The sequence below is a fragment of the Streptomyces sp. NPDC052109 genome (assembly GCF_040680195.1).
GTDB lineage: Bacteria > Actinomycetota > Actinomycetes > Streptomycetales > Streptomycetaceae > Streptomyces.
Genome location: NZ_JBFAWF010000023.1, coordinates 56,680 through 113,762 on the forward strand (window position 1 = coordinate 56,680; position 57,083 = coordinate 113,762).

Annotated in this window: 47 protein-coding genes and 2 pseudogenes (2 of these 49 only partly in view); 22 read left to right on the plus strand and 27 right to left on the minus strand. The window is 73.9% G+C overall.

Annotated features, from left to right (window positions below):
- From AB0L59_RS33805 to AB0L59_RS33815, 3 genes are all read left to right on the plus strand, one after another.
- A protein-coding gene (locus AB0L59_RS33805) for an alkaline phosphatase D family protein (protein ID WP_365590474.1) crosses the window boundary here: on the plus strand, positions 1-456 show its 3' end. It extends 1,128 nt beyond the left edge of the window; the window shows 456 of its 1,584 coding nt (coding positions 1,129-1,584); its start codon lies off the left edge, out of view; the stop codon is at positions 454-456.
- A gap of 138 nt (positions 457-594) precedes the next feature.
- Positions 595-756, plus strand: a complete 162-nt coding sequence (locus AB0L59_RS33810) for a hypothetical protein (protein WP_365590475.1) — start codon at positions 595-597, stop codon at positions 754-756.
- Between the two features lie 8 nt (positions 757-764).
- On the plus strand, positions 765-2,204 hold the full coding sequence (locus tag AB0L59_RS33815) for a GNAT family N-acetyltransferase (RefSeq protein ID WP_365590476.1): 1,440 nt from the start codon (positions 765-767) through the stop codon (positions 2,202-2,204).
- Between the two features lie 413 nt (positions 2,205-2,617).
- On the opposite strand, the gene AB0L59_RS33820 is transcribed toward AB0L59_RS33815, so the two are convergent.
- The gene (locus AB0L59_RS33820; RefSeq protein WP_365590477.1) at positions 2,618-3,817 is read right to left on the minus strand and encodes a PLP-dependent transferase; all 1,200 of its coding nucleotides are present in this window, start codon (positions 3,815-3,817) and stop codon (positions 2,618-2,620) included.
- Positions 3,818-3,877: 60 nt separating this feature from the next.
- On the opposite strand from AB0L59_RS33820, the gene AB0L59_RS33825 reads away from it, so the two are divergent.
- Positions 3,878-4,363 carry an Lrp/AsnC family transcriptional regulator gene (locus AB0L59_RS33825; protein WP_365590478.1) on the plus strand — a complete coding sequence of 162 codons (486 nt, stop codon included), beginning with the start codon at positions 3,878-3,880 and terminating at the stop codon, positions 4,361-4,363.
- Positions 4,364-4,416: 53 nt separating this feature from the next.
- On the plus strand, positions 4,417-6,108 hold the full coding sequence (locus AB0L59_RS33830; RefSeq protein ID WP_365590479.1) for a DUF885 domain-containing protein: 1,692 nt from the start codon (positions 4,417-4,419) through the stop codon (positions 6,106-6,108).
- A 13-nt stretch (positions 6,109-6,121) separates the two neighbouring features.
- On the opposite strand, the pseudogene AB0L59_RS33835 reads toward AB0L59_RS33830, so the two are convergent.
- Positions 6,122-6,573, minus strand: a pseudogene (locus tag AB0L59_RS33835) (3-ketoacyl-ACP reductase); the annotation flags it as partial.
- A 264-nt stretch (positions 6,574-6,837) separates the two neighbouring features.
- Between AB0L59_RS33835 and AB0L59_RS33840 the strand changes: the two are divergent.
- From AB0L59_RS33840 to AB0L59_RS33855, 4 genes are all read left to right on the plus strand, one after another.
- Positions 6,838-7,515 (plus strand): hypothetical protein, encoded by a 678-nt coding sequence (locus AB0L59_RS33840; protein ID WP_365590480.1) that lies wholly within the window; start codon positions 6,838-6,840, stop codon positions 7,513-7,515.
- 176 nt (positions 7,516-7,691) lie between these two features.
- Complete coding sequence (locus tag AB0L59_RS33845; protein ID WP_365590481.1) at positions 7,692-7,937, plus strand: ferredoxin; 246 nt, start codon at positions 7,692-7,694, stop codon at positions 7,935-7,937.
- On the plus strand, positions 7,927-9,318 hold the full coding sequence (locus tag AB0L59_RS33850) for an FAD/NAD(P)-binding oxidoreductase (protein ID WP_365590482.1): 1,392 nt from the start codon (positions 7,927-7,929) through the stop codon (positions 9,316-9,318). The genes AB0L59_RS33845 and AB0L59_RS33850 overlap by 11 nt, the downstream gene beginning before the upstream one ends.
- A gap of 34 nt (positions 9,319-9,352) precedes the next feature.
- Positions 9,353-10,579: a cytochrome P450 gene (locus tag AB0L59_RS33855; RefSeq protein WP_365590483.1), complete on the plus strand. Its 1,227-nt coding sequence runs from the start codon at positions 9,353-9,355 to the stop codon at positions 10,577-10,579.
- Between the two features lie 22 nt (positions 10,580-10,601).
- Here the strand turns inward: AB0L59_RS33855 and AB0L59_RS33860 are convergent, their stop codons facing one another.
- Positions 10,602-11,117 (minus strand): immunity 21 family protein, encoded by a 516-nt coding sequence (locus AB0L59_RS33860; protein ID WP_365590484.1) that lies wholly within the window; start codon positions 11,115-11,117, stop codon positions 10,602-10,604.
- Between the two features lie 25 nt (positions 11,118-11,142).
- Entirely contained in the window at positions 11,143-11,619 is a 477-nt protein-coding gene (locus AB0L59_RS33865) for a rhodanese-like domain-containing protein (RefSeq protein ID WP_365590485.1), read from the minus strand.
- 94 nt (positions 11,620-11,713) lie between these two features.
- On the opposite strand from AB0L59_RS33865, the gene AB0L59_RS33870 reads away from it, so the two are divergent.
- Positions 11,714-12,160 (plus strand): Lrp/AsnC family transcriptional regulator, encoded by a 447-nt coding sequence (locus AB0L59_RS33870; RefSeq protein ID WP_365590486.1) that lies wholly within the window; start codon positions 11,714-11,716, stop codon positions 12,158-12,160.
- 6 nt (positions 12,161-12,166) lie between these two features.
- Here the strand turns inward: AB0L59_RS33870 and AB0L59_RS33875 are convergent, their stop codons facing one another.
- From AB0L59_RS33875 to AB0L59_RS33895, 5 genes are all read right to left on the minus strand, one after another.
- Positions 12,167-15,157, minus strand: a complete 2,991-nt coding sequence (locus tag AB0L59_RS33875) for an SMC family ATPase (protein ID WP_365590487.1) — start codon at positions 15,155-15,157, stop codon at positions 12,167-12,169.
- The gene (locus tag AB0L59_RS33880; RefSeq protein ID WP_365590488.1) at positions 15,154-16,317 is read right to left on the minus strand and encodes an exonuclease SbcCD subunit D; all 1,164 of its coding nucleotides are present in this window, start codon (positions 16,315-16,317) and stop codon (positions 15,154-15,156) included. Before AB0L59_RS33880 ends, AB0L59_RS33875 begins: the two co-directional genes overlap by 4 nt.
- Positions 16,318-16,424: 107 nt before the next feature.
- The gene (locus tag AB0L59_RS33885; protein WP_365590489.1) at positions 16,425-17,051 is read right to left on the minus strand and encodes a YigZ family protein; all 627 of its coding nucleotides are present in this window, start codon (positions 17,049-17,051) and stop codon (positions 16,425-16,427) included.
- A gap of 159 nt (positions 17,052-17,210) precedes the next feature.
- Positions 17,211-17,753: a histidine phosphatase family protein gene (locus AB0L59_RS33890; RefSeq protein ID WP_365590490.1), complete on the minus strand. Its 543-nt coding sequence runs from the start codon at positions 17,751-17,753 to the stop codon at positions 17,211-17,213.
- Positions 17,750-18,535 (minus strand): hypothetical protein, encoded by a 786-nt coding sequence (locus AB0L59_RS33895; protein ID WP_365590491.1) that lies wholly within the window; start codon positions 18,533-18,535, stop codon positions 17,750-17,752. Before AB0L59_RS33895 ends, AB0L59_RS33890 begins: the two co-directional genes overlap by 4 nt.
- 148 nt (positions 18,536-18,683) lie before the next feature.
- On the opposite strand from AB0L59_RS33895, the gene AB0L59_RS33900 reads away from it, so the two are divergent.
- From AB0L59_RS33900 to AB0L59_RS33910, 3 genes are all read left to right on the plus strand, one after another.
- A complete protein-coding gene (locus tag AB0L59_RS33900) occupies positions 18,684-19,091 on the plus strand; it encodes a CoA-binding protein (RefSeq protein ID WP_365590492.1) in 408 nt (135 codons plus the stop codon).
- A 214-nt stretch (positions 19,092-19,305) separates the two neighbouring features.
- Positions 19,306-20,949: an APC family permease gene (locus AB0L59_RS33905; protein WP_365590493.1), complete on the plus strand. Its 1,644-nt coding sequence runs from the start codon at positions 19,306-19,308 to the stop codon at positions 20,947-20,949.
- A 224-nt stretch (positions 20,950-21,173) separates the two neighbouring features.
- The gene (locus AB0L59_RS33910) at positions 21,174-21,599 is read left to right on the plus strand and encodes a hypothetical protein (protein WP_365590494.1); all 426 of its coding nucleotides are present in this window, start codon (positions 21,174-21,176) and stop codon (positions 21,597-21,599) included.
- On the opposite strand, the gene AB0L59_RS33915 is transcribed toward AB0L59_RS33910, so the two are convergent.
- Positions 21,590-21,880, minus strand: coding sequence for a hypothetical protein (locus AB0L59_RS33915; protein ID WP_365590495.1), 291 nt, complete (start codon positions 21,878-21,880; stop codon positions 21,590-21,592). The genes AB0L59_RS33910 and AB0L59_RS33915 overlap by 10 nt on opposite strands.
- Before the next feature lie 84 nt (positions 21,881-21,964).
- Between AB0L59_RS33915 and AB0L59_RS33920 the strand changes: the two genes are divergently transcribed.
- Positions 21,965-23,188, plus strand: coding sequence for a 4-hydroxybenzoate 3-monooxygenase (locus AB0L59_RS33920; RefSeq protein WP_365590496.1), 1,224 nt, complete (start codon positions 21,965-21,967; stop codon positions 23,186-23,188).
- Here the strand turns inward: AB0L59_RS33920 and AB0L59_RS33925 are convergent.
- On the minus strand, positions 23,182-23,544 hold the full coding sequence (locus AB0L59_RS33925) for a metalloregulator ArsR/SmtB family transcription factor (RefSeq protein ID WP_365590497.1): 363 nt from the start codon (positions 23,542-23,544) through the stop codon (positions 23,182-23,184). The two genes, AB0L59_RS33920 and AB0L59_RS33925, sit on opposite strands and share 7 nt — an antisense overlap.
- A 301-nt stretch (positions 23,545-23,845) precedes the next feature.
- Between AB0L59_RS33925 and AB0L59_RS33930 the strand changes: the two genes are divergently transcribed.
- Positions 23,846-25,075 (plus strand): cation diffusion facilitator family transporter, encoded by a 1,230-nt coding sequence (locus AB0L59_RS33930; RefSeq protein ID WP_365590552.1) that lies wholly within the window; start codon positions 23,846-23,848, stop codon positions 25,073-25,075.
- Between the two features lie 54 nt (positions 25,076-25,129).
- On the opposite strand, the gene AB0L59_RS33935 is transcribed toward AB0L59_RS33930, so the two are convergent.
- On the minus strand, positions 25,130-25,687 hold the full coding sequence (locus AB0L59_RS33935; protein WP_365590498.1) for a YbaK/EbsC family protein: 558 nt from the start codon (positions 25,685-25,687) through the stop codon (positions 25,130-25,132).
- Between the two features lie 32 nt (positions 25,688-25,719).
- Positions 25,720-26,292: an XRE family transcriptional regulator gene (locus AB0L59_RS33940; RefSeq protein WP_365590499.1), complete on the minus strand. Its 573-nt coding sequence runs from the start codon at positions 26,290-26,292 to the stop codon at positions 25,720-25,722.
- A 107-nt stretch (positions 26,293-26,399) separates the two neighbouring features.
- Here AB0L59_RS33940 and AB0L59_RS33945 point away from each other — a divergent pair, with 107 nt between their 5' ends.
- Complete coding sequence (locus AB0L59_RS33945) at positions 26,400-27,257, plus strand: DMT family transporter (RefSeq protein ID WP_365590500.1); 858 nt, start codon at positions 26,400-26,402, stop codon at positions 27,255-27,257.
- Position 27,258: 1 nt separating this feature from the next.
- On the opposite strand, the gene AB0L59_RS33950 is transcribed toward AB0L59_RS33945, so the two are convergent.
- Entirely contained in the window at positions 27,259-28,023 is a 765-nt protein-coding gene (locus tag AB0L59_RS33950; RefSeq protein ID WP_365590501.1) for an acyltransferase, read from the minus strand.
- A gap of 109 nt (positions 28,024-28,132) precedes the next feature.
- Here AB0L59_RS33950 and AB0L59_RS33955 point away from each other — a divergent pair, with 109 nt between their 5' ends.
- Complete coding sequence (locus tag AB0L59_RS33955) at positions 28,133-28,660, plus strand: gamma carbonic anhydrase family protein (protein ID WP_365590502.1); 528 nt, start codon at positions 28,133-28,135, stop codon at positions 28,658-28,660.
- Positions 28,661-28,698: 38 nt separating this feature from the next.
- On the opposite strand, the gene AB0L59_RS33960 is transcribed toward AB0L59_RS33955, so the two are convergent.
- Positions 28,699-29,343, minus strand: coding sequence for a DedA family protein (locus tag AB0L59_RS33960; protein ID WP_365590503.1), 645 nt, complete (start codon positions 29,341-29,343; stop codon positions 28,699-28,701).
- A gap of 253 nt (positions 29,344-29,596) precedes the next feature.
- On the opposite strand from AB0L59_RS33960, the gene AB0L59_RS33965 reads away from it, so the two are divergent.
- Complete coding sequence (locus tag AB0L59_RS33965; protein WP_365590504.1) at positions 29,597-30,658, plus strand: lysylphosphatidylglycerol synthase transmembrane domain-containing protein; 1,062 nt, start codon at positions 29,597-29,599, stop codon at positions 30,656-30,658.
- 66 nt (positions 30,659-30,724) lie between these two features.
- On the opposite strand, the gene AB0L59_RS33970 is transcribed toward AB0L59_RS33965, so the two are convergent.
- From AB0L59_RS33970 to AB0L59_RS34000, 7 genes are all read right to left on the minus strand, one after another.
- Positions 30,725-31,798 (minus strand): class I SAM-dependent methyltransferase, encoded by a 1,074-nt coding sequence (locus AB0L59_RS33970; protein WP_365590505.1) that lies wholly within the window; start codon positions 31,796-31,798, stop codon positions 30,725-30,727.
- Positions 31,795-32,976 (minus strand): glycosyltransferase, encoded by a 1,182-nt coding sequence (locus AB0L59_RS33975; RefSeq protein ID WP_365590506.1) that lies wholly within the window; start codon positions 32,974-32,976, stop codon positions 31,795-31,797. Before AB0L59_RS33975 ends, AB0L59_RS33970 begins: the two co-directional genes overlap by 4 nt.
- Positions 32,973-33,773 carry an alpha/beta fold hydrolase gene (locus tag AB0L59_RS33980; protein WP_365590507.1) on the minus strand — a complete coding sequence of 267 codons (801 nt, stop codon included), beginning with the start codon at positions 33,771-33,773 and terminating at the stop codon, positions 32,973-32,975. The genes AB0L59_RS33975 and AB0L59_RS33980 overlap by 4 nt, the downstream gene beginning before the upstream one ends.
- Positions 33,774-33,776: 3 nt before the next feature.
- Complete coding sequence (locus tag AB0L59_RS33985) at positions 33,777-34,031, minus strand: acyl carrier protein (RefSeq protein WP_365590553.1); 255 nt, start codon at positions 34,029-34,031, stop codon at positions 33,777-33,779.
- 86 nt (positions 34,032-34,117) lie between these two features.
- A complete protein-coding gene (locus AB0L59_RS33990) occupies positions 34,118-39,136 on the minus strand; it encodes a beta-ketoacyl synthase N-terminal-like domain-containing protein (RefSeq protein ID WP_365590508.1) in 5,019 nt (1,672 codons plus the stop codon).
- Between the two features lies 1 nt (position 39,137).
- Positions 39,138-46,151 (minus strand): SDR family NAD(P)-dependent oxidoreductase, encoded by a 7,014-nt coding sequence (locus AB0L59_RS33995; RefSeq protein WP_365590509.1) that lies wholly within the window; start codon positions 46,149-46,151, stop codon positions 39,138-39,140.
- 387 nt (positions 46,152-46,538) lie between these two features.
- Complete coding sequence (locus tag AB0L59_RS34000; RefSeq protein WP_365590510.1) at positions 46,539-48,533, minus strand: RICIN domain-containing protein; 1,995 nt, start codon at positions 48,531-48,533, stop codon at positions 46,539-46,541.
- 288 nt (positions 48,534-48,821) lie between these two features.
- On the opposite strand from AB0L59_RS34000, the pseudogene AB0L59_RS34005 reads away from it, so the two are divergent.
- Positions 48,822-49,773, plus strand: a pseudogene (locus AB0L59_RS34005) (UTP--glucose-1-phosphate uridylyltransferase).
- Positions 49,774-49,858: 85 nt separating this feature from the next.
- Here the strand turns inward: AB0L59_RS34005 and AB0L59_RS34010 are convergent.
- Positions 49,859-50,311: a DUF4442 domain-containing protein gene (locus tag AB0L59_RS34010; RefSeq protein WP_365590511.1), complete on the minus strand. Its 453-nt coding sequence runs from the start codon at positions 50,309-50,311 to the stop codon at positions 49,859-49,861.
- A 126-nt stretch (positions 50,312-50,437) separates the two neighbouring features.
- Between AB0L59_RS34010 and AB0L59_RS34015 the strand changes: the two genes are divergently transcribed.
- The gene (locus AB0L59_RS34015) at positions 50,438-51,448 is read left to right on the plus strand and encodes a hypothetical protein (protein WP_365590512.1); all 1,011 of its coding nucleotides are present in this window, start codon (positions 50,438-50,440) and stop codon (positions 51,446-51,448) included.
- Between the two features lie 64 nt (positions 51,449-51,512).
- Complete coding sequence (locus AB0L59_RS34020; RefSeq protein ID WP_365590513.1) at positions 51,513-52,808, plus strand: MFS transporter; 1,296 nt, start codon at positions 51,513-51,515, stop codon at positions 52,806-52,808.
- Here the strand turns inward: AB0L59_RS34020 and AB0L59_RS34025 are convergent.
- The 3 genes from AB0L59_RS34025 to AB0L59_RS34035 form a co-directional block, all read right to left on the minus strand.
- Positions 52,770-53,615 carry a fused MFS/spermidine synthase gene (locus tag AB0L59_RS34025; RefSeq protein ID WP_365590514.1) on the minus strand — a complete coding sequence of 282 codons (846 nt, stop codon included), beginning with the start codon at positions 53,613-53,615 and terminating at the stop codon, positions 52,770-52,772. The two genes, AB0L59_RS34020 and AB0L59_RS34025, sit on opposite strands and share 39 nt — an antisense overlap.
- A gap of 109 nt (positions 53,616-53,724) precedes the next feature.
- Complete coding sequence (gene tuf, locus AB0L59_RS34030; protein WP_365590515.1) at positions 53,725-54,906, minus strand: elongation factor Tu; 1,182 nt, start codon at positions 54,904-54,906, stop codon at positions 53,725-53,727.
- Positions 54,907-55,174: 268 nt separating this feature from the next.
- On the minus strand, positions 55,175-55,897 hold the full coding sequence (locus tag AB0L59_RS34035) for a DNA alkylation repair protein (RefSeq protein WP_365590516.1): 723 nt from the start codon (positions 55,895-55,897) through the stop codon (positions 55,175-55,177).
- A gap of 49 nt (positions 55,898-55,946) precedes the next feature.
- Between AB0L59_RS34035 and AB0L59_RS34040 the strand changes: the two genes are divergently transcribed.
- Positions 55,947-56,720, plus strand: coding sequence for a TVP38/TMEM64 family protein (locus AB0L59_RS34040; protein WP_365590517.1), 774 nt, complete (start codon positions 55,947-55,949; stop codon positions 56,718-56,720).
- Positions 56,721-56,802: 82 nt separating this feature from the next.
- On the opposite strand, the gene AB0L59_RS34045 is transcribed toward AB0L59_RS34040, so the two are convergent.
- Positions 56,803-57,083, minus strand: the 3' end of a protein-coding gene (locus tag AB0L59_RS34045) for a thiolase family protein (RefSeq protein ID WP_365590518.1). 889 nt of this gene lie beyond the right edge of the window; the window shows 281 of its 1,170 coding nt (coding positions 890-1,170); its start codon lies off the right edge, out of view; its stop codon occupies positions 56,803-56,805.

A 57,083-nucleotide genomic window follows, 5' to 3' on the forward strand; every position in this document is an offset into this window, starting at 1 on the left:
CCGGTCGAGGGCAGGCCGAACTTCGAGGCCGTGGCCCAGGGCGACCCGGGTGCTCCGCTCGGCCGCGAGCTGCAGATCGCGGAGTTGCTGCGCTTCATCAAGCACCGGCGGATCACCGGCACGGTGTGGCTGACGGCCGACGTGCACCACACCTCCGCCCAGTACTACGACCCGTCGCGGGCCGCGTTCAAGGACTTCGAGCCGTTCTGGGAGTTCGTCTCCGGCCCGCTCAACGCGGGCGCCTTCCCGGCCAGCGCGCTGGACGGCACGTTCGGCCCGGACCGGGTCTTCGTGAAGGCGCCCACCGCCTCCAACGTGTCCCCGGCCCAGGGATACCAGTTCTTCGGCGAGGTCGACATCGACGGCGACAGCGGCGAACTGACGGTCCGGCTGCGCGAGTACGACGGCACCGTGCTGTTCACCCGGACGCTCCGGCCGGGCCGGGTCGGCCAGTAGGGCCCCTCGGTCCCGTAGGCTGCTCGTTGTGCCGCGCACCGGTGTCATCCCACGGCGCGCGGCACGGCCAACTCCGCCGCACCACGGGCGTTTCCGCACGTCAGACGGAATGTCAGTGGTCGCCTCTACGGTTTTCGTATGACGCGGGCACTCGAGGACGACAACGCCACGATCTGGAGCGGAGCGGTACCGGGCAACCAGGTCGTAGAAACGACAACAAAACGGACGGAGCATGCTTTACTCATCGGTCACAAACCGTTCGTGATCACGCAACACCTTTCCTTCACAGTGGCTGCATGACTCCAGAGATGTCTGACGTGACCCGGGCGAAGCACGGACGGCCCGTGCACCACTGGCGGCGGGACGTCATCGAACTCGCCGCGCTGTTCACCGCCGTCGCCGTGGCCGACGGCGTGGCGAACCTGATCGGGCACGGCCCCGGCGGTCCCGCCCTGTTGGTGATCTCGGCGGTCGTGCTCGCCGCGACGGCCGGCTTCCACACCTGGTGGGCACGGCGCCACGGACACGCACCGCCCACCAGCGATACCGGCGCCCGGCCGGCCGCCGGGACGCGGTCGGCCGGGCCCGCCGAGCAGCCGGGCGACGGCTCGGACGACGTGGCCGACACCGGTGCGCTGTGGCGGATGCGGACCACGGTGAAGGACGAGCCCGGCTCGCTGGCGGCGTTGTGCGCGGCACTCGCCGAGCGGCGCGTCGACATCCTGAGCCTTCAGACGCACCCGCTGGCCGACGGCACCGTGGACGAGTTCCTGCTCCGGGCACCGGGCGCCCTCGCGGCGGCCGAGATGACCCGGGCGGTCTCGCTGGCCGGCGGTGCGTCCACCTGGATCGAGCGGGCCGACGCCCACGACCTGGTCGACGCCCCCACCCGGGTGCTCGGTCTGGCCGCGCGCACCGCGCTGGACGCCGCCGAACTGCCGCTGGCGCTGCGCCAGTTGCTGGGACGGTGCTCGATCCGTTCGCTGCCCGGGACACCGGTCGGCGGGGGCCGCGGGCCCGAGCCCGTACCGGTCGAGGGCGTGCTGGAGGACACCGTGATGCGGCTGCGGGCACCGGAGGGCGGTGTGCTCACCGTGGAGCGGCCGTACCTGCCGTTCACGCCCACCGAGTTCGCGCGGGCGCGGGCGCTGGTGGAACTGGACAACCGGCTCGGCCCGCGCATCCCGCGCGGCCATGACGTGCTGACGCTGCCCGAGGGCAACGACATCGCGGTCCGCCGGGTCGACACCGGGGACCTGGCCGCCGCGAAGGCGATGCACGAGCGGTGCTCGTCGCGCACGCTGGGCATGCGGTACCACGGCCCGGTCGGCGACGCGGACCGCTACCTGAACCACCTGCTCAGCCCCCGCTTCGGCCGGACCCTGGCCGCGCAGACCACTTCCGGCCGCATCGTCGGCCTCGGGCATCTGCTGTGGGACGGCGACGAGACCGAGGTCGCCCTGCTGATCGAGGACGACTGGCAGCAGCGCGGCATCGGCGGTGAGCTGCTCGGCCGGCTGGTGGCGATGGCCATGGAGGCCGGCTGCGAGAGCGTGTACGCCGTGACGCAGGCGTCCAACACCGGCATGGTCGCCGCGATGCGCGGACTCGGGCTGCCCCTGGACTACCAGATCGAGGAGGGCACGCTGGTCATCACGGCACGCCTGGACACCGCACAAGTCGCCTCCCGGGCGGCGCGTGCCACCACCGACCAGCGCCACCTGGGCGCCCCGGCCCGGCGAGACTGACCCGGTCACGCACGCAGACCCGCGCGGTCCGGCGCCGGTCCCGCACGCGCCGCGGCCCGGCCCGCCGCGGCTTACCCGCGCTCAGCCGCGGCCGACCTTCTTCCAGCGCCCCCGCCTTCCGTGCCGGCACGGAAGGCGGGGCGGGACCGGCGGTCAGGCCGTCTCCGTGAGCCAGGGCCGAGGCAGCGGATGGTCCGGGTCGTACAGCCTGGCCCACGGGCAGCGGTCGGAGTCCGGGCGCGCCGTGGAGAAGGCCGCACCGTGAATCCGCCGCAACGGCGCTCAGCCGCCGGTGCGCTGCCCGGCGTGCCCCACGGTGCCCCGCGTGCCCGACGCGGGCCGGCCTGCCCAATGGGGTCCGGTGGGACTCGACGGGGCCGAACCTCGCGCCGTCCACGCCCGGCCGGTACCGCTCAGCGCACCGCCTCCCGCAGCGGCACCGGTGTCCGGGCGGGCTCCCCCAACGCCTGATCCAAGTCGGCCCAGAGATCGTCCACGTCCTCCAGCCCCACCGACAACCGCAGCAGCCGATCGCTCACCCCGGCGCCCCTGCGGTCCTCCGCGTCGACGATGCGGTGGCTGATGGACGCGGGATGCTGGATGAGCGTGTCGACGCTGCCCAGACTCACCGCCGGGGTGACGAGCCGGACCCGGGAGATGACCTCGTGCGGATCGCCGTGCACCTCGAAGGCGATCATGGCGCCACCCAACCGTGGATAGCGGACGCGGGCCACGCGCGGGTCGACGGCGAGCCGGCGCGCCAGCTCCGCCGCGTTGGCGGAGGCGGCCCGGACCCGGACCGGGAGAGTGGACAGCCCGCGCAGCAGCAGGTAGCCGGCCAGTGGATGCAGCACCCCGCCGGTGGCGAAACGTATCTGCCGGAGCCGGCCGGCGAACTCCTCGTCGCAGGCGACCACACCGGCCAGCACATCGCCGTGCCCGCCGAGGTACTTGGTGGCGCTGTGCAGCACCATCCGGGCGCCGTGCTCCGCCGGGCGCTGCAGCACGGGTGTGGCGAAGGTGTTGTCGGCGAGCAGCGGGACCGACCCGCAGTCGTGCGCGACCGCCCGCAGGTCGAGTTCGGCGAGGGTCGGATTGGCCGGGGACTCGACCATCACCAGCCCGGTGTCCGGGCGCAGCGCGTCGGCGATACCGGCCGGGTCGGTCCAGGTGACCTCGGTGCCGAGCAGCCCGGCGGTGAGCAGGTGGTCGCTGCAGCCGTACAGGGGCCGTACCGCCACGACGTGCCGCAGCCCCATGGCGGACCGCGCGAGGAGGACCGCGCTGAGCGCGGCCATGCCGCTGGCGAAGGCCACCGCGGACTCGGTGCCCTCCAGCCGGGCCAGGGCGGTCTCGAAGCGGGCCACCGTCGGATTGCCGAGGCGGCCGTACACCGGCGGCCCGGCCGGGTCGGCGCCGTCGGTGGCGAAGGCGTCGATGCGGTCGGCCTCACGGCGGCTGTCGTAGGAGGGGTAGGTGGTGGACAGGTCGATCGGCGGGGCGTGCAGGCCCTGGCGGGCGAGATCGTCGCGGCCGGCGTGCACGGCCTCGGTGGCCAGGGCTCTCGATACGGTGCGTACGCCGTCGTAGGCACGGGTGCTGGCTGTGTCCATGGGCGGAAGGGTGAACATCGAACGGTTCACGAGAGTCGAACACCGTGCTACGTTCGGCCGATGGCCGAATCTGTCGTACTGGATCCGGTGGACCTCCAGCTGCTGCGGCTGCTGCAGAACGACGCCCGGACCACCTACCGCGATCTGGCCGCGCAAGTGGGCGTGGCCCCGTCGACCTGTCTGGACCGGGTGACCCGGCTGCGCCGCTCGGGCGTGATCCTCGGCCATCAGCTGCGGCTCGATCCGGCCAAGCTGGGGCGCGGGCTCCAGGCTCTGCTGTCGGTGCAGGTCAGACCGCACCGGCGGGAGCTGGTGGGACCGTTCGTCGAACGGATCCGGGCGCTGCCGGAGACCCGGACGGTGTTCCATCTGACCGGCCCCGACGACTATCTGGTGCATGTGGCCGTGGCGGACATGGCCGATCTGCAGCGGCTGGTGCTCGACGAGTTCACCGCGCGGCGCGAGGTGGCCCGGGTGGAGACCCGGTTGATCTTCCAGCAGTGGGAGTGCGGACCGCTGCTGCCGCCCGGCCACGCCGAGAGCTGAATCCCCCCATACGTGGGTGACGCGGTGATCCTTCTCGTACGAGGATGGGCCGCATGTCTGAGACCAAGAGCCCGCTGCCCCGTCAGGTCGCCGACGCCTACGTCGACGACCTCATCGCCCTCGACCCGGTCACCGGCACCTACCTCGGAGTGAAGGAGAGTTCCAGCCGGCTGCCCGACTATTCTCCCGCGGGCCAGGAGGCCCTCGCGGAGCTGGCCCGGGCCACGCTCGCGAAGCTGGACGAGGCGGAGCGGCAGCCCGGTGCGAACAGTGACGTGGAGCGGCGGTGCGGGCGGCTGCTTCGGGAACGGCTGACCGCCGAGCTCGCCGTGCACGAGGCGGACGAACACCTGCGCGCGGTCGGCAACATGAGCACGCCGGGCCACTCGGTGCGCGAGATCTTCACCGTCACGCCGGCCCAGACGGACGAGGACTGGGCGGCGATCGCCGAGCGGCTGCGCGCGGTGCCGGCGGCGCTCGCGGGCTACCGTGAGTCGCTCCAACTGGGTCTGGACCGCAAGCTGTTCGCGGCTCCCCGGCCGACCGCGACGTACATCCAGCAGCTCACCGAGTGGACGGACACGGACGGCAAGGGACGCGGCTGGTACGAGGACTTCGCGGCCGCCGGGCCTCAGGCGCTGCGCACGGAGCTGGACGAGGCGGCCCGCGCGGCGACCGGCGCCCTGCTGGAGCTGCGGGACTGGCTGCGGGACGTGTACGCGCCGGCGATCGAGGGCGCCCCGAACACGGTGGGCCGCGAGCGGTACGCGCGCTGGTCCCGCTACTTCAACGGCACCGATCTGGACCTGGACGAGGCGTACGCCTACGGCTGGTCGGAGTTCCGCCGGATCCTCGGCGAGATGAAGAAGGAGGCGGAGAAGATCCTGCCCGGCGCCGAAACGCCGTGGGTGGCGCTCGCGCACGTCGACGAGCACGGCCGGCACATCGAGGGCGTGGAGGAGGTGCGGGAGTGGCTGCAGGGCCTGATGGACCGGGCCATCGCCGATCTGGACGGCACGCACTTCGAGCTCGCCGAGCGGGTGCGGAAGGTGGAGTCGCGCATCGCCCCGCCGGGCGGCGCCGCGGCCCCCTACTACACGGGTCCCTCGGAGGACTTCTCCCGCCCCGGCCGCACCTGGCTGCCCACCATGGGGCAGACCCGCTTCCCGGTCTACGACCTGGTGTCGACCTGGTACCACGAGGGCGTGCCCGGGCATCACCTCCAGCTCGCCCAGTGGGTGCACGTGGCCCAGGACCTCTCCCGCTACCAGGCGACGGTCGGCATCGTCAGCGCCAACGCGGAGGGCTGGGCGCTGTACGCGGAGCGGCTGATGGACGAGCTGGGCTATCTGACGGAGCCCGAGGAGCGGCTCGGCTACCTGGACGCGCAGATGATGCGGGCGGCCCGGGTGATCGTGGACATCGGCATGCACCTGGAGCTGGAGATTCCCGCCGACTCGCCGTTCCACCCCGGTGAGCTGTGGACGCCGGAGCTGGCGCAGGAGTTCTTCGGCGCGCACAGCAGCCGGCCGGCGGACTTCGTGGAGAGCGAGCTGACCCGCTACCTGACGATTCCGGGCCAGGCGATCGGCTACAAGCTCGGTGAGCGGGCGTGGCTGCTGGGCCGGGAGCGGGCGCGCGAGCGGCACGGCGCCGCGTTCGACCTGAAGGCCTGGCACATGGCGGCGCTGTCGCAGGGTTCGCTCGGCCTGGACGACCTGGTGGACGAGCTGTCCCGGCTGTGACCGCCCGGCGTCGACGCCGGAGACCGCCTTCGGAGTCGATGAACTCCCCGGTGATCCACCCGCCTCGTCGGTGGCCGGCCAGGCGATGAGGCGGGCGGGGTCGTCGGGGACGCCCCGGCGTCCGCCGGGGAACCGGGCTGCCACGGCGGCGTGGGCGGGCGTAGGCGGCCTCGCCCGGCCTGCCGCCGGCGATGCCCTGCCCCGAGGTCATCAGCACACGCGCGCGCCGGGGGCGCCGTCGGACGGTGCGGCGCGCGAGCGGTCGTAGGTCTGGACGAGCAGCAGCACCGAGGGGGTGCCGGACCGCTCCGTGCGCGTCCAGCACCGCGGCGTCGATCTGGTCCAGGGTGCCGTCCGAGCCCTGAGGGCGTGGTTGGCGACGCGGATGTCCAGCCTGCCGTACTCGCCGGCCACCGTGTCGAGCCGCCGACCCGGTGCGGCCGGGTCCGCCAGGTCCCCGGGCCCGCCACGACGCGCGCCGCGGGATCATCCCGGCACGCGGGCCGCCCCCGGCGACAAGGGCGGTACGGCCGCGTGGGGGCGGCGTGGAATGCGGCGCGAGCGCGTCGCGGGCGGCCGTCCGCGGCTGCGGCGTCGGCCCGAGCACCGCCCGGCGTCTCCTCCCAGGGGTGATGACACACCGCTCGGCCGTCCGGCCGCCCCCGGTGGCGCGAGGCGCCGGGCGGCGGCTAGCTGGGGGCGGAGGCGATGTGGAGGAGGCGGGACGGCATGCGGCAGCAGGGGCCGGGCCAACAGGTGCTGGAGACGCCGCGGGCCGCCGGGCTCGCGGGAGTCGTGTTCGCGCTGCTGCTCGCGGCGGCGATCGTGCTGGTGCGGCTCGGCATTCCCCAGGGGGCCGACGCGACGACCGCACGCGGCTTCACGGACGCCGGGCGCCGTGACGCGGTGCGCGCGGCCCTCGCGCTCGTGCCCTTCACGGGCATCTTCTTCCTGTGGTTCGTCGGCGCGGTACGGGCGCACATCGGCGAGAGCGAGGACAGGTTCCTCGCCACCGTCTTCCTCGGCAGCGGACTCGTCTTCACCGCCACACTGTTCGGCGCCGCCGCGGCGGCCGGCGCCGTCCTCTCCGTCGCGCACCCGGCCGGCACGGCGCCGCCCCTGTCCTCCTGGGACTTCGGCCGCCACGTCGCGTACACGCTGTTGACGGAGTACGCCATGCGGATGGCGGCCGTCTTCGCCTGCTCCATGTCGGTGATCGGCCACCGCCTCGGGCTCCTGCCCCGCTCGCTCACCCTCCTGGGCTTCCTCACCGCCGTCATCCTGGTGGTCGCCTCGTCCAACGTGCCCTGGGCGGAACTCGTCTTCCCGGCCTGGTCGCTGCTGCTCGGCGGGCACATCTTCCGGGCGAGCGGGCGCGCCCGGCCCCGTACCGGGGTGGACGTGTGACGGACGGCCTCCCGTACCGGCGCGGCGGCAACCTCCGGTGCTCCGATCGGGGGCGCCGACAGGCGGGACGCCGTCGCGGCTCTCATGCTGGCGAGCGGGAGATGACCACCGTCCGGAGACGCCCCGCGGCACGGGCCGTGGGCACCGGACCTGGCCACTGGAAGGGCGGACCATCGATGCGGCTCGTCGTCGATCTCAACAAATGTCAGGGGTACGCCCAGTGCGCGTTCCTCGCGCCAGACATCTTCGCGATGCACAGCGAGGAGTCACTGGTCTACAACCCGCACGCGCCCGAGGAGCAACGCGAGCGGCTGGCCCGCGCCGTCGCCGCCTGCCCGGTGCAGGCGATCACGGCGGACGGGCTGGACGGCGTGGGCGAGGGGGGCGCCGGATCGGCGCAGGAGGCCTCCGATGCCCGCTGACTACGTGGACTGGCTCAGGCGCGAGGGCCGGATCGTGATCGTGGGCGCCTCGCTGGCGGGCCTGCGGGCCGCCGAGACCCTGCGTGCCGAGGGATTCGCCGGCGAGCTGACCCTGATCGGCGACGAACCGTACGAGCCGTACGACCGGCCGCCGCTGTCCAAGTCCGTCCTGTTGGGCATGGCGTCCCCGCACCGCACCGAGCTGCCGCACCGCCGGGAGGTCGACGCCAAGTGGCGGCTCGGTGTCCCGGCGACCGGCCTGGACCTGACGGCCAAGCGGGTCAGGCTGGCCGACGGGGACGAGGTGGAGTACGACCGGCTGCTCATCGCGACCGGCGTCCGCGCCCGGCCCTGGCCGAAGGAGGAGGAGGCCCGGCTGGACGGTGTCTGTGTGCTGCGGACCCGGGACGACGCGGCGCATCTGTACCAGCGGCTGGAGGCCGGGCCGCGCCGGGTCTTCGTCATCGGCGCCGGGTTCACCGGCTCGGAGATCGCCTCGGCCTGCCGGGAGAGGGGCCTGTCCGTCACCGTGGCGGAGCGTGCGGGTGCGCCTCTGGTGGGCGCCCTGGGCGGGGTGATCGGCGCGGTCGCCGCCGACCTGCAGATCGAGCACGGTGTCGATCTGCGCACCCACGTCACGGTGACGGGACTCGAGGGTGACGGGGCCGGCCGGGTGCGGACCGTCCACCTGTCCGACGAGACATCCGTCGAGACGGACGTCGTGGTCGTGTCGCTGGGGTCGGTGCGCAACACCGGCTGGCTCGCGGGGTCGGGGCTCGGAGCGGGGCCCCAGGGCATCGCCTGTGACGCGGGGTGCCGGGCCTTCGACTTCCGGGGCATCATCACCGACGACGTCTTCGTCGCGGGCGACGTGGCACGCTCCCCGCACGCCCTGTTCGGCTACCAGTTCCTCTCGCTGGAGCACTGGGGCAACGCCGTGGCGCAGGCGGAGACGGCGGCGCACAACATGATCTGCCACGGCGCCGACCGGCGCCCGCACCTGTGGATGCCCGCCTTCTGGTCCTCGATGTTCGGCGTGAACATCAAGTCGGTGGGCGTGCCGCCCATGGGCGAGCAGCTCATGATCACGCAGGGCTCGCTGGCCGAACGCCGGTTCGCCGCCGTCTACGGCTACCGGGGCCGGATCGTGGCCGCCGTGACCTTCGACCAGACGCGGTGGCTGGAGTTCTACCAGCGGCAGATCGAGCAGGGCGCGCCGTTCCCGGTGGAGTTCCCCACCGTGGACCGGCGTCCCGAGGGCCGGCAGCCGGTGGATGCCGACTTCCCCGACCCGTCCCTGCCGACCCACGGCCCCACCGTGACCCTCAGCGGCTACTCACCGGCCGACCAGCGGCTGGTCTTCCACCCCGCCCGTCACTGACCGCCGCCCGGCCCCGACGCTTCAAGGACCTGTCATGCCGCACGCCTCGATGTTGCGCCAGATCACCGACTTCGCGAACCGCGCCAACCCGTATCCGATCTACGAGGAACTCCGCAGGACGCCGGTTCTCCACGAGGAGGACGGCCCGTACGTCATCAGCTCCTACTACGACATCGAGGCCCTGCTCCATGACCCGCGCATCAGCTCCGACGCCGCCAACGTGACCGCCGCCGGGGGCGACGAGCTGTCCGGGCCGGAGGCGACCGGGCTGCCCCCGAGCTTCATCCGGCTCGACCCGCCGGAGCACGACCGGCTGCGGAGGATCGCCAACAGCTCCTTCGGGCCACCGCACCGGCCGCGCCGGATCGACGACATGCGGGGCGACATGAGGGAGACCGTCAGCGGGCTGATCGACGGCTTCGGGGACGCGCGGCAGATCGATCTGGTCGACCAGTTCGCCTACCCCTTCCCGGTGACGATGATCTGCCGGCTGCTCGGCGTGCCGCGCGAGGACGAGCCCAGCTTCCGCGCCTGGGTCGACCCGATCGTGGCCGGCCTGGACCCCGACACCCGCACGAGCGCCGACTCCGAGCGGACCGCTCAGGAGGCACGGCTGCAGCTCGGGCTCTGTCTGAACGGGCTGGTGGAGCAGCGCGCCAGGGAACCTCGCGACGACATGCTGTCCGACCTGGTGGACAGCCGGGGTCCGGAGGGCGCCATGACGACGATGGAAGTGCTCAGCACGGCGGTGCTGTTGCTCATCGCCGGCCACGAGACGACCGTCAATCTCATCACCAACGGCATGCTCACGCTGCTGCGCCACCCGGAGGTCCTTCAGCGGCTGCGCGACGAGCCGGGCCTGTCGGTCAGGATCGTGGAGGAACTGCTGCGCTACGAACCGCCGGTGCAGCTCCTGCCGCAGCGCACCTGCATCGCCGACATCGAGGTGCGCGGGGTGACCATTCCCAAGGGCTCACCCATCTGGCTCGTCCTGGCGGCGGGCAACCGTGACCCCGAGCGGTTCAAGGACCCGGAGCGCTTCGACCCGGACCGCCAGGACATCCAGCACCTCGGGTTCGGCAGCGGGATCCACAGCTGCTTCGGCGCTCCGCTGGCCCGTCTCGAGGCCCAGACCGCCCTGTCCGAACTGGCTCGGCGGCTGGAGAATCCGCGTCTGGTGGAGGACCCGCCGCCGTACCGGCAGAACGCCGTGCTGCGCGGTCCCCGGAATCTGAACGTCGCCTTCGACGGTCTGCGCTGACGGCCGTCGGCGGCCCGGTCGGTCAGTGGCCGAGCCGTCTGAGCTGGACCAGGCCGACCCAGATCTCCGGTCCGGGCTGGACGTACGCGGCGCGCACCGCGTACGAGCCCGGTGCCAGCGGGATGCGCAGGTGCTCCTGGCGCGCCGCGCTGCCGCCCGGCCAGGCCGAGTCGAACAGCAGCACCGGGCCGGGCACCCGCCAGTGCACCTCGCTCCCCCACACCGCCGTGTCCAGAGCGGCGGGGACTCCGGCGAGCAGCTCCGCCTCCGAGTGCGCGGCGGACCACCGTACGAAGGTGGCGTGGTCGGGCAGGTAGGAGGTGGATGCGGGTTCGTCGCCGAACACCAGGGCCGCGCTGTCTCCGACGGGCAGCAGGCCGACGTAACCGTCGACCTCGCACGCCCGGTCGTAGTCCGTGTCGAGTTCCTCGCTGTCGGCGCCCGCCCAGAACGGCAGCACCGTCTCCGGGACGGCTATCAGCGGGCCGCCGCCCGATTCCACCCACTCCAGCGCGCCTGGATCCGCGTATCGAGCCATGGGCGAGAACCTACACGGGCGTCCGTCAGCAGCCGCACGCGCCTGCCACGGGTGCGGTCAGCGGGTCGGCGGCGCGCTGTTCGCGCCCCCGCCACGTCTCGCAGGCGAAGCCCTCGCGTGCCCAGTACTCGAAGCCGCCGAGCAACTCCTTGACCTGGTAACCGAGTTCGGCGAGGGCGGCGGCGGCACGGGTGGCGCCGTTGCAGCCCGGGCCCCAGCAGTACGTCACCACCGGCACGGCCTTGTCCAGGAGTTGCTCGGCCTGCTCGGGGATGAGCGCGGTGGGCAGGTGGACGGCGCCGGGGATGTGGCCCTGGTCCCAGGACTCGGTCGAGCGGGAGTCCACGAGGACGAACCCGGGGTCGTCGCCGGCCGCGAGCGCGGCGGCCACGTCGGAGACATCGGCGTGGAAGGCGAGACAGGCCCGGAAGTAGGCGGCCGCCTCCGCGGGGGCGGCGGGGGCGATGCGCAGGACGGGGTTCTCGGTGGTCTTCGTGATCATGACGGGAAATCTACGGCTCTCGGTCCGGCCCCTGAAGTGAGAATCCACGGCGTTCCCCTTGTCCAGTCCGGGAATCCCCTGCTATCCATCCGGGATGACCGTGTATTCCCCGGACGCCACCGACTGGCGCATTCTCGAGGTCCTCCAGCGGGAGGGGCGGGCCAGCTACGCCGAGCTGGCGCGCGCCGTCTCCATGTCGCCCAGCGCCGTCACCGAAAGGGTGCGGCGGCTGGAGGACGCGGGCGTGATCCAGGGGTACGCGGCGGTCGTCGACCCCGAGCGGCTCGGGCTGCCGATCCTGGCGTTCGTACGGCTGCGGTACCCGAACGGCAACTACAAGCCGTTCCACGACCTGGTGGCCGCTACGCCCGAGATCCTGGAGGCGCACCATGTGACGGGCGACGACTGCTTCGTCATCAAGGTCGCCGCCCGGTCCATGTCCCATCTGGAGGAGATCTCCGGGAAGATCGGCGCACTGGGTTCGGTGACCACCAGCGTCGTGTACTCCTCACCGCTGCCCCGGCGCGCGCTCGGCCGCTGACCTGCGTCAGACCCCCCGCTGCCGCAGCGCGGACCCCGATCTGCCCTTGACGACCTCCAGCTGGGCGTGGATCCGCCGCCGCAGGTCGGGGACGTGGCTGACGATGCCGACGCTGCGGTCGCGTTCGCGCAGCGAGTCGAGGACGTCGAGGACCTCGTCCAGGGTCTGGTCGTCGAGGCTGCCGAAGCCCTCGTCGATGAAGAGGGTGTCGAGGCGGACGCCACCCGCCTCGTCCGTGACGACGTCCGCGAGGCCGAGGGCGAGGGCGAGCGAGGCGAAGAAGGTCTCGCCGCCCGACAGGGTCGCGGTGTCGCGTTCGCGTCCGGTCCAGGCGTCGACCACGTGCAGCCCGAGCCCACTGCGGCCGCGTCCGGTGCGGTCGTCGGAGTGGACGAGGGTGTAGCGGGCCCCCGACATGCGCTGCAGCCGCGCGGTCGCGGCTGCGGCGACCTGCTCCAGTCGGGCCGCGAGGACGTACGACTCCAGGCGCATCTTGCGTTCGTTGTCGGCGGAGGTGCCCGCGGTGAGGGCGGCGAGGCGGGCGACGCGGTCGTACTCCTCGCGGAGCGGGGCGAGCCGCCGTACGGCCTGGGTGGCGCGCGCGGAGAGGCGGTCCAGCTCGGCGCAGCAGCGGCCGGCCGCGTCCCGCGCGGAGGCCGCCTCGCGCAGCCGGAGTTCGGCCGCGGCGGCCGTGCGCTCGGCCGTGGCGGGGTCGGCGGACGGGCGCTGGGCGGCGGCCGCGGTGTCCGCCTCCGCCAGCATCGCGCGGACGGCGGCCTCCTCGGTCTGCCAGGCGTCCAGGCGGTGCTGCAGCTCGCGATGGGCCGCGGCGTCCAGGAGGGCGGCGGCCGCGGCCTGCGGGGTGTCGAATCCGGCCCGGTAGGCGGCGTCGGCCAGTCGGGCGTCGGCGTCCTTCAGGCGCTGGGCGGCGTCCTCGGCCGCGCGTACGGCGTCGGCGGCCTCGGTGAGCAGGGCCACCTGCCGCTCCAGCTGTGCGGCACGGGCGGCCACGCTGCCCGAGCCACCGCGCGCCTGGGTCAACTCGGTCTCCAGCTGGGCCTGTTCACGCTCCAGTGACTCGCGCCGGGTGAGCCGGGACGCGGCCCGTACGGCGGCCTGCTGGCGGTCGGCGAGGCGCCGCTCGCGCTCCTGCTCGGCGCGCCGCAGCTCCTCGTGGACGACGTGCAGCGCGGAGGCGTCGCGGCGGGCGCTGGTGTACTCCTGTTCCAACTCGGCGGCGGCCTCTTCGAGGCGGGCGGTGGGTGTGTCGCCGGCCTCGGCGGTGGCGGCGGCCAGGGCCTCGCGGACGACGCCGAGCCGCCGTTCGTCCCCGGTGTGCTGCTCCTCGGCGCGCTGGTACGCGGCGAGGGCCTGCTCCTCGGTCTCGCGGTCGACGTGCCCGGCGACCTTGCGGGCGGGGGCCGGGTGTTCGGTGGCACCGCAGACGGCGCAGGGCTCACCGTCGCTGAGGTGGGCGGCCAGTTCGGCGGCGATGCCGTTGAGGCGCTGTTCCTTGAGGTCGAGCCAGTGCGTGCGGGCGTCCTGCGCGCGCTGCGCGGCGGCCAGCGCCCGGCGCTGGGCGTCCTCCAGGTCCGCGGCCAGCTGGTCCCGGGTGCGGGCGGCGGTGAGGCGTCCGCGCATCGGATCCCGCTGGACGGCCAGCCGCTCGGCGCGGGTCGCGGCCTCCTGGGCGGAGTCGACGCGGGACTGCAGCGCCGCGCGGGTGGTGTCCCACTCGGCGAGCCAGGCCTCGGCCTCGCGGAGCACGTCCTCGTCGGCACGCTCCTGGCGGTCGAGCCCGGACCGCTCCTCGGTCAGCTCTGCGAGCCGCCGCTCGGCGCGCCGGGCCGCGTCCAGTCCGCCCAGCTCCTCGGCGGCCCGGCGGGCGGCGGAGGCGAGTCCGCCCGCGCCGGCGTCGGCGTAGGAGCCGGGGAGCGCGCCCCGCGTGCGCGTCTCGGCCGCGGCCGCCCTGCGGTGCTCCTCCTCGGCGGCCTGCCTCAGCTCCAGCGCGGGTGCGACCGCCTCGGCCTTGCGGGACCGCTCCATGCGCTGCTGGGCCTCGCGATGGGTGCCGGCCCGCTCCTGGAGCCGCTCGGCGCGCCGCCGGGCCTCGGTGAACCGGCTCTGCAGGCGGGCGAGTTCGCGTACGTCGTCCAGGGCGCGCCGGGTCTCGGCCCGGACGGACTCGGCGGCGTCGAGGCGGCAGCGGGCGACGGTGAGGCGTTCGCGGGCGGTGGCGCGGGCGACGGCGGCGGCACCGAGGACGGCCTCGGCCAGGCCCGGGTCACCGGGCGCCAGCTCGGGCAGCTCCATGGCGTCGCCGGCCTCCTGCTGCATGCGGTGGGCGTCGGCGAGCAGCGCCGCGTCGCCCTCCCGTACGCGTGCCTCGGTGGCGCGGCGGCGTTCGGCGAGACGCTTCTCGACGTCGGCGAAGCGCCGGGTGTCGAAGAGGCGGCCCAGGAGCCGGCCGCGGGCCTCGGCGTCGGCGCGCAGGAAGCGGGCGAAGTCGCCCTGGGGCAGCAGCACGACCTGGCAGAACTGCTCGCGGCTCATGCCGAGCAGCTGGGTGATCTCCTCGCCGATCTCCTGGTGGGAGCGACTGCGGTCCTTCCAGGCGCCGGTCGTGACGTCGTACTCACGCAGCCAGGTCTGGGCCTTGTCGACGGTCGTGCCGGTGCCGCGCAGTTTGGCCCGCTCCCAGGGCGGCTGCCGGGTGATCTCGAGGCGGCGGCCGGCGACGGTGAGGTCGAGGCGGACCTCGGTGCGGGTGCGCGGCTCGGCGTGGTCGCTGCGCAGGTTCATGCCCTGACCGCTCTGCCGCGCGCCGGGGACCGAGCCGTACAGGGCGTAGCAGACGGCGTCCAGGACGGAGGTCTTGCCGGCGCCGGTGGGGCCGTGCAGCAGGAAGAGCCCGGCGGCGGACAGGGCGTCGAAGTCGACGCTCTGGGAGCCGCCGAAGGGCCCGAAGGCGGTGATGTCGAGCCGGTGCAGCCTCACCGCGCCACCTCCCGTACGGCGTCGTCGGCGCGGACGGCGTCGAAGGCCTCGCGCAGGACGGCAGCCTCCCGCTCGTCGGGCCCGGCGCCGCGCACATGGGCGACGAAGTCGTGGGCGATCTGCTGGTCGCTGCGGCCCGCGAGGCGCCGGGCGTACGACACCTGGGGGTCGTCGGGGGCACGCTCGGGGGCGAAGACGAGGCTCAGGGTGTGCGGGAAGCGCTCGGCGAGCCGGGCCATGGGATCGGCGGGCCGCACCGGATCGGTGAGGGTGGCCTCGACCCAGGCGTCCTCGTGGCGGGCCAGCGCCGGATCGGCGAGCAGGTCGTCCAGGGTGCCCTTCAGGCGGGCCAGCGGGCGCGGCACCGGGCAGTCGAGGCGCTCGGCGGTCAAGGACCCGTCGGCGCCCAGGTCGACCAGCCACATGCTCTTGCGGTGGTCGGCCTCGGAGAAGGAGTACGCAAGCGGGGAGCCGGAGTAGCGCACGCGCTCGGTGAGGGTCTGGCAACCGTGCAGATGGCCGAGCGCCACGTAGTCGACGCCGTCGAAGACCCCGGCCGGTACGGCGGCGACCCCGCCGACGGTGATGTCCCGTTCGCTGTCGCTGGCCTGGCCGCCGGTGACGAAGGCGTGGGCGAGGACGACCGAGCGGGTGCCCGGCGCGCGGCCGGCGAGCTCGGTGCGGACGCGGTCCATCGCAGCGCCGAGCACGGCCTCGTGTCCGGCCTTCTCCACCCCGAACTCGTCCTTCACCAGGGCCGGTTCGAGGTACGGCAGGCCGTAGAAGGCGACGTCGCCGTGGGCGTCGGCCAGCACGACCGGGGTGGCGGCCGCCGACGGCTCGGTGCGCAGGTGGATGCCGGCGCGGTCGATGAGCCCGGCGCCGACGCCGAGGCGGCGGGCCGAGTCGTGGTTGCCTGAGATCATCACCGTGGGCACGCCGAGGTCCGCGAGGCGGTGCAGGGCGTCGTCGAACAGCTCGACGGCTGCGAGCGGGGGCACCGCGCGGTCGTACACGTCGCCCGACACGACCACCGCGTCCACCTCGCGCTCGCGCACGGTGGTGACGAGGTGACCGATGAACTCGGACTGGGCCCCGAGCATGTTCACCCGGTGGAAGGCCCGGCCGAGATGCCAGTCGGACGTGTGCAGGAGTCTCATGATCCCCGAGACTAACGGCCGGGTCTGACATCACGGGCGGTTACTCCCGTATCAGCCCGTCACGACCCGCCGACTTGCCGCCCTTTATGCCCGATTAAGGGGGAACGTCACGCATCTCCGTAGGCCTCGCCACCCAGTTCGAGGCCCGCCGCGCCCGCCGTCACATCGGCGAGCCAGGCCCGGAAGGCGTCCACGTCGGCGTCGGGCAGCCCGATCTCGATGGTGACCGCCTCGCCGTAACGGACGTCCCGGACCTCGCGTCCGGTGGCGCGCAGGTCGTTCTGGACCTTGCCCGCGCGCTGGTGGTCGACGGTCACCGTGGCCAGCCTGAAACGGCGCCGGGTGAGCGTACCGAGGGTGTCGAGGGCCTCGCCGACGGCGCCGCCGTAGGCGCGGATGAGTCCACCGGCGCCGAGCTTGACGCCTCCGTAGTAGCGGGTGACGACAGCGACGACGTAGCGCATCTCGCGGCGCAGCAGCATCTGGAGCATGGGGACGCCGGCGGTGCCGCCCGGCTCGCCGTCGTCGCTGGCCTTCTGGACGGAGGCGTCGGCACCGATGACGTACGCCCAGCAGTTGTGGGTGGCATCGGCGTGCTCCTTGCGCACGGAGGCGACGAAGTCCTGCGCCCCCTGCTCGGTGGCGGCCGGGGCGAGGGCGCACAGGAAGCGGGAGCGGTTGATCTCGATCTCGTGCACGCCGGCGCGGGCGACTGTGCGGTACTCGTCCTGCATCCCGCCAGCGTAGGCGCTGCGCCGGGTGCGCCGAGACGGGCGGTGCGGCGATCCGGCGCCGTGCCGCTGCGGCGTCGTCGCCGTCGGTCGCGCCCGCGCGGCGGCAGCCGCATGTCGGCACGGCCTCGCGCCCCTGGGAGCGCTACGACGTCCGGGGCACTACCTCTTCCGGCCGCGCGGCACTGTGAACGACGTCAGGAGGGCGGTACCGGGGCCGAGGGCCGGCCAGCCGGTGCCGTGCCAGGACAGGACGGCGATCGCGGACGTCGGGAACTTCGTCCGCACCCGCTCCAGTGTGTCGTCCAGCCCGTCGTCCGCCAGCTCCAGGACCAGCTCCTCCAGCCCGGGGTTGTGCCCGACCACCAGCAGCGTCTCCACCTCGGGCGGCGCCTCGCGGACCACCTCCAGCAGCTCCGGTGCGCCGGCCGCGTACAACCGCCGGTCGTAGCGCACCGGCGGCGGAGTGCCCCACTCGGCGGAGGCCAGCTCCCAGGTCCGACGGGCGCGTACGGCCGGGGAGCACAGCGCGAGGTCGGGCAGGAAGTCGGCCTCGGCGAGGGCGCGTCCGGCGGCCGGGGCGTCGCGCAGGCCGCGCGGCGCGAGCGGCCTGCGGTGGTCCTCGACCCCCTCGGGCCAGGCGGACTTCGCGTGCCGCAGCACCACCAGCCGGCGCAGCGGGCCCGCGCCCGCCCGCGCGATCACGTCGGACTCCCGAGGTCGCGCGCGAGGTCGAGGGCCAGCAGACGGTCGGCGTAGACATACGTCTCGAAGCGGGCGCCGTCGGCGAGGTCCGGGGCGCTCTCCACGGCGCGCAGCACCTCCAGCACTCCGGGCAGGTCGAGATCGTCCTCCCAGGCGGAGCGCAGCCGCGCCCGCACCTCGTCGGGCACGGGCCGCGAGGGCCGGCGCGCCCACCCGGCCACGGCCCGCCGCCACCGGGCCAGCCGTCCGGCAGCCTCCTCCAGCAGGGCGGAGTCGAGCCGGACGGCTTCGCCGCGCGGGACGGTGAGCAGAGCGAGCCGGAGGGCGGAGGGATCCTGCAGCAGAGCCGGGAGTGCCGGGTCGGGAGCGGACTCGGGGGCGTGACCGGAGGTCGGATCCGCTCGCCGCCCGGCCAGGCACTCCCCCCTCCATTCCACCGGTGCCACCCGCACCACCGGCCCCCCGCCGGAGGCGTCCGCCGCCCCGGCCGTCACCTGGATCGCCTGGACCGTCCCCGGGCCCGGCGTGAGGTCGCGGGCGTCCTCGAAGGGGTGGATGGTCAGGGCTGTCGCGGCTGTACGGAGTGCGGTGCGGTCGTGGGGTGCGGTGAGGATCGTCCAGACGGGGGTGCCGCCCAGTTCCAGGGCGCGGACGAGGAGGTCGGCGGTGAGCAGCACCCGCAGGGCCGTGGGATCGAGCCCGTCGGCACGGGCCTCGATCCGGGTCGGGCCGCGGCGGGCGGGCACGGGCTCACCGGTTCGGGCGTCGAGGATGCGCAGCACGGGCTGAGCGTAGGCGGGCGAAGGGTCGTAGGCAGGCATCTTGCGTCGATTCCGGACATGGTGGCGAAGTGGCGGGGCGGGGGAATCCGGACCCGCCGGGGTGCTGTTGCCCAGGGGAACAGTTTCCCGCAGTCCCGAGGAGGCGGCCGTGTACGGCGACGAAACGACGATCCGCAGGATCCTGACCGAGCTGGGCGACACCTGGGCGGTGGTCGGCCTGTCCACCAATCCCAGGCGGGCCGCGCACGGGGTGGCCCAGGTGCTCCAGCGGTTCGGCAAGCGGGTCGTGCCCGTGCACCCGAAGGCGGAGACGGTGCACGGTGAACAGGGCTACGCCTCCCTCGCTGACATCCCCTTCACGGTCGACGTCGTCGATGTCTTCGTCAACAGCGAGCTGGCCGGCGCCGTGGCCGACGAGGCCGTGACCAAGGGGGCCCGGGCGGTGTGGTTCCAGCTCGGTGTCGTGGACGAGGCCGCCTATGAGCGGACCCGGGCGGCTGGACTGGACATGGTCATGGACCGGTGTCCGGCCATCGAAATTCCACGTCTGGGCTAGTGAATCTTTCCTTCTACTCACAATTGCCAGCTGAATATTGACATTCCGGCCAGGCATCTGACCTGTAACAACCCCGTGACCGAGTGTGGGCCCAAGACACCGAAGATCCTGGGTCAAATTTTGGTTAACAGTCTTTTGCTGACTCGGAAAGCGTCCCTAGCCTGTGGCCTCCTTGCTCGTTAACGCTGCGTATAGATCTGAGAGGCCACTAGACATGGCGAATGTCGACCAGGCTGCTACGCCGGTAGCCACAAGCGACACCGGTGGCGGCCTGCGCCGCGATGTGGGACTCATCGGCCTGATGTGGGCATCGGTGGGTTCCATCATCGGCTCCGGCTGGCTGTACGGTGCGCATGACGCGGTCATCCAGGCCGGCCCTTCGGCGATCATCTCGTGGGTGATCGGCTCGGTGGCCATCGTGCTGCTCGCCCTCGTGCACGCCGAACTCGGCGGCATGTTCCCGGTGGCCGGCGGCACCGCCCGCTACCCGCACTACGCGTTCGGCGGCCTCGCCGGCATGTCCTTCGGCTGGTTCTCCTGGCTGCAGGCCGCGACGGTGGCCCCGATCGAGGTCGAGGCCATGATCGGCTACGCCGGGCACTGGTCGTGGGCGCAGCACTTCCAGCACGCCGACAAGACGCTGACGGCCAGTGGCCTGGTGGTCGCGATCGTGCTCATGGCCGTCTTCGTCGGCGTGAACTTCTTCGGCGTGCGAGCCCTGGCGCACACCAACAGCGCCGCGACCTGGTGGAAGATCGCCGTGCCTCTGGGCGCGATCTTCATCGTCGCCGTAGGAAACTTCCACCCGGCCAACTTCCACTCGGAGGGCTTCGCGCCCTTCGGCGCCAAGGGTGTGCTGGCCGCGATCAGCACCAGCGGCATCATCTTCGCGCTGCTCGGCTTCGAGCAGGCCATCCAGCTGGCGGGCGAGAGCCGCAACCCGAAGAAGGACCTGCCGCGCGCGACGCTCGGCTCGGTGGCGATCGGCGCCGTGATCTACCTGCTGCTCCAGATCGTGTTCATCGCCGCGCTGCCGCACAGCAGCTTCGCGCACGGGTGGGCACACCTCGCGTTCAAGGGCGACAGCGGCCCGTGGGCCGGCCTCGCGACCCTCGTGGGCCTCGGGTGGCTGGCAGGTGTCCTCTACCTCGACGCGATCGTCTCCCCCGGCGGCACCGGCCTGATCTACACCACTGCCACCTCGCGGGTCTCCTACGGCCTGGCGAAGAACGGATACGCCCCGAAGATCTTTGCGCGGACCGACGCGCGCGGCGTGCCGTGGTTCGGTCTCATCATGTCCTTCGCGACCGGTGTGATCTGCTTCCTGCCGTTCCCGAGCTGGCACAAGCTGGTCGGCTTCATCACCTCGGCGAGCGTGCTGATGTACGCCGGTGCGCCGCTTGCGTACGGCGTCTTCGCCGACAAGCTGCCGCACCGCGAGCGGCCGTACCGACTGCCGTTCGGCAAGATTCTCTCCCCGCTGTCGTTCGTGGTGGCCAACCTGATCATCTACTGGGCCGGGTGGGACACCCTGTGGCGGCTCGGCATGGCGATCGTCCTCGGCTACGTGCTGCTCGGCGGCTATGCCATCTACGCCCACAAGAAGAACCTGCCGGACGCGCCCCGGATGGACTTCCGGGCCGCTCAGTGGCTGCCCGCCTATCTGGTCGGCATGGGCCTGATCTCCTGGCAGGGCGGCTTCGGCGGCCAGGGCCACATCGCCCTGTGGTGGGACATCCTGCTCATCGCGGCGTTCTCGCTCGGCATCTACTACTGGGCCAAGGCGACCGCCTCCGAGGCCGAGCAGATCGAGCGCGACATCGACGAGATCGTGGTCGTGGACGTGCCCACGCACTGATATTCGTAGCGCACCGAAAGGGACGTTTCGTCAGCCACGGCCTCGGGGCCGTGGCTGACGGCGTTCGTCCCAGCCTTCGACCGTCCGCCCCGAAACACCATTCCAAGATCATCACACGAGACGGCCAAGGGTGATCAAAGGGGCGTCCGAGTGAAGCGACTCTCCGTACCATGATCAACAGACCTGAATGTCAGGTCCGCATCAAACCGGGGAGTCATCTTCAGATGAAGACCAACGTCTTCAACGCAGCCGCGCCTGCCGTGCTGGTATCCGTCCTGGCCTCGACCTTCATCGCCGTCGGCACCGGCACCGCGTCCGCGTCGGCCGACAAGTGCTCGGTTCACCAGGTGACGGAGGCCGAATCGAACCAGGTCTGCCTCGACGTCGAGGGCAAGGGCCAGACGGTCAAGTCCATCTACGGGCGCTACATCGGCATTTGGGGCATGCCGAAGCTGACGCTGTACATCAACGGGAAGCTGGCATCCAGCAAGAAGGCCACCAAGTCCACGGACGACTTCGCGGTCTACTTCCCGTCGAAGTTCGACAAGAAGTACAGCAACGGAACCACCATGCGGGTCTGCCTGAGCGAGGTCGTCGGCGACTTCCCCGCCAAGAGCACGTGCACGCCCACCATCGAGATTCACTCGTGACTCGCCGTCCTCGAGGCCTCCTCCACGAGCCGGCGCAGATGCCCGTGCGGCAGTGAGTAGATCACCCGGTGGCCCTCCTTGCGGGCCTTCACCAGGCCCGCGAGCCGCAGCCGCGTCAGGTGCGGGCCGACGGCGGGACGGGACGCGCCGCACGCCTCGGTGAGCGTCGTGACATCGGCCTGGCCCGTCGTCAGGGCGGGCGTCGACGACTCCTGCCTCAGCGCCTTCGGCGGTACCGGTGACCTGCCGCTGTGGTGGGACATCGAGGAGGTCGTGGTCACCGACGCCCCGGCGCACCGACCCGCTCCCTCTCCTGGTGTCCCGTCGGCCGAACCCGGCTGACGGGACACCGTCATAATGCGGGGGTGATCATCCCTTCCCCCCACCTCGGCTCCGCGCCCGAGGAACGCCGTACGGTCGTCGTCGTGGGCGCCGGGCCGGCCGGGCTCACCGTCGGCAACATCCTGCGGGCCGCCTCCGTCGACTGTGTCGTCCTGGAGACCGAGAGCAGACAGTTCATCGAGACCCGGCCGCGGGCCGGCGTCATCGAGGAGTGGGCGGTACGCGAACTCGCCCGGCGCGGCCTGTCCGAACGGCTGCCGGAGCGGGCCGAGTCGCACAGCGCCTGCGAGTTCCGCTTCGAGGGCGAGCGGTTCCGCTTCCCGTACGCCGATCTGACCGGCCGCCATCACTATGTCTACCCGCAGCCGCTGCTGGTGACGGACCTCGTGCGCGAGTACGCCGACGTACGCGGCGGCGACATCCGCTTCGGGGTCGGCGACGTCACGCTGCACGACCTCGACTCGGACCGGCCGGCGGTGTCGTACCGGTGCCCGGAGACGGGTGAACGGCGGCTGCTGCGCTGCGACTTCATCGCCGGCTGCGACGGTGCGCGCGGGGTGACGCGGGACGCGATACCCGAGGAGCGCCGGCGGACGGCGCGGCAGGACGACGGCATCGCCTGGCTGGCGCTGCTCGCGGAGGTCCCGCCGTCGACGGACTGCGTCCTGTTCGGCGTCCATCCGCGCGGCTTCGCCGGGCAGATGCCCCGCAGCCCCGAGGTGACCCGGTTCTACCTCCAGTGCCCGCCCGGCGACGACCCGGAGAACTGGCCGCACGAGCGGGTCTGGGCCGAGCTGCGCGAGCGGCTCGGCGCGGCCGGGGCGCCCCGGCTGACCGAGGGCCGGCTGATCGAGAAACGCGTCCTGGACATGCACCACTATGTCGTCGAACCCCTCGCCCACGGGCGGCTGTTCCTGGCCGGAGACGCCGGTCACCTGGTCGCGCCCATCGCCGCGAAGGGCATGAACCTCGCGCTGCACGACGCCTTCCTGCTCGGCGACGCGCTCGCCACGTACGTCACGAAGGGCGACGGCAGCGGCCTGGACGGCTACTCGACCGCGTGTCTGCGCCGGGTGTGGGACTACCAGGAGTTCTCGCAGTGGCTGTCGGACATCTACCACGGTGTCGCGTCGGGCGACCCGTTCCGCGCCGGCACCACGCTGGCCCGGCTGCGCCGGCTGTTCACGTCGCCCGCCGCGGCCCAGGCCTTCGCCGAGCAGTACCTCGGGACGGCGGCCGCCTACTGAGGTCCGGTGCGCCGCTCGGCCAGGTGGTGGTCCACCGTCTTCAGGGCCTCCTCCACCAGCCGGCGCAGATGTCCGTGCGGCAGTGAGTAGATCACCCGGCGGCCCTCCTTGCGGGTCTTCACCAGGCCCGCGAGCCGCAGCCGCGCCAGATGCTGGCTGACGGCGGGACGGGCCGCGCCGCACGCCTCCGTGAGCGTCGTGACATCGGCCTCGCCGGCGGTCAGGGCGTGCATCAGGGTGAGGCGGGTGCGGTCGCCGAGCAGGGCCATCAGCTCGGCGGCGAGCGCGAACTGCTCCTCGCCCGGGCTGGGCGGGTGCGCATGGTGTGCAGGTGACAGGTGCATGCGTGCGCTCATACGCACATAATGGTGCCGTGGGCGCCGCGCGTCCACTCCCGCACACCGGAAGGGGAACCACGTGAACGACCGGCACGCTCATCGACACGAGCAGCGGGACGGGAACGGCATGCCGGGGCACGACGATTCCGTGGAACGGCAGGGCGATGCAGGGCACGGCCAGCCCGCCGCCGGGCACGGCGACCGCGAGGGCGAGCGGCGTTCGCACGGGCATCCCGGGCCGGAGCACGAGGCACACATCCACGCGGGCGCGGGGCCCGTGCGGAACGAGCACCGGGTCGCGGACCGCGGGCCGGAGCCGGTGCGGGAGGCGGAAGCGGGCGGCGGGACGGTGCGGGACGAGTGCGCGCACGGCCACGGCGGTGACGGCCGTGACCGGTCCCCGCACGGCACCCAGACGCACGGCCATGACCGGCCGACCCGCCACGACCACCACCGGGGCCACGGCCCTCACCGGCCCACCCACGCCCGCGGCGAGGCCGGGCACCCTGAGCACCGGCACGGCGGCGACGGTCACGGGCACGCCTCGAGTCACCCGCACACCCCCGGGCTCCGGCACCGTCTCGCGCATCTCCTCACCCCGCACTCCCACGACAGTGCCGACAAGCTGGACCCGGCGATGGAGGCCTCGGCTCGCGGGATGCGGGCACTGTGGGTGTCGCTGGGTGCCCTCGGGGCGACCGCGCTGGCGCAGGCGGCCGTGGTGACCGTCTCCGGGTCGGTGGCGCTGCTCGGTGACACGGTGCACAACGCCGCCGACGCGCTCACCGCGGTACCGCTCGGCATCGCCTTCGTGCTGGGGCGGCGGGCGGCGACCCGCCGTTTCACCTACGGCTACGGCCGCGCCGAGGATCTCGCGGGGCTGGTGATCGTGCTGACCATCGCGGCCTCGGCGGCCTTCACAGCGTGGACGGCCGTGGGGCGGCTGCTCGATCCCCGCCCGGTCTCCCATCTGCCGGCCGTCGCGGTGGCCGCACTGGTCGGGTTCGCGGGCAACGAGTGGGTGGCCCGTTGCCGGATCCGGGTGGGCAGGGAGATCGGCTCGGCCGCGCTCGTCGCCGACGGTCTGCACGCCCGTACCGACGGTTTCACCTCGCTGGCGGTGCTGGTGGGCGCCGGAGGGGCGGCCCTGGGGTGGCAACCGGCCGACCCGGTCGTCGGGCTGGCGATCACGGCCGCGATCCTGCTGGTGCTGCGGGACGCCGCGCGCGAGGTGTTCCGGCGGATGCTGGACGCCGTGGACCCGGCGCTGGTGGACCGGGCCGAGCGGGCGGTGCGGGCGGTGCCGGGCGTGCGCGAGGTGGGCGAGCTGCGGCTGCGGTGGATCGGGCACCGGCTGCGGGCCGAGCTCGCGGTGGTGGTGGACGGCGAGGCGACACTGCGGCAGGCGCACGCGATCGCCGTCGAGGCCGAACACGCCCTGCTGCACGCCGTGCCGAGGCTCGCGGCCGCCCTGGTGCACGCCGATCCGGCCCCGGTACCGGGCGAACGGGACCCGCATCTGGCGCTGGCCCACCACCTGACGGTGTGAGACGGCGGTGCCCTGAGCGGTTCCGTTCCGGCACGGATGTGCCCTTCGCCGGTCTCAGGCGACCCCGAGGCCCTCCAGCACCACCGCTGACGGCAGTTCCGCGAAGGCCTTTCCGGGCACCAGGAGCTTGCCGCGCCGGCGTCCGCTGCCGACCAGGACGTAGGGAAGGTCCACGACAGCCGAGTCCAGCAACAGCGGCCAGCCGGCGGGCAGTCCGACCGGGGTGATGCCGCCGTACTCCATGCCGGTCTCCCCGGTCGCCGTGTCCATCGAGGCGAACGAGGCCTTGCGCGCGCCGAGTTGGCGGCGGACGGCGCCGTTGACGTCGACGCGGGTGGTGGAGAGCACCAGGCAGGCGGCCAGGGTGGTCTCACCGGCCCGCTTGCCCGCGACCACCACACAGTTCGCCGACCGCTCCAGCAGGTCGCGCCCGTAGTGCTCCACGAAGACGGCCGTGTCGGCCCAGCGCGGGTCCGTGTCGACGTAGAGCACGCGGTCGGCGGGGACCGCGCCCCGCCAGTTGCGTACGGCGTCGGCGACCGGGGTCGTCAGCTCCTGAAGGCAGTCCGTGACAGGGGTGGCCGTGTCGAAGTCTCCGATGGGTGCGCGCATGGCCGCACGCTAACAGCCCGCCGCGGCGCGGTTCAGCGCACGGGAGGCACCGAGACGGCCATCACCATCTCCATCGGGACGTCGCCCTCGTTGCCGTACGTGTGCGAGGTGCTCGCCTCGAACGTGGCGCTGGCGCCGGTCGGCACCCGGTGCTTGACGCCGTCCACCGTGAGGGTCAGTTCTCCGGCGGTGACATGGACGAGCTCCACCGTGCCCACCGGGTGCGGCTCGGAGGGGCTGGACTCCCCCGGCATCAGCCGCCAGTCCCACATCTCGACCGGGCCGGGCGCCTCCGTGCCCGCGAGGAGGCGGTTGTAGCTGCCGGCGTCGGTGTGCCACAGCCGTACGGCCTGCTCGGCGGGGACGATGCGGACGGCGGGGCCCTGTTCGTAGTCGAGCAGGGTGGTGATGCTGATGCCGAGCGCGTCGCCGATCTTGACGACGGTGCCGATGCTCGGGTTCGTGCGGGCCTGCTCGATCTGGATGAGCATGCCGCGGCTGACCCCGGCCCGGGCCGCGAGCACGTCCAGGGTGAAGCCGCGTACCGTGCGCCAGTGCTTGACATTGCGCGCCAGGGACTGGGTCAGCAGGTCGAGGTCCGACACATCACGTCCATCGATGGAGGTCCAATATATAGGATGACAGCGTTCACTCAACTGAACTACGGTGGGGTGCACCTGATCGTTCACCGAACTGTACTGCGAGGTCGGCCGTGACAGCATTCTTCGCCCTGACCACGAGCCTCCTGTGGGGGCTGGCCGACTTCGGCGGCGGGCTGCTGACACGGCGGACGCCCGCCCTGACGGTCGTGGGCGTCTCACAGGCCATCGCGGCGACGGTGCTGGGCGCGATCGTCGTCGCGACCGGCGGATGGAGCGAGGCCGGGCCCCGGCTGTGGTTCGCGTTCGCCGCCGGGCTGGTGGGACCGGTGGCCCTGCTCTCCTTCTACAAGGCACTGGCGCTCGGCCCCATGGGCGTCGTCTCCCCGCTCGCGACGCTGAGCGTGGCCGTGCCGGTGGGCGTGGGACTCCTCCTCGGCGAGCGCCCGGGACTGCTGCAGGTCGCGGGCATCGCGGTCGCCGTCACCGGGATCGTCCTCGCGGGCGGCCCGCAGTTGCGCGGTGCGCCCCTACAGCGGCGGACGATTCTGCTGACGCTGGTCGCGGCGCTCGGCTTCGGCACCGTCTTCGCGCTGATCACCGAGGCCTCGACCACCGTCACCGGGCTGTTCCTCGCCCTGTTCGTGCAGCGGCTGACGAACGTGGCAGTCGGCGGGGCCGCGCTCACCGTCTCCGTCCGGCGGGGCGGCCGGGCCGTCCCGGAGGGCGGCTTCCCCTGGGCCTCGATGCCCGCGCTGGCCTTTGTCGGCCTCGCCGACGTCGCCGCCAACGGCACGTACGCGGTCGCCGCCCAGCACGGCCCGGTCACCGTGGCGGCCGTCCTCGCCTCGTTGTACCCGGTGGTGACCGCGCTGGCGGCGCGCGGCTTCCTCAGCGAGCGGTTGCGCGCGATCCAGGCGGCGGGCGCGGGACTGGCGCTGCTCGGCACGCTGTTGCTGGCGACCAGCTGAGTCAGCCCTCGGTCTCCAGCGCCGCCAGCCGGGTCACCGCGTCCTCGTCCAGTTCCGCCAGCGCGCGCAGTTGCTCGGGCGTCGTTCCCTCCGGGATCGGCACCGGGGCCGGGGTCCGAAGCGGCGGCTGCCAGCCTCCCTCCGGAGTCCAGCGCCGTACGACCCGGGCGGGCGCTCCCGCCACCACCGCATGGTCGGGCACCGTGCCCCGTACGACCGCGCCCGCCGCGACGACCACGTTCCGGCCGATCCGCGCCCCCGGCAGGATCACCGCGCCGGTGCCTATCCAGCAGCCCGAGCCGATCTCCACCGGCTCCATGCGCGGCCACTGCCTGCCGATGGGCTCGTGCGGGTCGTCGTAGGAGTGGTTGGTGGAGGTGATGTAGACGTAGGGGCCGAAATAGCAGTCGCTGCCGATGGTGACCGTCGTGTCCGCGATGACATGGCTGCCGCGGCCGAGGACCACCCCGTCCCCGATGCGCAGGATCGGGTCCGGGCCGAGGTCCAGGTCCGGCATCAGGCCTGCGGTCAGCGTGACCTGTTCGCCGATGATGCAGTGGGAGCCGAGGTGGATCCAGGGCTCGCCGAAGACCGTGCCGAGCGGGAAGGCGAGCCTTGTGGCTGCGCCGATCGCGCCGAACCGCAGGCGGCCGGGGTGGTCGGCGGTGACGGAACCCGTGTGCTGCACCCAGGCCCAGGCCCCGTGCACCGCACGTTGCGCGGCACGGCGCCACCAGAATGAGAACGTGTTCTTGCGCTTCGGCACGGGCTTACGTTACTCAGCGGTCGCGTCCGGGGAGAGAGCGGACCGCTGTGATCTTTGCCCCACCCCGTGTCGTACCGTGCGGGGTACTTACGGACACGAGGAGACGGTGATGGCACAGCAGGCGCTGATCGTGGGCATCGGGGGCAGGGAGCCGCAGGTCGATGCGGAGGCGTTCGTGGCGCCGACGGCTTCCGTCATCGGGGATGTCACCCTGCACGCCGGGGCGAGTGTCTGGTACGGCGCGGTGGTGCGCGGCGATGTCGAGAAGATCACCGTGGGGGCACAGGCGAACGTGCAGGACAACGTCACCTTGCATGCGGATCCCGGGTTTCCCGTGCGTGTGGGTGAGCGGGTGTCCATCGGGCACAACGCGGTGGTGCACGGGGCGACGGTCGAGGACGACTGCCTGATCGGGATGGGGGCGACCGTGCTGAACGGGGCCGTGATCGGGGCCGGGTCGCTCGTTGCCGCTCAGGCCCTGGTTCCGCAGGGGATGGTGGTGCCGCCGGGGTCGCTGGTGGCCGGGGTGCCGGCGAAGGTGCGGCGGGAGCTCGCCGAGGAGGAGCGGCAGGGGGTGACCCTCAACGGCACGATGTACGCGGAGTTGGCGAAGGCACACAAGGATGTGCATCCGTAGACGCCTCCGGGGGTGCGTGGGGGCTGCCTCGGGGCGCTTCAGTCCCCTGCGCCCACCGGCTCCGCCTCGCGCTCGGCCGTCTGCGCCTTCTTCGCCCTGCGCTTGATGATCAGCATGGTGGCGAGGCCGAGGACCACCGCCGCGGCCAGGCCCACGTAGGAGAACTTCTTCAGCCAGCCCTCGGCGACCAAGCCGACGTAGTAGACGGCGGCGGTCGTGCCGCCCGCCCAGCAGATGCCGCCGAGGACGTTGGCGATCAGGAACTTCCAGTACGGCATGCGGAGGACGCCCGCGAGCGGGCCGGCGAAGATGCGCAGGAGGGCGATGAAGCGGCCGAAGAAGACGGCCCACATGCCCCACCTCTGGAACGACCGCTCGGCGGTGGCCACGTGGCCCTCGCCGAAGTGCCTCGGGAACTTGCCGCCCAGCCAGGCCAGCAGCGGGCGGCCTCCCTTGCGGCCGATCGCGTAGCCGATGGAGTCGCCGACCACGGCTCCGGCGGTCGCGCACGCGCCGAGGACGACCGGGTTGATGCCCGAGTGCTGGGAGGACATCAGCGCGGCCGAGACGAGGACGATCTCCCCCGGCAGCGGGATGCCCAGGCTCTCCACACCGATCACCAGGGCCACCACGGCGTAGACGGCGGCCGCGGGCACCGTGTCGAGCCATTCCTGGACGTGCACCGCGGGATCCTCCCCTGTCGCTGTCCCTGCCTTGCCGGGCGCCGCATGCAAAGCACGCCCCAAGGGAAGGCTACCTGGTCGGCGGTGAACGGTGGCCTGCGCGCGTCCGCTCGGCGGCACCGTCCCGCCCCCGGTCCTTCGGTTTTCGGACACCCCGGTGTCACGCGGGCGGGGAAGGCTCCCCGGGGTTTCGCCCGACCCGCCTCCCCCAGGTCCCCGCCGCAGGGGCCCGCTGCGGAAGGACGACGTCCCCGTGTCCTCACTGTCCCCGTCCCCCTCGCTCTCCGCTCCGCCGTGTCCCCCGACGGCGGATCCGCTCCCCGCCGGGACCGGTGCGCTCCCGGGCACCGGCCCGGAGGCCACCCCCCGGCCCGCGTCCCCCTTCGCGGCCCGGCACATACGCCTGGCCCTGTGCCTGGCTCCGCTGCTGCTGGCCGGCGGCTGGGCCGCCGCCAACCGTCCGGTGATGTACGAGGGGATACGGCGGCTGGTCGCGGCCGACCCGGGGTGGCTGCTGGCCGGGGCCGGTTTCACCTGCCTGAACTGTGTGGCGGCCGCGTGCGTCCGGCAGGGCGCCCTGCCCGACCGGGTGCCGCCGGGGCTGCTGCTGGCCTCGCAGTTCGCCGCCGGTGCCGCCAACCACGCGCTGCCGGGCGGGCTCGGCGCCCATGCCGTCACCCTGCGCTTTCTGCGCGGCCGCGGGGTGCCGCCCGCCCGGGCCACCGCCTCGATCGGGCTGTACTCGCTGGCCAAGTCCGGCGCGAAGACCGTGGTGCTGCTGGCGTTCCTGGCGGCGTCGCCGGCCTGGCGGCGCCTCGGTGATCTGGTCCCGGACGGGCGGGTGGTGGTGCCGGTCGTCTGCGTCGCGGGCGGCGTCCTGGCGGTGGCGGGGGTGCTGCTGACGGTCGTACGGCCGTTGCGGCGGCCGGTGACCGGGCTGCTGCGCTCCGCCCTCGCCGATGCGCGGGAGGTGCACGGCCGGCCCTGCCGGGTGCTCGCCCTGTGGGGCGGGGCGGTCGCGATGCCACTGGTGCAGGGCACCACCCTGGCCTGCGTCGGCGCCGCGCTGGGCCTGGGGCTGCCCTGGACACACGTGGTGCTCGCCTATCTGGCGGCGGGCACGGCCGTCGGCGCGGTCCCGGTGCCGGGCGGGCTGGCCGTCGACGCGGCGCTGGTGTGGACGCTCGTCACCTTCGGCACCGCACCGGCGGTGGCCACCGCCACGGTCATCGGCTACCGGGTGCTGACCGACTGGGTACCGCTGCTGCCGGGCACCCTGCTGCTGTCGGCGCTGATCCGCGCCAAGGTGCTCTGAGCCGACTCCGTCCTCCCGGTGTTGATCAGGCGCCCTCGGCGGTGCCCGTTCCGGGCTGTGCCGCGGTCACTCGCGGCGCGCCACCAGGCGGTAGGCGTTGCACAGGCCGAGGCGGTGGGACAGGCGGCGGATCGCGAAGCGGTCGAGGAGGGTCGCGGTGACGAGCGCGGGCACGCCGGCGAGGAGGAGGGCGGTGCGGGCGGCACGGCGCAGGGCGCCGGGCGGCTCGGGCAGCCAGGGGGCGTCCTCGCGCGGGGCGGTGTGGTCCAGGGCGAGCCAGACCGCGGCGAGCAGGTCGACCGGGTCGTGCGCCTCGGCGTGCTGCTCGCCCACCACCGTGAAGCCCAGCTCGGTCAGCCGTCGCCGGAGGCCGGCGACGGGGACGAAGTGCAGGTGCTGCGGCTGCAGCCAGGGCAGCCACCAGCGGCCGAGCAGCCGGGCGTAGCGACTCTCCGGGTCGGGCACCTCGACGAGGAGGTGGCCTCCGGGGCGTACGGCCCGGTGGGCGGCGCGGAGTTCGCGGTCCGGATCGGTGGTGTGCTCCAGGTAGTGGAACATGCTCACCACGTCGTAGCGGGCGTCGAGTTCGGCGGCGAGTTCCGGGAAGGCACCGCGGTGCGCGTGGTCCACACGGCCTGCGCGGGCGGCGAGTTCGACGCCGTCGGTGAAGTCGAGCCCGTCGAAGGAGGTGTCGGGCAGGACGGTGCGGGCGCTCGCGCAGAAGTGGCCGTGGCCGGTGCCGACGTCCAGCCAGGTCTTCGGGGCGGGATCGTACGGCAGCACGGCCTCGGCGCGGGCCCGGTACATGGCGCCGCGCCCGCCGAAGGTGCCGCTCATGCGCTGTTCACCGAGGCCGTCGTAGAAGTCCCGGTAGTAGAACTCCAGGCCTTCCTCGGTCAGTCGGGGGTTCTGGAAGGTGTGACCGCAGTCGGCGCAGTGGTCGAGGGTGAAGCGGCCCGGCTTGTGCTGGAGCAGGTCGGTGGTGCGCAGGCGAGGGGCGAGCCGGCCGGAGCCGCACCAGGGGCAGTCGGTGCGCCGGGCGGCGAGGAAGCGGTCCGTGCCGGCGGCCAGGTCCCGCTGGTAGGCGGGGCGCAGCGCGGCGACGCGGGCCGTCTTGTCGGTGCGGGCGTTCTCGGTCATCGGCTCTCCGCTGCGAGGTGTTCGAGGTGGGCCGCCGCGGCTCGGGCGCCGCCCGCCGCGCGGAACGCGGCGCGGATCCGGGCGGCGGCGGCCCGGTGGGCGGGGTCGGTGAGGACGGTGTCGAGGGCCGCGCCCAGCCGGTCCGCACGGACCCGGCCGAAGCGGACGCGGACGCCGGCGCCCGCGTCCACGACCTGTCCGGCCACCACGGGCTGATCGTCGCGGATGGGCGCGAGGACGAGCGGGACGCCGTGCCACAGGGCCTCGCACACCGTGTTGTGCCCGGCGTGGCAGACGACGGCGTCCATCCGTTCCAGCAAAGGAAGTTGGGGCACGGACGACAGCACCAGGACGTCCTTGTCATCGCGCGGCACCGCGATGACACCCCCCGGATCGGCGATCACCGCCTGCACACGGTCCGCGCGGTCCCGCAGCGCGGCGAGGCACTCGGTGAGGAACCGGCCGCCCACGTCGGCGTTCACCGTGCCCAGGGTCACCAGGACCTTCGCCCGGCCTTGGTCCAGTCGCCGCCAGGGGAAGCCGGGTCCCGCCGGGCGGCCGGCGAGGGAGGGGCCGACGTAGTGGATGTGCGCCGCCAACGGCGCCTGGGGGCCGATGAGTTCGGGTGTGCTGAAGATCAGCAGGAGGTGCGGCGAGGACCGGGGGTCGGCGGTGCCGGACGGGGCGCCGACGCGGGCGCGCAGCTCGGTCAGGCGCTGCCGCAGCCAGGCGGCGACCCTCGGCAGTCCGTCGTAGGCGCCGGTGAACTCGGCCGAGGTGGTGGCCGAGGTGGCCCACGGCAGCCCGAGGCGTTCGGCCACCAGGGCGCCGGCGAAGGCCTGCTGGTCGGCCACGACCACGTCCGGCCGGAACGCCTCGGCCGCCGCCCGGACGCCGGGCGCCATGGCGTCGGCGAGGGGCAGCAGGTACCACTCCCACAGGAACTTCAGCGACTCCGCGCCCCTCAGGTCCGGCGGCCGTACGACGCCCTCGGCCCCCGGCACCGGGCCCGCGCAGCCGAACACCTCGGCGTCCGCGCCCGCGAGGCGCCGCACCAGCGCCGGGTCGGCGCACGCCCAGGCCACCCGGTGACCCCGTGCGGCCAGCCGGGCGGCGACGCCGACGGCCGGGTTGACGTGCCCGGTCAGCGGTGGCACGACGAAGAGGAAGGCGCTCATGGGACACCCGCCCCGGCACCGATCAGGTCCAGGATGTGCGCGCCGACGGCCGCGGGCGCCTCCACCAGCACCGAGTGCTCGTGCCCGGGCAGCACGACCGCCCGGTAGTCGGTCAGCAGCGCCTCCATCGACGGCACCAGGTCCGCGAGGTCCGACTCGCCGCCGTACACGCCGAGGACCGGGCAGCGTACGGCCCTGATCGCGTCCTCGGTCAGCACCCGGCTGGCGGGGATGTCCCGGCCGAGGGTGGTCTCGCGGGCGAGCCGGGCCGCACCCTTGGCCAGCCGGGCGGTGTTGTGCCCCCGGTGAGCGGTGATCCAGGCGATCGCGTCGGGCTCGTTGTGCGCGAGCTGGGTCATGACCCGGTCGAGGATCCCGCCGAGTTTCAGCGCCCAGGCAGCGGTCGCGGGTTCGGACTCGATCAGCGTCAGGCAGGCCGTACGTTCCGGGTGCCGGGCCGCGTACCCGAAGGCGATGGTGCCGCCGTAGGAGTTCCCGACCAGGTGGACGGGTCCGGCGACACCCAGCCGGTCGAGGAGGGCCTCCAGGTCGTCGATGTTGTGGTCCAGGGTGTAGCCCTCGGGCGGGCGGGCGCTGCGGCCGTGGCCGCGCAGGTCGTACATGATCACGTCGAGTCCGGCGGCGGCGAAGCCCGGGGCGACCGTGAAGTAGTAGCTGGCCAGGCTGTCCGTGAGCAGCCCGTGCACCAGGACGACGGTGGCGCGCGGGCCACGGCCGCCGGCCGGTCCCGTGCGCTGGACGTGCAGCCGGATCCCGCCGGCCTCGACCATGGCCACGGCTCAGCCCGCCTGTGTGGACTTCAGGCTCCACACCACGTACTCCACGAGCCGGCCCACGGTCAGCTCGATGATCTCGTCGAACTCCATTCCGGCCAGGAACTCGGCGAGGTTGACCCGCTGCCCGTACCGCTCCTCCAGCAGCCCGGCCAGGGTGACGAGGTCGATGCTCTCCAGCTCGAGGTCGCGGTTGAAGGTGGTGGACATGCCGATCACCATGTCGTCGTCGCCGTACTCCGCCAGCACCGTGCGGAGCATGCCGGTGACGTCGGCGAGCACGGCGTCGGCGGTGGGCTGCGCCGGGGCCGGCTGGTGCCGGTTGGCCGGGGCCGGCTGGGTGGGGTTCATCGGGGGTACTCCTCGGCTGCTTCGACTGGTTGCTCGCGGTCGGGATGTCCGTGGTCGGGGGGTGCGTCGTCGGCTCCGGGTCCGGTCGTCCAGGCCACCACGTAGGCGCGCTCGGGCAGAGCGGGCGGATTGACCACCGGTGCGCAGTGCGCGGTGTAGACGCGTTCCAGCCGCCCGGAGACCAGCAGCCGGCTGCCGTCGGGTGAGGTCTCCAGCACGGCGAAGTCCCGTGGCCGGCCGCCGAATCCGACACCCTCGGCCTTGGCGACCGCCTCCTTGGCGGCCCAGAAGCGGGTGAACCACACCGCCTCCGCGTCGGCGTCGCCCGCCGAGCGGTCGTGCAGCAGGCGCAGTTCGGCGGGGCCGAGCGCGGTGGTGAGGGTGGTCGGGTCGCGCCGGGCGACCTCTTCGATGTCGATGCCGGGGCCGGGCCGCGGGGTGTGCGGCCGGACGATCGCCACGGCCGCCTCGGCGCGATGGGCGAGCGAGACGTCCAGCGGGGGCAGGGCGCGGCCGTGCACGCCGATGACGTACGGCCGCCCCAACTCATCGTTGCGCACACGCAGTTCCGCCGGGAAGACGGCTCCTTCGCCGTGCCGCCACAACCACTGCCGTACGGCGTCCTTGACCGCGATCCTGCCGACCAGCCACTGCCGGCGGCCGCGCGGCGGGCGTTCGGCGTACTCGACGCGCTCGGTGCCGCCGAGCGAGTTGCGCATGATCAGCTCGCGGGATGCGAGGTCCGGCCACCGCTCGTGCACCAGCGCCCAGCCGCCCGGCATCGCCTCCGACAGGGTGTGGCGCTCGGGGAAGCGTTCGACCGGCCGGGTGGTCGGGTCGTTGTCGAAACGGCGGTCCTGCCAGCCGCCGATCACGGCCCACACCCGGCCGCCGACGGTGAGCTCCGCGTCGGCCTCCAGGACGGTGTCCGTGAGCGAGGTGATCCGCAGCACGCAGCCGACCTCGGTGCCGGGGGCCGGGTGCGGTCCGTGGAACCGCAGATGCCGCATCCGCACGGGGAAGACGACGGTCCGTTCGGTGCGGGTCGCCATGATCCAGTAGCCGAGCAACTGGCCCACGTTGTCCAGCAGCGCGCCGGGGGCCGCGGGCGCGGTGATCACTCCGCGGATGTGCCGCTCGCCGATCGCGGTGAGGTCGGTCAGGCCCTGGAACGCCGGGCCGTGGAACATCCAGCGGTCCCGGTAGAGCTGCGCCGCCGTGTGCTCGGGGCGGCGTTCGGGGACCTCCGGGAGGGGGCTCGGCGGGGGCGGTGCGGGATGATGCGCGGCCAGTTCCACCGTGGCGCGGGCCGTGGGGCCGAAGGCCACGGTGACGCGGTCCGGGTGGCCGGGGGCCGGGGTGACGGTGACCTGTATGTCGCTCGGGGGCGTGGCGGTGAGCCAGCGGTCGAAACGGGCCTCGTGGACGCCGACCGCCCGCAGACCGGGGGCCGCCGCCTCCGCGGCGTCCATCATGTGCCGCACGAGCGTGGTGGCGGGCACCACCGGCCAACGGTCCTCGATGTCCGGCCAGCCGGGGCGTTGCGGGAAGAAGCAGTGGTCGAGGAGGTGGGGCATGGCCTGGGGGGAGACGTGGACGGTGGTTCTCGCGGTGGGGTCGGTTGCGGCGGGCACGGGGGCGGGGGTGGTGGGGGCCGGCGGACGAGCGCGCCGCCCGTTCGCCGCGATCAGCTCTGCCGCCGCCTCTGCGGTCTCCCGCAGCAGGGCGGTGAGTTCGGCGGCCGCCGGGAGGCGCTTCGCGAGGCTGTCCAGTTCACCGAGGTCAGGGCCGACCGGCCGGGTCGCGGACCCGGGATGCGCGGCGGCGGCCGGCGTCGGGTGGTGCGAGGGCGCGGAGCGAACGGGGAACGCGGGAAGAGCGGCCGGTGATGCCAGGGGGCCCGGTGGCGCGGGGGGTGGCGCAGGCGGCTCGCGCCGCAGCTCCGCGCGGAGCGTGTCGAGTACCGGGCCGTCCAGCGAGACGAGGGCGCCGCCGAGGTCGAGCCGGACCCTCGGGCGGCCGGGCTGGGCCGGAGTGGCTGAACCGGTCACTCCGGGCTGCGGCGGCACCGCGGGGCCGGTCGCGGCGGGCGGGGGAACCGCCGGCGCCACGGATGCCCCGGCTGCCCACAACGCCGTTGCCACACGCCGAAGTTGGGGCAACCCGCCGCGTTCGGACGCGTTGGCGGCGACGGCCAGGTGGTCGCGGTCGCCGAGGGTGTCGTCGACCAAGGAGGTGAGCCGGCCGGGACCGGCCTGGACGAACACCCGGTGCCCTTCGGCGTAGAGGGACTCGGTCAGTTCACGGAAGCGGACGGGTTCCAGCAGGTGCCGTACGAACAGCTCGCGGACCGCCGCCTCTGCGTGCGGGAAGGGCGCGGCGGTCGTCCCGGACCACACCGGCACGGTCGGCGGGTGGAGCCGGAAGCGGCCGGCGGCCGACCTGATGGGCGCGAGGTACGGCTGCAGCATCGGCGTGTGGAAGCCGGAGCGGAAGGGCAGGACCTGGCAGATCACCCCCTGCGCGCGCATCGACCGCACGAACTCCTCGACCGCCGTGCCGGGGCCGCAGACCATGGACTGGCGGGGCGCGTTGTCGTGGGACAGCACGATCCCGGAGTCCGCCCAGGACTCGGCGAGCGTGGCGCGGACGTGTGCGGCGGAGGTACCGAGTGCGGCGAAGGCGAGGCCGGGAACGGTGACTGTGTCCGGATCGAACGCGGCCATGAAGGCGTCCACTTGGTCGGCCGAGTACAGTCCGGCCGCCGCCATGGCCGTCCACTCGCCCACGCTGTGTCCGGCGACCGCGTCCGGTACGACTCCCATGCGGCGCAGTGCCTGGTCCAGCAGGCGCCCCACGCCGACGACCCCGGCGCCGTGCCGGCCGACGTCACCCACCCGGACGTCCGTGCCGGGCAGCGGGGGAAGACCGAAGTGGGCGGCGATGTCGTCGGTGCGGGGCGCGAAGTCGCCTTCCAGGCCGGGAAAGAGGAACACCAGCCGGCCACCCGCAGGGCCGAGCAACGGGCCGGGCCGGAACCACACGTCGCTGCGGCCCTGCCAGGCCCGGCCCGTGGCGACGGCACGGCGGGCCAGGGCGAGCCGCTTGGCGGTCGGGTCCACGACCCCGAGCCGGACCGGGCCGGCGTCAGGGTGCGGCCTGGCGGGGTCGAGTCCGGCGGCCAGGAGGGCCGAGTCGTCGGCGGCGAGGAGGGCCATGAGGTCCGCCACGCCGCCGGCGGCGAGCAGCAGGATCCGCTCGGGTTCGCCGACGCGGGCGAGCGCGGACGCGGTCCGAGCAGCGGGCGCCCCGTCCCCCGGCGCACGCTCCCGGGCGGCGCCGGGCAGCGCGGAAGGAGCCCCAACGGCCCCCGCAGACGGGGAACCACCCCGCCCAGCTCCCACCGGTACCGAGGCGACACCCTCGGCCCCCGCCGGCACCGAGGAAGCACCGCTCACCACCCCTGCCGACGCCGGACCGGCCCCCGCTGACGCCGAGCCGGCACCCTCGCCACCCGCCGGTGCCTGCCCCACACGTGCGGCTCGTGCCCGGAAAGGCGGCGTCCAAGACGTCCGCTCCGGGGCCGAACGAGCCCCCGGCGCCTCCTCCAGCACCACATGGGCGTTGATGCCGCCGAAGCCGAAGGCGTTCACGGCGGCTCGGCGGACGGCCCGGCGGGTGTCGGTCTCCCAGGGCCGAGCCCGGTCCAGCGTGCGGAAGCGGGTGGCGGCGAGCGCCGGGTGAGGGGTGTCGCAGTGGAGGGTGGGCAGGAGGGTGCCGTGGTGGAGGGCGAGGGCCGCCTTGACCAGGCCGGCGACCCCGGCGGCCGGCATGGTGTGACCGATCATCGACTTCACCGAGCCGAGGACCGGGCGCAGGTCATGGCCCGGCGGCGCGGGCCCGAACACCTCGGCCAGCGTGGCGAGTTCGGCCGCGTCACCGGCGGGGGTGGCGGTGCCGTGCGCCTCGAGCAGGCCGAGGGAGTCCGGTGCGGCGGGGTCGACTCCGGCGGCCCGCCAGGCCTGCCGTACGGCTCTGGCCTGTCCGCCCGGGTCGGGTGTGACGAGCCCCGCGGTGCGGCCGTCGCTGGCCACACCGGTGCCCCGGATCACCGCGTACACGCGGTCGCCGGCCCGCTCGGCGTCCGCGAGCCGCTTCAGCACGACCACGCCCGTGCCCTCACCGATGAGGATGCCGTCGGCGTCCCGGTGGAAGGGACGGATGCGCTGGGTCGGGGACAGCGCGCGCAGCTGGGCGAAGACGCTCCAGAGGGTGATGTCGTGGCAGTGGTGCACTCCCCCGGCGAGCATCAGGTCGCAGCGGCCGGTGGCGAGTTCGGTGACCGCCTGGTCCACGGCGACGAGTGAGGAGGCGCAGGCCGCGTCCACCGTGTAGGCGGGGCCGCGCAGGTCGAGCCGGTTGGCGATGCGGGAGGCGGCGAGGTTGGGGACCAGGCCGATCGCGGACTCCGGGCGGTCGGGGCCGAGCCGTTCGGTGAATGCCGCGCGGATGCGGTCGAGTTGGCTGGTGGTGAGGTCGGGTAACAACTCACCCAGTGTGCGGGTCAGTTGCCGTGCCGTGCGCACCCGCTGGTCCAGGCGGACCAGGCCCGGAGTGAGATAGCCGCCGCGGCCCAGGGCGACACCGATCCGGTGCCGCTCGGGCAGCCGTCGCTCGCCGCCCGCGTCGGCGAGCGCGGCGGCGGCCACGTCGAGGGCGATCAGCTGGTCGGGCTCGGTGCCGGGTACCGATGCGGGCATGATGCCGTACCGGGTGACGTCCACCTCGGGCGGGCCGTCCACGAACCCGCCGCGCCGGCAGTACACCTGGTCCGGGACGGCGGGCCCGGCGGCCGAGCCGGGCCGGTAGTAGTCGGCGTCCCAGCGGTCCGCGGGGACGTCACGGATCGCGTCGACGCCGTCACGCAGGTTGCGCCAGTAGGCGTCCAGGCCCGAGGCACCGGGCAGCAGCACGGCCATCCCGACGATGGCCACCGGGATGTGACGTTCCGTCATGTCACCAGCCCGACGCGGTGTAGACGACGGCACGGACCGACGGTTCGCCCCAGGCGAGTTCCCTGAGCAGGGCCGCGGTGCCCTCGTCCGGGTCGATCAGCTCGACGCCGCGCCGGGCGTACGCACGGCCGAGTTCCGCGCCGACCATGCCGCCGTGCGTGCCGGTCGGCGCCCAGGGTCCCCAGTGCACGGTCAGCGCGCGGGCCCCCGTCCGGGCGGCCCAGTCGGCGCCGAGCGCAGCCAGGGCGTCGTTGGCTGCGGCGTAGTCGGCCTGGCCGCGGTTGCCGAGGACGGCGGCGACGCTGCCGAAGAGCACGGTGAAGGCCGGCGCTCCCGGCAGGTCGTCCAGGGCGGCGAACAGCGCGGCCGCCCCGGCCGTCTTGGTGCCGTACACCCGCTGGAAGGACTCGGGGGTCTTGTCGGCGATCAGCCGGTCCTCGACGACGCCGGCGGCGAAGACGACTCCGTCCAGGCGGCCGTGTTCGGCGTGGATCTCCTTGACCGCCTGCAGGACGGCGTCCCGGTCCCGGAAGTCCACCGAGCGATAGCGGGCCTCACTGCCGAGTGCGCCGAGTTCGGTGAGGGTGGTGGTGATCTCCCGCTGGGCGAGGATGAGTTCGGCGGCACGGTTGATCTCGGCGGGTCCGGGTGCTCCCGGACCGTTGGCGAGCGCCGCGCGCAGTTCCACGGGGGTACGGGCGGCGGCGGTGCGCGCGTCCTCGGGCGTGCCGGGCGAGGGTGTGCGGCCCAGCAGCTCGATGCGGCAGCGGCAGGCGCCGGCCAGCGTGGCCGCGAACCTCGCGGTGATGCCGCGGGCGCCGCCGACGAGCAGTACGACGGAGTCCCGGTCGAGGCCGAGCGCGAGCGCTTCGGCGGCGCCGTCGCCGGCGGGTCCCGCGCCGCCGGCGGCGAGCGGGCCGAGGGGCGCGGGAACCAGGGCGAGGCCCTGCCGGGCCCCGGCCGCGGTGCGCAGCACGACAGGGGCCGGTTCGGGGGCGCGTACCTCGGCGAGGAGGGCGTCGGCGACGGCCGCGGGGCCCGTGTCCGGCACGGCGACCACGCGCGCGAGCAGGTCCGGGTACTCACGGGCGATGCTGCGGAAGAGCCCGTCCAGGCCGGCCGCCCGCAGTGCGCCGGCGGGGTCGGCGGCACGGAAGGCGAACAGCCGGCGCGGGCCGCGGGCGAGCGCCGCCCGGAGCACCGGGAAGGCGTCCGGCAGCACGGGGAGGTCCGGGCCGGGCAGCGCGCCCAGGTACACGACCCCGTCGACCGGTCCGTCGGCCGCGCCGAGGTGGTGCCCCCGGTCGAGGATCACGGCGTCGGCGCCGTGCCCGGAGAGCCGCGCCGCGATCTCGGCCGCCGCGCCCTCACCGTCCCCGAGCAGGGCGAAACGCCGGCCGGACAGGGTCACGTCGGGGCCGGCGGCCGGGTGCGGGCCGGGCAGCGGTACTGGCCGTGGCTCACATCGCCGGGGCGGCACGCCGAGGGCGGGGGCGGTGTGCGACGACCCGGTAGGCTCCTCGGCCGGACCACTCCCCTCTCCGGTGCGCGCGCCGGCCCGGGCCGTCAGCCAGCCGGTCACCGCGGCCGCCGTACGCGCCTTGGTCAGCTCCTCCAGTTCGGCGTCGTCCAGGACCTCGGCGCCCCCCGCGATGCCCAGGCGTCTGGCCAGCTCGCCCGCTATCTCGGCCCGTTTGATCGAGTCGATGCTGAGGTCCGCCTCCAGGTCGAGATCGGGCTCGATCATGTCGACGGGGTAGCCGGTGCGTTCGCTGATGATCTCCAGGACGGCCCGCGCCACGTCGTCCACCGGCTCCTCCTGGCCGGCCGGTTCGGGCAACTGCGCCGTCGGTGCCTGGGGTTGAGGCAGGGACGCCGGCTGCGGGGCCGGTACGGGTGGCACGGGCGCGGGCGGTGTGCCACCGGGCGTGGCGCCGAAGTAGGCGAGCAGGACGTCGCGCTGGGCGGCGATCATCTCCCGGCTGGTACGCAGGAATTCGGAGATGAGCGCGTCCCGGTCGGCCGGGGCGCCGTACGGCTGGTCGGTGGTCACGGTCGTCTCCACGACTCGTCGGGCCGGTGCGAGGGCACCGGGCAGGAGTGCTCCGTCGGCGGTGCGGACGAGGTGCCCGTCGACCGTCCAGCCGGGTCGCGCGGGCGCCGGGGTGCGCAGCGCGTCGACGGCGTCACGGCCGCGCAGGAGCCAGGCGGTGCGCACGGGCTGCCCGGCGGCGGCGAGTCGGGCGAGGGCGTCGAGCCAGCCGCGCAGGCCGCTGTCGGCCGTGGGTTCGCAGGTGACCGTGCGGTGCGGCCGGTCGCCGAGGATCCGTCCGACCAGCCGGGTGAGGACCGTGCCGGGGCCCGCCTCGACGAAGACGCGCGCGCCGGCCTCGTACATCGCCTCGATCTGGGTGGCGAACGCGACCGGGGCGCCGATCTGGGCGGCGAGTCCGGCGCGCACCTCGTCGGGGTCGGGCGGATAGGGCGCGGCGGTGCGGTTGGCCCAGACGGGGAACTCGGGCGCCCGTACCGTCCTGCCCGCGAGGACCTTGGCGAACCGCTCCCCCGCCGCGGCCACGACCGGGCTGTGGAAGGCGCAGGCCACCGGGATGCGCCGGGCCCCGAGCCCGGCGTCACGCAGCAGCCGTACGGCCGTCTCGACGTCCTGAGTCGGCCCCGAGATCACCGTCTGGTCGGGTGAGTTGACGTTGGCGACGACGACCGTCGCGGGTGCCCCGGCCGCCTGCAGGGTGTGTACGACGGTCTCGGCGGGGGCGCCGACGGCGGCCATGGTGCCGGGGTCGGCGCCCGCCGCCGCCAGTATCGCGCCGGCCCGCTCGGCGCTCAGCTCCAGCAGCGTCCCGGGGTCGAGGGCACCGGCCGCGGCGAGGGCGACGAGCTCGCCGTAGCTGTGCCCGGCGGCCTGGTCGGGGTGGACGCCGGCAGAGGTGAGGAACGCGTGCGCTGCGAGACCGGTGATGCCGAGGGCGGGCTGCGCGACCCGGGTGTCGGTGAGGGCGGCCCGGCGGCGCTCGTGGGCTGCGTCGTCGAAGGCGGCCGGCGGATGGACGGTGTCGGCGTGCGCGCGGCCCAGGTCCAGGTAGTGCCGCAGCTCGGGGAGGTGGACCAGGAGGTCGGCGAGCATGCCCGGGCGCTGGCTGCCCTGGCCGGGGAAGAGGAAGGCGATCTGGCCCGCCACGGGGTCCGCCACATGGATCCCTGCGGCCGGGTCGTGTTCCCCGGCGAGGAGCCGCCGTAGCTGCCCGGTCAGTTCCCCGGTGTCACGGGAGACGACCGCGGCCCGTACCGGTTCGAGGGAGGTGTCGGCGCGGTGGGCCGCGGCGAGGGCGAGGTCGCGCAGGCGCCAGGGACGGCCGTCGGACTCGGCGGCACGGAGGATCTCCCGGGCCCGCTGGTGGGCGGCCGCCGTGTCCCGGCCCCGGAAGAGGAACAGCTCGGCCGGCCAGGCGTCCAGGGTCTGCCGGGGCGGCACGGCTCCGGCGTGAGCGGCCAGCACGGCATGGAAGTTGGTGCCACCGAAGCCGAACGCGCTGACGCCGGCGAGGCGTTCGGCGGCCGGTGCCGCCCAGGGCCGGGCGCGGGTGTGGAAGACGAACGGGCTGTCGTCCTCGGCCCAGGCCGGGTTGGGCCGCTCCAGATGCAGGGTGGGCGGGGTGATCCCGGTGTACAGCGCGAGGGCGGTCTTGATCAGGCCCGCGAGTCCGGCGGCGCACTTGGTGTGCCCGATCTGCGACTTGACCGAGCCGAGCGCACAGCCGCCCGTGGTGGCGCCCGCCTCGGCGAACACCTGTGACAGCACGGTGAGTTCGGTGCGGTCGCCGACGACGGTGCCGGTGCCGTGCGCCTCGACGAGGCCGACGTCCGCGGGTGAGACACCCGCGTTGCGGTAGGCCCGCTCCAGTGCCGCCCGCTGGCCTTCGGGGCGGGGGGCGGTCAGGCCGAGGGAGCGGCCGTCGCTCGCGGAGCCGAGGCCCTTGACCACGCCGTAGACCCGGTCGCCGTCGCGTTCGGCGTCCGCGAGCCTCTTGAGGACCACGCAGGCCACGCCCTCACCGAGGGCGATGCCGTCCGCCGAGGAGTCGAAGGCGCGGGAGCGTCCGGTCGGGGAGAGTGCGTGGACGGAGGAGAACAGGACGAAGTCGTTGATGCCGTTGTGCAGGTCGGCGCCGCCGCACAGCACGAGGTCGCTGGTGCCGGAGACGAGTTCCTTGCAGGCCACGTCCAGGGCGGCGAGGGAGGAGGCGCAGGCCGCGTCGACGGTGAAGTTCGCGCCGCCGAGGTCGAGCCGGTTGGCGATCCGGCCGGAGATGACGTTGGCGAGCATGCCGGGGAAGGAGTCCTCGGTCAGCCGGGGCAGCTGCCCCTCGATGCCGTCGGGGACCCGGCCGTAGTAGGACGGCAGGACGGCCCGCAGGGTGACGGCGTTGGACAGGTCGCTGCCCGCCTCGGCGCCGAAGACGACGGAGGTCCGCGAGCGGTCGAACTCCCGCCCCTGTTCGCCGTATCCGGCGTCCTCCAGCGCCCGCCGGGCCGCCTCCAGGGACAGCAGCTGGACGGGTTCGATGCTGCCGAGGGAGGCCGGCGGGATGCCGTAGCGCAGCGGGTCGAAGGGAATGCGGGGCAGGAAGCCGCCCCACTTGGACGCCGTCGTGCCGGCCGTGTGGTGCACGGCGGGGTCCCAGCGCTCGGGCGGGACCTCGGTGACGGCGTCGCTTCCGGTGACGACGGTGGCCCAGAAGGCGGTGAGGTCGGGCGCCTCGGGGAACATGCAGGCCATGCCGACGATCGCGATGTCCAGCGGTACGGGCGGCACGGGTGCGGCCGCGGCGGCCCGGCTCGGGTGTGCGGCGCGCCGGGTCAGGAAGTCGGCGGCGCCGTCCGTCACGGAGTGGTGCAGATCGGCCAGGGTGGTGGTCTCCGAGCGCAGGACGGCGACCTCGCCGGCCATGAACATCCCGTCCGCGAACTGCCTTTCCTCGTCGATGTCCGCCAACTCGCCGTCGGGGCCGCGCTCGACGCCCTTGCTGGCGATGCGCAGCCGGCCCACGTTGAGCCGTTCCAGGCTCTCCCAGGTCTCGCGGTCGGGCAGCCCCTGCGCCCGCAGGGCGGCCTCCCGGGCGCGGTAGCCGGCGGTGAAGGGGCTCGGGACGCAGCGGGTGGCGTGGCCGGGGGCGGTCTCCAGCAGGGCGGTCGCGGTGGCGGCGAGCACCTGCCGCTGGAAGAGCGGCCGGATGGCGCCGTGCGCGACGGCCTCCTCGGTGAACAGATAGGCGGTGCCCATGAGCACGCCGACGGCGGCGCCCCGGACGGTGAGCGGCGCGGCCAGGGCCGCGACCATCGCCGCCGACCGCTCGTCGTGGACGCCGCCGGCGAAGAACACCTCCAGCCGCCGGGCCTCGGCCTCGTCGCCTTCGGCCAGGAAGTCTTCGAGTACGGCGAGTTGGGCCTCCCAGAGCGGGAAGGAGGCCCGCGGTCCCACATGCCCGCCGCACTCGGACCCCTCGAACACGAACCGCCGCGCGCCGGCCTCCAGGAACTGCCGCAGCAGCCCCGGAGAGGGGACGTGCAGGAAGGTCCGGATCCCGGCCCGCTCCAGCGCCTGCGCCTGGGCGGGCCGTCCGCCCGCGATGACCGCGTGCGTGGGCCGCAGCTCCCGTACCGCTTCCAGCTGGGCGCTCCTGATGTCCTCGGGCGCGAAGCCGAGCACGCCGACGCCCCAGGGCCGACCGTCCAGCACGGTCCGCGCCTCGGTGAGCATCGACCGGGTCCGCTCGCCGTCGGCGAGGGCCAGCGCCAGGAACGGCAGCGCCCCGTCCGCGGCCACGGCGGCGGCGAAGCCGGCCTGGTCGCTCACCCGGGTCATGGGTCCCTGTGCGACGGGCAGCCGGGTGCCGAGCGCCCGGCTCATGGCCGAGCCGGGTCGCAGGGCGGACGCGGGGGCGCCGTCGGCCACGCCATGCCGCGCCGTCGCTGCGGGGCCGTCGTCGTCCGCGCCGTGCGACGTCGCCGATGCGGGGCCGCCATCGTCCGGACCGCGCTGGGCCGTCGCTGCCGGACCCTCGTCACCCGCACCGCACGACCCCGTCGCTGCCGGGCCACCATCGGCGACGCCCTGGCACGCCGCCGATGCCGGACCGCCGTCGGCCACCGCGCGCATCGCCGCCGACACCTCCCGCACCGACCGCCGTACGTCCCCGTACCGCTCGGCGAACCGTGCGGCGAGGAACCCGTCCTGGCCCACCGGCAGCAGTCCGCCGCGCGGATCGCCGGTGCCCGGCAGGGACGCGACGGCCTCGGGGGCGTCGGCCGGCGGGCGCGGGGCGTGCGGCCCCCGGCGCCGCAGTACGCGGTGACCGCCCAGCACCACGGTCTCCGAGCCGTCCAGGGAGCGCAGCGGCGCGCGGACCGTCTCGGGCAGACCCGACTCGGCGAGCAGGGCGAGCTGGCTGTCGAGCACCACACCGGCGGCACCACCGGCCAGGGCGGCCGCCGCCGTGCGCGGGCCGATGCCGCCGCAGGCCCAGACCGGTACGCGGCTCGACTCCTCGTCGGCGAGCAGCTGCTGCAGCAGCACGAAGGTGCTCAGCTCGCCGACCCGGCCGCCGCTCTCAGCACCCCGGGCGATCAGCCCCCGGGCGCCGGCACATACGGCCGCGCGTGCCTGCCCGAGATCCGTGACCTCCGCCAACACGCGCCAGTGGGACGGCAGTTCGGGGACGGCCCAGGTCGCGTCCGGGGTGAGGACCACGGTGTCGGGGGCGTCGCCGACATCGGCGGGGGTCAGGACGCAGCGCCCGGTCACGCGTACGCCGAAGGGCGCCGGAGCGGCCCGTACCAGCCGGGACAGCTGTTCCCGGGATCTTCGGTCGCCGGTGCCCAGGTCGAGGATGCCGAGCGCGCCGGCGGCGCAGGCGGCGGCGGTGAGGCCGGCGTCGGGCTCTCCGAAGGGGGTGAGGCACAGGACGAGGTCGTGGGGACGCACAGGCGAGGTCATGATGCTCCGGCACGATCGGCGAGACAGCACGGTGGGGGGTGTGCGGGCGGAACGCTCTGGTGCGAGGGCACCGGAAACTAGCCCCGGGCTACTCACGGGTCAATAACGACGCGCCCTTTTCGCGGCCGGTGACATCGATTCGGCCAGCGCACCGAATTCCCCGCAAGAACCGGAAAACGCGGTCATTCCCCTCACGGGCACGGGCGCGGGACCCCTCGGGTCCACGCGCCCCCACCACCACAAACCCGGCGAAGCGCTCGCCTGCTTCACCGTGCACTCATCCCGCGGCAACGCGCCGGGACATTTCCGGGACGTCTGTAAATTCCGCATGACGCCGGGGCCGTGACTCGAACCCGGTCGGGCCCCCGGAAGACATTCCGCGGCGCGTCAGCCGTGCAGCGTCTGCACGGCCGCCGGCAGCGCGGCGACGGCATCGGTGACCGTACGGGCGGCCGCGCCCACGGCCTGGCCGGCGACCTCGTCGGCCACCGCCGGCAGAGCGCCGTGTGCCGCGCTCACGACGTCGCCGGGCGGCGCGGGCCGGGTCGACCGCCGGTCGCGCCCGGCACGGACCTGAGCGATCCGGGTCTCGTTCGCCTCCCCGGAAACCCCCGGCTTCCCTGAATTCCCGGGCCCTCCCGGCCGGACGCCATCGCCCTCCGGCCCTCCGGGCGAGGTGTCCCCGTACGGCGGCCCGGCGGCATCCCCTCCCGGCTCCCCCGACCGCCATCCCCCGGGGGTGTCCGTCCCCTCCGGACCACCGGGACCGCCCGGACCACCGGGACCGCCCAGGGCGTAGGGGACGTCACCGGCTTCCGGGGCGCCCGGTCCGCGTGGCGCCAGGTCGGGCCGCCCTGCCCCGCCCGTTCCCGGTTCCAGCACCCAGCGCTGCTCCGGTGAACCGTCGCGCGGCACCAGCCGCACCCGTACGGACGAGCCTCCGGAGCCCGGAGCGAGCGCCATGTCCTCGTCCGTGCGCGGCAGGATCTCGCCGCGCACGGTGAAGTCGTACGCCACCTCTCCGGCGTGCACGACGCAGCCGGCCAGTGCGGCGTTCTTCGTGCCGGGGTCGGCGGCCAGGCACAGGGACGGGTCGGCGGCGCTGCGCAGCAGCCCGTCGTCCTGGTACGACCACTGCTGTGTGGCGGCGGACGAGCACGGTGCGAGCAGGACGCCCGCGCCCGCCTCGGCGGTGCCCCCGCTGACGTCCAGGCAGCGCCCTGAGGCGAGGCCGCGCAGGCTGCCGTGGGCGACTTCGACGGGTTCGCCGACGGAGGCCGCCGAGGGGGAGCCGGCGGCCCGGGTACCGGTGCCGACCGGCCGGGTGGTGTGGCCGGCGGGGGCGCCCCAGGTGGCACCGGGCGCCGGCACACCGTTGTCGTCGGACCAGCTTCTGGCCACCAGCACCGTGGCGAGCAGCACGAGCGAGGTCAGGCCGACGCCGACGGCCAGGGCCGTGCGGTGGCGGTCGCCGGGCCGCGTGCGGTGCCTGCCGCCGGCTCCCGCTCCCGTCGGGTCGGACGGCACGGCGGGCTCCGGTTCCTCGCCGGCGCCGCGACCGGGGCGGGAGTCGAGATAGCGGCGCGCCCCCCAGCCGAGGACGGCCTCGGCGAGCAGGAGGCCGAGGCCATCGTCGGACAGCCCGAAGGTCTCCGCGGCGTGCCGGCACCACGCACACCTCGTCAGGTGCTGCCGGACATCCGGCAGCAGGACGCCTCCGCGGCGCAGGGGGACGTCGAGGAGCCGGTTGTAGAAGCGGCATTCCTGGGTGGGCGCGAGTTCCCGGTGGGCACGCACACACCCCGTCCGGAATTGCTCACGCGCCTGTTCCAGGACGGTCGTCGCGGTGGCCGGGTCGATGCCCAGCAGACCAGCGGGTATGTTTATGGGTTCCGCTTCGACCTCGGTGTGCCACAGAAGGCATTGCGAGGCGCCGGGAAGTGGCCGGAACGCGCGTTCGGCGAGTTGTCGCCTTTCCGGCGTTCCGGGCTTGGTCGCACGCAGTCCGCGGCCGCCGGTGGTTCTGCGCAATTCCGGCAGTGTCGCGCAGGCCGTGTCGTCCGTCGCCCAGGCGCGGACGGTGTCGCGGACGGCGACCAGCAGCTGCGGGCGCAGGGCACCGCCGACCGCTCCGGCCGCCGTACGGCCGAGGACCTCGTGGAAGGCGGCGGTGGCCACGAGGTGGGCGGTGGGTCCCGCGGTGGCCAGGCAGACGATGGCGTAGTCGCGGGCGGCCGACCAGTGGCGGGCCAGCAGCAGGGCGACGCAGTGATGGCGGACGTGGTGCGGGCCGCCGAGCCGGGCGGCGAGATCACGGTCGGACTCCCCGGGCGAACCGGGCAGCGGCGGATAGGGCGGGCGTGGGGGGTGAGGGGGCTGCACGGGACATTTCCTTTCCAGCCGCAGGACAGCACGTGAAATGCCGTCCTGTCGGAAAGCAGTGCCAGGTTGATGCATACCTAAAGGGCCGGCCGTGGCGTTTGACGCCCGCCTTTGCCCTCCCGCGGGGAGGCTCACTTTCGCACACGCCGCTCACGGGAAACAAGAAGTACGATTGACGCGACCTCAAACTCGGCGCATTACACGACAGTTACCGCCGGTATCACTTCCACAGCCGGTTCCCATGTTTCTCCGGGCGCGCTCTCGTCCGGGTCCGCCGGCATGGGCCGCATGATCGCCCCCCACACGACAGCGAGCCCTGTCCGCCCCCGGACGATCCGCAAGGCGGCCGTGCCGGCCGCCGGGCTCGGCACCCGGTTCCTGCCCGCCCCCAAGGCCACCCCGAAGGAGATGCTGCCGGTCGCCGACAAGCCCGCGATCCAGGATGTCGTCCAGGCCGGCCGCGGCCCGCCTGGACGACATCCTGTTGGTGACCAACCGTCACAAGCGGGCCATCGAGGACCACTTCGACCACGCCTTCGAGCTGGAGCAGGCGCCGGCGGCCAAGGGCGACACCGTACGCCTGGACGCCGTACGCGATCCGTCCCGGCTCGCCGACATCCACCACATCCGTCAGGGCGACCCGCTCGGCCTCGGTCACGCCGTGCTGTGCGCCCGTCAGCACGTCGGGGATCAGCCCTTCGCGGTCCTTCTCGGCGACGATCCGATCGACGCGCGCGAGACCCTGCTCAGCCGCATGCTCCAGGCCTGCGAGCGCTGCGGGGGCAGCGTGGTGGCGCTGATGGAGGTCGAACCGGAGCAGATCCACCGCTACGGCTGTGCGGCGGTGGAGCCGGGCGGCGAGGACGACGTGGTGCGGGTGACCGGGCTGGTGGAGAAGCCGGCGCCGGGGACCGCACCGAGCCGGTACGCGGTCATCGGCCGCTACGTCCTCGACCCGGCGGTGTTCGACGCCCTGGAGCGCACCCCTCCGGGCCGCGGCGGCGAGATCCAGCCGACCGACGCCCTCCAGGAGCCGGCGGCGGGCGGCACCGTGCACGGCGTCCTCTTCCGCGGTCTGCGCTGCGACACCGGCGACAAGGCCGACTGTCTGCGCACGGCGGTCCGCCTGGCCTGCGCCCGCCCGGATCTCGGCCCCGCATTCACCGGATGGCTCAAGGAGTTCGTGGCAAGTCTGGAGGACGGCGGGGCCGGGAGCGGGGAGGGCCGCCGGGCCGCGTAGAGAGGATCGGCACACGAACGCGTCCCGCAGCGGGACGCACGGGCAGGGTGCCCCTCGACCGCGGCCCCCAACCGTCGGCAGTTCCCTAGCTGTTGGGGCGCAGCGTCCAGACGACGGTCATCTCACCCGTCACGGCGCCGTCCGCGCGCCGGATCTCGATCGGCACGGGGAACTCGGGACGCTGCCCGGCGTCCAGCTCGGCGACGACCTCGGCGGCCGGGCGGCCCAGCGTGGCGGTCGCGGTGACGGCGCCCATCGCCAGCTTCCTGTAGGCGATGTCGGCGCGCACGGCGAGCGGCACGGCGCGCGCGAGCTGGTCCCCGAAGGCGGCCAGCACGATGGCTCCGCTGGCCGACTCCCCGAGCGTGAACATCGCGCCGGCATGCGGCCCGCCCACATGGTTGTGATACGCGCTCTGGTCCGGCAGGGACACCACGGCCCGGTCGGCGCTGGTCTCCACGAACTCGAGGTTCAGGGTCCGGGCCATGGGCACGGTGGCGGCGAGCATCTCGCCGATCGACATCTGGTCTGCGCTCATGGCGTCATGTTACTCACGAGTAGTCGAACCTGGCCAGCACCGCGGCCCCACCCGTTGCCTTTCGCTACGCCCCTGACGAGGACCGGTGACCGAACCGTGTCCTCGGCCGCACTAGGGTTACTCGCCATGTGGCCAGATCAGCAGCCGCCAGGGGGCGCGCCGAACCCGCAGCACAACCCGTACCAGCAGCCGGGTTACCAGCAGCCGAACCCGTACCAGCAGCCCGGATACCAGCAGTATCCGCAGGCCGGCCCGTACGGTCAGCGGCCGCAGTGGGGGCAGCCGCAGCCGCCCACCGTGCCCGTCCCGCAGCCTCCGCAGGGCGGCGGTGGGCGCACGAAGCTGATCGCGATCCTCGCGGCCACGGCGGTCGTGGTCGCCGCCGCCGTGACCGGCTATCTCGTCCTCGGCGGAAAGGGCGGCAAGGACGACGAGGCCGACGGCAAGGGCGGGCAGCACGCGAGCCAGTCGCCGTCCGCCCCGCCCACGCCCACCTCGTCCGTGACCGACGACCCGCGCGGCACCTCGACGGAGAAGCCGACCATCGCCGGCTGGAAGGTCGTCGTGAACTCCAAGTGGGGTGTCGCCTTCGACGTGCCTGCGGACTGGGAGGTGCAGTCCCCCGGCCTCGGCATCGGCTTCGACTTCCCGAAGACCGAGAAGGACAAGGGCATCGTCATGTCGGGCGTCGCCGAGTACAGGTCGACGTGGTGCACCTCCGACGACGACAAGGACGGCCGAACCGACGACACCGCGCTGGGGGCCATGGGCGTCAAGGGCGCCAGCGGTGCCAAGGACACGGACGAGATCGCGATCAACACGCCGGCCTGGTGGGTCTACGGCGGCTACACCCAGCCCGACAAGAAGAGCATCTCCTGGGACAAGAAGGCCCACCCCTTCACCACCACGTCGGGCGTCAAGGGCAGCTACGGATGGGCCCAGTCGAGTCACACGCCGAAGAAGGGCAAGTGCGTCACCGACGGCAAGGCGCTCACCTTCGGCTTCCAGAACGCGGCCCACGACTTCGTGTCGTTCGACTTCTACGGGGCCACGGGCGTGAACGGCGAGGTGCCCAGGGCGACCGTCATGAAGATCCTCGGCACGGTCCGGCTGCACGGAATGCCGACGAACGACTGAGCCGCCCGGGCGTGCGCCGGGGAAACCGTTTGCCCGCGCGGCACGCCCGGGCCACAGTCGCCCGGTGAACTCGGCGTCTCCTCCGCACGGCCCGCGCAGACCCTCCTGGGCGGGCCGCAACTACTCCCTGCTGACCACGGCGGCCGTCGTCACCGGCCTCGGTGCGAACGGCTCGCTCATCGCCGCCGCGTTCGCCGTGCTGGACGCGGGCGGCGACGGCGCGGACGTGGGTCTCGTCGCCGCCTCGCGCACCCTGCCGCTGGTGGTGTTCCTGCTCATCGGCGGCGCGCTCGCGGACCGGGTGCCCCGGCACCGGGTGATGGTCGCCGCCAACGCCCTCAACTGCCTGTCCCAGGGCGCCTTCGCCGCGCTGGTCCTGACCGGCGAGCCGCGGCTGTGGCAGATGGTGCTGCTCACCGCGCTGGGCGGCACCGGGCAGGCGTTCTTCGGCCCGGCGGCCGAGGGCATGCTGATGTCCTCCGTGGAGGGCGAGCAGGCGGGCCGGGCGTTCGCCGTCTTCCGCATGGCCACGCAGGGTGCGGCACTCGGCGGCGCGGCACTGGGCGGTGCTCTGGTCGCGGCGGTCGGCCCCGGCTGGGTCCTCGCACTCGACGCGGCCGCCTTCGCCCTGGCCGGAGTCCTCCGCTCGTTCCTCGACGTCGGCCACATCCCCCCACGCGCACAGGGCGAGGGCATGCTGGCCGATCTCCGCGACGGCTGGCGGGAGTTCGTCGGCCGTCCCTGGCTGTGGGGCATCGTCGTGCAGTTCTCGATCGCCAACGCGGTCGTGGGCGCGGCCGACGCGGTCTACGGCCCGCTCGTCGCCCGCGAGAGCCTGGGAGGCGCGGCCCCCTGGGGCCTGGCCCTGGCCGCGTTCGGCGCGGGCACGGTGGCCGGCGCCCTGCTCATGACGCGCTGGAAACCCCGCCGCCTGCTGCTCGCCGGCACCCTCTGCGTCTTCCCCCTGGCCCTGCCCTCCGCCGCCCTGGCCGTACCGGTGCCGGCCGGCGTCCTGTACGGGGTGATGTTCGCCGCCGGTACGACGGTGGAGGTGTTCGGAGTGTCGTGGATGACCGCGCTGCACCAGGAGATCCCCGAGGAGAAGCTCTCGCGGGTCTCGGCGTACGACTGGTTCGGCTCGGTCTCGCTCGTGCCCCTCGCGACGGCCCTGGCGGGGCCCGCCGAGAGCGCCTTCGGCCGCGCGGCCGCGCTGTGGGGCTGTGCCGGCCTGGTCGTCCTGGTCACCGCGCTCGTCCTGCTGGTCCCGGACGTCCGCACCCTGACCCGCCGCACCCAGCCGGTCGCCGTCTCCCCGGTCCCGTCAGCCGATGCCGAACGCCCCGTCGGGGGGCTCGGGTGACGGCACGGCGTCGGCGTCCTCGACAGGCCGCGCGGAACCGGTGAACTCCCGCAGTGCCGCCCCGTGTTCGACCCGGGCCGGGAACGCGTCCGCCGCGGTTCGACGGGCCAGCGCGGCGGTGTCGAGGGGCCGGTGCGCGGCGACGAGCACCGCGTTCCCGAACCGCCGGCCGCGCAGCACCGCGGGTTCGGCGATCAGCAGCAGTTCCTCGAACGCGGTGGCGAACGTGGCCAGTTGGGAGCGCAGGAACCCGAACGGGGCCGCGTCCGCGAGGTTGGCCAGATAGACCCCGCCCGGCCGCAGCACCCGCTCGGCCTGGCGGGCGTAGGCGAGCGTGGTCAGATGCGCCGGCACCCGGGAACCGCCGAACACGTCGGCGATCAGTACATCGGCGTGATCGTCGGGGGCCGCCTCCAGCCACGCTCGGGCATCGGCGGCGTGCACCGCGATGCCCGAGCCCTGCGGCAGCGGCAGATACTCGGCGACCAGCTCCAGCAGCCCCCGGTCGGCCTCCACGACCTCCTGCCGCGAGCCCGGCCGGGTGGCCGCCACATGGCGCGGCAGCGTCAGCGCCCCTCCTCCGAGGTGCAGCGCGTCCAGCGGCCGCCCTTCTTCGGCGACGACATCCAGCACATACCCGAGCCGCCGCGCGTACTCGAACTCCAGATACGCCGGATCGTCGAGATCGACGTACGACTGCGGCGCCCCGTCGACGGTCAGCAGCCAGGCCCGCTCCCGGTCGACATCGGGCATGAGCTTGGCGGTGCCGTGGTCGACGGTCCGGGTGACAGGTATGGCTTCACTCACGCATCCATTGTCACCGGTTCCGGACGAACACCGGGCGCGGGGACCGGCCCGAAGGGGGCGCGGGGAACTGCGCGCGACACCACGTGGCACCCGCAGTCCCCCACACACCTCATCCCCGCGAACCGACGGAGCCGACCGTTCCCGCGCCGACGGTCCGTCCACCCTCACGGATGGCGAACCCGAGCCCCGGCTCGAGCGGGACCTCCCGCCCCAGCTCGACGGTCATCTCCACCGTCTCCCCGGGCCGGGCCACGGCCGGTTCGCCGAGGTCGACGTCTCCCACCACATCCGCCGTGCGGATGTAGAACTGCGGCCGGTACCCGGTCGCGACGGGCGTCGTACGACCCCCCTCGCGCCCGGAGAGCAGATACACGCGTGCGGAGAACCGCCGGGCGGGCACCACGCTCCCCGGGGCCGCCACGACGTGCCCGCGCCGCACGGCGTCCCGCGGCACGCCCCGCAGCAGCACCGCCACGTTGTCCCCGGCCTGCGCCTCCTCCATCGGCTTGCCGAAGGTCTCCAGCCCGGTGACGACGGTCTCGATGTCGGTGCCCGGCACCGCCACCCGGTCCCCCAGGCGGAGCGTCCCCCGCTCGACGGCCCCGGTGACGACCGTGCCCCGTCCGGTGATGGTGAGCACGTTCTCCACCGGCAGCAGGAACGGCGCGTCCAGATACCGCTCCGGCATGGGCACGTAGGTGTCGACCGCGTCGAGCAGCGCCTCGACGGCCGCCGTCCAGCGCGGGTCGCCCTCCAGCGCCCTGAGGCCCGAGACCCGTACGACGGGTACGGAGTCGCCCGGGTAGCCCTGGGCCGTGAGCAGGTCGCGGACCTCCAGCTCGACGAGGTCGATGAGCTCCTCGTCGTCCGTGCCGTCGGCCTTGTTGAGCGCGACGACGATGTGGTCGACGCCCACCTGCCGGGCGAGCAGCACGTGTTCGGTGGTCTGCGGCATGATCCCGTCGAGCGCGGAGACGACGAGGATCGCCCCGTCGAGCTGCGCGGCGCCGGTGACCATGTTCTTGACGTAGTCGGCGTGGCCCGGCATGTCCACGTGGGCGTAGTGCCGGGTGTCGGTCTCGTACTCGACGTGCGCGATGTTGATGGTGATGCCGCGGGCGGCCTCCTCCGGGGCGCGGTCGATGCGGTCGAAGGGCACGAAGGTGCCGGTGCCGCGCTCGGCGAGGACCTTGGTGATGGCGGCGGTCAGGGTGGTCTTGCCGTGGTCGACATGACCCATGGTGCCGATGTTCAGGTGCGGCTTGGTGCGCACGTAGGCCGTTTTGGACATGGCTGTACCTCGAAGCCTCTCAGCCGTGGAAGGAAACGCGGGACCCCGAGGACTGGCCGACCCTCCCCCTGCGGGGTCCGCCGGACGTTCCGGAGAGGGTCAGCTTCGGGCGCCGTCGACAGCGGCCACGAGGATCGGGAAGGCAGCCTTCGGCGCATCCGCGACGGCGGATGCTGCGAGGAGGAAGGCGTGCCGGAACATGGGGTCGATCATCGCCGAGCGGGTGTCCGGCGTCGAACGATTTTTGGCGGCGCGGGCGTTGGCGCGGTCAGACGCCGGTGTTCCTCAGCGCCTCCCGGACGGTCAGCGGGGCGAAGCGGCCCCGCTCCCGCGCCAGGAAGGCCCGTACGGCCCCCGGGTCGGTCTTGGCGTACTCGCGCAGGGCCCAGCCGATCGCCTTGCGGATGAAGAAGTCGGGATGCCCGGACTGGAGCAGGCAGTAGGCGAACAGCCGGTCGGCGTCGGTGTGTTCCTTGCGAGACAGCTGGTGGAGGAGGGCCGTGCGCACCAGCCACAGGTCACCGGCGGTGATCCAGGCGTCCATCTCGGAGGCGAGCGCGGGGTCGGCGGCGACCAGACGCCCGACCACGTGCGCCGCGAGCAGGTCGACGGTGTCCCACCAGGGGACCGTCGTGACGAGGTGCCGGGCCACCGGCAGGAAGCCGGAGGAGCACCGTCCCGCGTGCCTGCGCAGGTAGTCCACGGCGAAGTAGTGGTACTCGCGCTCGGGCAGGGCCCAGCAGCGCAGCGCGATCGCGGTGCAGTCGCCCTCGTCGGGGCGCGGGGTGCCCGCGAGGACCGTGCGGGACAGGGCGCGGCGGGCCGGGGTGGGAATGCCGAGGAAGGGCGCCACGTCCTTCATGTACGCCCGCATCGGGCCGGCCCGCTCGACGTCGGCGGCGGCCGCGAACACGGCCGTCACGCGTTCCAGCACCGTGTCGGCGAGAGCACTGCGCGGCACGTCCGGCGGGGCCGCGCCTGTGACGGTCATGGGACGAACCATACGGCGATCACACCCGTTCGTCGGTTAGTGTCACCGGATGCTCGATGCCACCACCCGCTCTGGGGGCACCGCCACGGCCTCTCCCCGGGCCGCCGTCACGGAGCTCGTCGTACCCGTGTCACCCGTGCCCCGCGAGGGGCTCACCGGGCGTTGCGCGCGGGCGCTGGGATCTCCCTACGCACGGCTGTCGCTGCTGCTCGCGCTGCTCGCGGGTGCCGCCGCGTGCGTGCTGCTCTTCGATCCGCAGCGGCTGCTGACACACGGGTGGCCGCCACAGCTCGGCGGGGCCGCGGCGGCCGGGGTCTTCGCGGTGGCGTACGGGCTGTGCACCGTGGCGTTCGTGCCGCGGCCCCTGCTCAACCTGGCGGCGGGCGCGCTGTTCGGCTCGCAGCTGGGGCTTGCCACGTCGCTGGCCGGCACGGTGCTCGGGGCGGGCGTGGCGTTCGGACTCGGCCGGGTGCTCGGGCAGGACGCGCTGCGCCCGCTGCTGCGGGGCCGCTGGCTGAAGGCGGCCGACGGACAGCTGAGCCGGCACGGGTTCCGGTCCATGCTGGCCGCCCGGCTCTTCCCGGGCGTACCGTTCTGGGCTGCGAACTACTGCGCGGCCGTCTCCCGCATGCGCTGGTGGCCCTTTCTGCTGGCCACGGCCGTCGGGTCGATCCCGAACACCGCCGCGTACGCGGTCGCCGGCGCCCGTGCCGCGGCGCCGACGTCTCCCGCCTTCCTGATCGCGATGGCCGGCATCGCCGTACCGGCGCTGCTGGGCTCGGTGGTGGCCTGGCGCAAGCGTCATCATCTGCGCTCGCAGTAGGCGCCCAAAGGGGCGCGGGCAACCGCGCCGCCGGCCACGACGGCCCGGCGGACGATCGGCGACGTCACGCGCCGCTCACCGCTCAGACGCCTTCCAGCACCATCGCGTTCGCCAGCCCACCCGCCTCGCACATCGTCTGCAGGCCGAAGCGAGCGCCGCGACTGCGCATCGCGTGGACCAGGGTCGTGGTCAGCCGGGTGCCGCTGGCGCCGAGCGGGTGGCCGAGGGCGATGGCGCCGCCGTGCACATTGACCTTGGCCAGATCGGCGCCGGTCTCCTGCCGCCAGGCCAGCACCACGCTGGAGAAGGCCTCGTTGACCTCGAAGAGGTCGATGTCGGCCACGCTCAGCCCCGCCTTGCGCA

Excerpts from the sequence above, each read along its gene's own strand:
- AB0L59_RS33955 (WP_365590502.1), top strand. The coding sequence starts at position 28,133 with ATGGCACAGCAGGCGCTGATCGTGGGCATCGGGGGCAGGGAGCCGCAG.
- AB0L59_RS33815 (WP_365590476.1), top strand. The coding sequence starts at position 765 with ATGTCTGACGTGACCCGGGCGAAGCACGGACGGCCCGTGCACCACTGG.
- AB0L59_RS33825 (WP_365590478.1), top strand. The coding sequence starts at position 3,878 with ATGGCCGAATCTGTCGTACTGGATCCGGTGGACCTCCAGCTGCTGCGG.
- AB0L59_RS33990 (WP_365590508.1), bottom strand. The coding sequence starts at position 39,136 with ATGACGGAACGTCACATCCCGGTGGCCATCGTCGGGATGGCCGTGCTG.
- AB0L59_RS33870 (WP_365590486.1), top strand. The coding sequence starts at position 11,714 with ATGACCGTGTATTCCCCGGACGCCACCGACTGGCGCATTCTCGAGGTC.
- AB0L59_RS34010 (WP_365590511.1), bottom strand. The coding sequence starts at position 50,311 with ATGAGCGCAGACCAGATGTCGATCGGCGAGATGCTCGCCGCCACCGTG.
- AB0L59_RS34040 (WP_365590517.1), top strand. The coding sequence starts at position 55,947 with ATGCTCGATGCCACCACCCGCTCTGGGGGCACCGCCACGGCCTCTCCC.
- AB0L59_RS34015 (WP_365590512.1), top strand. The coding sequence starts at position 50,438 with ATGTGGCCAGATCAGCAGCCGCCAGGGGGCGCGCCGAACCCGCAGCAC.
- AB0L59_RS33970 (WP_365590505.1), bottom strand. The coding sequence starts at position 31,798 with ATGACCGAGAACGCCCGCACCGACAAGACGGCCCGCGTCGCCGCGCTG.
- AB0L59_RS33905 (WP_365590493.1), top strand. The coding sequence starts at position 19,306 with ATGGCGAATGTCGACCAGGCTGCTACGCCGGTAGCCACAAGCGACACC.
- AB0L59_RS33860 (WP_365590484.1), bottom strand. The coding sequence starts at position 11,117 with ATGGCTCGATACGCGGATCCAGGCGCGCTGGAGTGGGTGGAATCGGGC.
- AB0L59_RS34035 (WP_365590516.1), bottom strand. The coding sequence starts at position 55,897 with ATGACCGTCACAGGCGCGGCCCCGCCGGACGTGCCGCGCAGTGCTCTC.
- AB0L59_RS33910 (WP_365590494.1), top strand. The coding sequence starts at position 21,174 with ATGAAGACCAACGTCTTCAACGCAGCCGCGCCTGCCGTGCTGGTATCC.
- AB0L59_RS33855 (WP_365590483.1), top strand. The coding sequence starts at position 9,353 with ATGCCGCACGCCTCGATGTTGCGCCAGATCACCGACTTCGCGAACCGC.
- AB0L59_RS33975 (WP_365590506.1), bottom strand. The coding sequence starts at position 32,976 with ATGAGCGCCTTCCTCTTCGTCGTGCCACCGCTGACCGGGCACGTCAAC.
- AB0L59_RS33995 (WP_365590509.1), bottom strand. The coding sequence starts at position 46,151 with ATGACCTCGCCTGTGCGTCCCCACGACCTCGTCCTGTGCCTCACCCCC.
- AB0L59_RS33985 (WP_365590553.1), bottom strand. The coding sequence starts at position 34,031 with ATGCTCCGCACGGTGCTGGCGGAGTACGGCGACGACGACATGGTGATC.
- AB0L59_RS33830 (WP_365590479.1), top strand. The coding sequence starts at position 4,417 with ATGTCTGAGACCAAGAGCCCGCTGCCCCGTCAGGTCGCCGACGCCTAC.
- tuf (WP_365590515.1), bottom strand. The coding sequence starts at position 54,906 with ATGTCCAAAACGGCCTACGTGCGCACCAAGCCGCACCTGAACATCGGC.
- AB0L59_RS33880 (WP_365590488.1), bottom strand. The coding sequence starts at position 16,317 with ATGAGACTCCTGCACACGTCCGACTGGCATCTCGGCCGGGCCTTCCAC.
- AB0L59_RS33845 (WP_365590481.1), top strand. The coding sequence starts at position 7,692 with ATGCGGCTCGTCGTCGATCTCAACAAATGTCAGGGGTACGCCCAGTGC.
- AB0L59_RS33810 (WP_365590475.1), top strand. The coding sequence starts at position 595 with ATGACGCGGGCACTCGAGGACGACAACGCCACGATCTGGAGCGGAGCG.
- AB0L59_RS33925 (WP_365590497.1), bottom strand. The coding sequence starts at position 23,544 with ATGAGCGCACGCATGCACCTGTCACCTGCACACCATGCGCACCCGCCC.
- AB0L59_RS33865 (WP_365590485.1), bottom strand. The coding sequence starts at position 11,619 with ATGATCACGAAGACCACCGAGAACCCCGTCCTGCGCATCGCCCCCGCC.
- AB0L59_RS33850 (WP_365590482.1), top strand. The coding sequence starts at position 7,927 with ATGCCCGCTGACTACGTGGACTGGCTCAGGCGCGAGGGCCGGATCGTG.
- AB0L59_RS33840 (WP_365590480.1), top strand. The coding sequence starts at position 6,838 with ATGCGGCAGCAGGGGCCGGGCCAACAGGTGCTGGAGACGCCGCGGGCC.
- AB0L59_RS33820 (WP_365590477.1), bottom strand. The coding sequence starts at position 3,817 with ATGGACACAGCCAGCACCCGTGCCTACGACGGCGTACGCACCGTATCG.
- AB0L59_RS33885 (WP_365590489.1), bottom strand. The coding sequence starts at position 17,051 with ATGCAGGACGAGTACCGCACAGTCGCCCGCGCCGGCGTGCACGAGATC.
- AB0L59_RS33935 (WP_365590498.1), bottom strand. The coding sequence starts at position 25,687 with ATGCGCGCACCCATCGGAGACTTCGACACGGCCACCCCTGTCACGGAC.